Source organism: Alicycliphilus denitrificans K601 (assembly GCF_000204645.1).
Classification (GTDB): domain Bacteria; phylum Pseudomonadota; class Gammaproteobacteria; order Burkholderiales; family Burkholderiaceae_C; genus Alicycliphilus; species Alicycliphilus denitrificans.
Genome location: NC_015422.1, coordinates 4941532 through 4995263, shown reverse-complemented (window position 1 = coordinate 4995263; position 53732 = coordinate 4941532). Strand labels below are relative to the sequence as shown.

Annotated in this window: 47 protein-coding genes and 2 pseudogenes (1 of these 49 running past the window's edge); 33 read left to right on the top strand and 16 right to left on the bottom strand. The window is 69.9% G+C overall.

All coding sequences use genetic code 11. The annotated features are described in order from the left end of the window. Positions 1-196 precede the first annotated feature (196 nt). The 17 genes and pseudogenes from rpmH to ALIDE2_RS23465 all read left to right on the top strand — a co-directional run bounded on the left by rpmH (position 197) and on the right by ALIDE2_RS23465 (position 17556). A complete protein-coding gene (gene rpmH / locus ALIDE2_RS23545; protein WP_005798102.1) occupies positions 197-331 on the top strand; it encodes a 50S ribosomal protein L34 in 135 nt (44 codons plus the stop codon). 42 nt (positions 332-373) lie between these two features. Then, positions 374-814, top strand: coding sequence for a ribonuclease P protein component (locus tag ALIDE2_RS23540; protein WP_013521158.1), 441 nt, complete (start codon positions 374-376; stop codon positions 812-814). Further along, positions 811-1104, top strand: a complete 294-nt coding sequence (yidD, locus tag ALIDE2_RS23535) for a membrane protein insertion efficiency factor YidD (protein WP_013521157.1) — start codon at positions 811-813, stop codon at positions 1102-1104. The genes ALIDE2_RS23540 and yidD overlap by 4 nt, the downstream gene beginning before the upstream one ends. Then, positions 1101-2795 carry a membrane protein insertase YidC gene (gene yidC / locus ALIDE2_RS23530; protein WP_013521156.1) on the top strand — a complete coding sequence of 565 codons (1695 nt, stop codon included), beginning with the start codon at positions 1101-1103 and terminating at the stop codon, positions 2793-2795. The genes yidD and yidC overlap by 4 nt, the downstream gene beginning before the upstream one ends. Positions 2796-2902: 107 nt before the next feature. After that, on the top strand, positions 2903-4489 hold the full coding sequence (locus ALIDE2_RS23525) for an ABC transporter substrate-binding protein (protein WP_013521155.1): 1587 nt from the start codon (positions 2903-2905) through the stop codon (positions 4487-4489). Positions 4490-4682: 193 nt separating this feature from the next. Further along, positions 4683-5615 (top strand): annotated as a pseudogene (locus ALIDE2_RS25600) (histidine kinase dimerization/phospho-acceptor domain-containing protein); the annotation flags it as partial. Then, positions 5569-6275, top strand: a pseudogene (locus ALIDE2_RS25825) (FAD-binding oxidoreductase); the annotation flags it as partial. The pseudogenes ALIDE2_RS25600 and ALIDE2_RS25825, both read left to right, overlap by 47 nt. A 333-nt stretch (positions 6276-6608) precedes the next feature. Next, on the top strand, positions 6609-7541 hold the full coding sequence (locus ALIDE2_RS23510) for a MurR/RpiR family transcriptional regulator (protein ID WP_013521154.1): 933 nt from the start codon (positions 6609-6611) through the stop codon (positions 7539-7541). Next, a complete protein-coding gene (locus ALIDE2_RS23505) occupies positions 7538-8536 on the top strand; it encodes an isoaspartyl peptidase/L-asparaginase family protein (RefSeq protein ID WP_013521153.1) in 999 nt (332 codons plus the stop codon). The genes ALIDE2_RS23510 and ALIDE2_RS23505 overlap by 4 nt, the downstream gene beginning before the upstream one ends. A 16-nt stretch (positions 8537-8552) precedes the next feature. Then, positions 8553-10427, top strand: coding sequence for a dipeptide ABC transporter ATP-binding protein (locus ALIDE2_RS23500; RefSeq protein ID WP_013723309.1), 1875 nt, complete (start codon positions 8553-8555; stop codon positions 10425-10427). A gap of 91 nt (positions 10428-10518) precedes the next feature. Then, positions 10519-12063, top strand: a complete 1545-nt coding sequence (gene gsiB, locus ALIDE2_RS23495) for a glutathione ABC transporter substrate-binding protein GsiB (RefSeq protein ID WP_013521151.1) — start codon at positions 10519-10521, stop codon at positions 12061-12063. Positions 12064-12131: 68 nt separating this feature from the next. After that, entirely contained in the window at positions 12132-13052 is a 921-nt protein-coding gene (gene gsiC / locus ALIDE2_RS23490) for a glutathione ABC transporter permease GsiC (RefSeq protein WP_013521150.1), read from the top strand. A gap of 7 nt (positions 13053-13059) precedes the next feature. Then, positions 13060-13968: a glutathione ABC transporter permease GsiD gene (gene gsiD / locus ALIDE2_RS23485; RefSeq protein WP_013521149.1), complete on the top strand. Its 909-nt coding sequence runs from the start codon at positions 13060-13062 to the stop codon at positions 13966-13968. Then, the gene (locus ALIDE2_RS23480) at positions 13965-15002 is read left to right on the top strand and encodes a P1 family peptidase (protein ID WP_013521148.1); all 1038 of its coding nucleotides are present in this window, start codon (positions 13965-13967) and stop codon (positions 15000-15002) included. The genes gsiD and ALIDE2_RS23480 overlap by 4 nt, the downstream gene beginning before the upstream one ends. A gap of 64 nt (positions 15003-15066) precedes the next feature. Continuing rightward, positions 15067-15885 carry a M55 family metallopeptidase gene (locus ALIDE2_RS23475; RefSeq protein ID WP_013521147.1) on the top strand — a complete coding sequence of 273 codons (819 nt, stop codon included), beginning with the start codon at positions 15067-15069 and terminating at the stop codon, positions 15883-15885. Continuing rightward, positions 15882-16622 (top strand): aspartate/glutamate racemase family protein, encoded by a 741-nt coding sequence (locus ALIDE2_RS23470; protein WP_013723308.1) that lies wholly within the window; start codon positions 15882-15884, stop codon positions 16620-16622. The genes ALIDE2_RS23475 and ALIDE2_RS23470 overlap by 4 nt, the downstream gene beginning before the upstream one ends. A 28-nt stretch (positions 16623-16650) precedes the next feature. Beyond that, the gene (locus ALIDE2_RS23465; protein WP_013521145.1) at positions 16651-17556 is read left to right on the top strand and encodes a LysR substrate-binding domain-containing protein; all 906 of its coding nucleotides are present in this window, start codon (positions 16651-16653) and stop codon (positions 17554-17556) included. A gap of 3 nt (positions 17557-17559) precedes the next feature. Here the strand turns inward: ALIDE2_RS23465 and ALIDE2_RS23460 are convergent, their stop codons facing one another. Then, a complete protein-coding gene (locus ALIDE2_RS23460) occupies positions 17560-18771 on the bottom strand; it encodes a D-amino acid dehydrogenase (protein ID WP_174764536.1) in 1212 nt (403 codons plus the stop codon). Positions 18772-19025: 254 nt separating this feature from the next. Between ALIDE2_RS23460 and ALIDE2_RS23455 the strand changes: the two genes are divergently transcribed. The 4 genes from ALIDE2_RS23455 (at position 19026) to ALIDE2_RS23440 (ending at position 22966) form a co-directional block, all read left to right on the top strand. After that, positions 19026-19913 carry an amino acid ABC transporter substrate-binding protein gene (locus ALIDE2_RS23455; protein WP_013723306.1) on the top strand — a complete coding sequence of 296 codons (888 nt, stop codon included), beginning with the start codon at positions 19026-19028 and terminating at the stop codon, positions 19911-19913. 77 nt (positions 19914-19990) lie between these two features. Continuing rightward, positions 19991-21388: a tRNA uridine-5-carboxymethylaminomethyl(34) synthesis GTPase MnmE gene (mnmE, locus tag ALIDE2_RS23450; RefSeq protein ID WP_013723305.1), complete on the top strand. Its 1398-nt coding sequence runs from the start codon at positions 19991-19993 to the stop codon at positions 21386-21388. An 82-nt stretch (positions 21389-21470) separates the two neighbouring features. Further along, positions 21471-21956, top strand: coding sequence for a Crp/Fnr family transcriptional regulator (locus ALIDE2_RS23445; RefSeq protein ID WP_013521141.1), 486 nt, complete (start codon positions 21471-21473; stop codon positions 21954-21956). A 122-nt stretch (positions 21957-22078) separates the two neighbouring features. After that, positions 22079-22966, top strand: a complete 888-nt coding sequence (locus ALIDE2_RS23440) for a hypothetical protein (RefSeq protein WP_013723304.1) — start codon at positions 22079-22081, stop codon at positions 22964-22966. A 46-nt stretch (positions 22967-23012) separates the two neighbouring features. Here the strand turns inward: ALIDE2_RS23440 and ALIDE2_RS23435 are convergent, their stop codons facing one another. Both ALIDE2_RS23435 and ALIDE2_RS23430 read right to left on the bottom strand, forming a co-directional pair. After that, positions 23013-23567 (bottom strand): adenine phosphoribosyltransferase, encoded by a 555-nt coding sequence (locus ALIDE2_RS23435; protein WP_013723303.1) that lies wholly within the window; start codon positions 23565-23567, stop codon positions 23013-23015. A gap of 37 nt (positions 23568-23604) precedes the next feature. Then, positions 23605-25590 carry a monovalent cation:proton antiporter family protein gene (locus tag ALIDE2_RS23430; RefSeq protein WP_013521138.1) on the bottom strand — a complete coding sequence of 662 codons (1986 nt, stop codon included), beginning with the start codon at positions 25588-25590 and terminating at the stop codon, positions 23605-23607. Between the two features lie 48 nt (positions 25591-25638). On the opposite strand from ALIDE2_RS23430, the gene ALIDE2_RS23425 reads away from it, so the two are divergent. Genes ALIDE2_RS23425 through ALIDE2_RS23410 form a run of 4 tightly spaced genes read left to right on the top strand, consistent with a single transcriptional unit; the run spans position 25639 to position 28655 of the window. Next, entirely contained in the window at positions 25639-26640 is a 1002-nt protein-coding gene (locus ALIDE2_RS23425; RefSeq protein WP_013521137.1) for a KpsF/GutQ family sugar-phosphate isomerase, read from the top strand. After that, on the top strand, positions 26640-27212 hold the full coding sequence (locus tag ALIDE2_RS23420; RefSeq protein WP_013521136.1) for a KdsC family phosphatase: 573 nt from the start codon (positions 26640-26642) through the stop codon (positions 27210-27212). The genes ALIDE2_RS23425 and ALIDE2_RS23420 overlap by 1 nt, the downstream gene beginning before the upstream one ends. Next, entirely contained in the window at positions 27209-27850 is a 642-nt protein-coding gene (lptC, locus tag ALIDE2_RS23415) for an LPS export ABC transporter periplasmic protein LptC (RefSeq protein WP_013521135.1), read from the top strand. The genes ALIDE2_RS23420 and lptC overlap by 4 nt, the downstream gene beginning before the upstream one ends. A 10-nt stretch (positions 27851-27860) precedes the next feature. Next, positions 27861-28655 (top strand): SDR family oxidoreductase, encoded by a 795-nt coding sequence (locus tag ALIDE2_RS23410; protein WP_013521134.1) that lies wholly within the window; start codon positions 27861-27863, stop codon positions 28653-28655. Positions 28656-28741: 86 nt separating this feature from the next. Here the strand turns inward: ALIDE2_RS23410 and ALIDE2_RS23405 are convergent, their stop codons facing one another. Further along, a complete protein-coding gene (locus ALIDE2_RS23405) occupies positions 28742-29176 on the bottom strand; it encodes an RNA recognition motif domain-containing protein (RefSeq protein ID WP_013521133.1) in 435 nt (144 codons plus the stop codon). Between the two features lie 235 nt (positions 29177-29411). Further along, positions 29412-29762 carry an RNA recognition motif domain-containing protein gene (locus tag ALIDE2_RS23400; protein ID WP_013521132.1) on the bottom strand — a complete coding sequence of 117 codons (351 nt, stop codon included), beginning with the start codon at positions 29760-29762 and terminating at the stop codon, positions 29412-29414. Positions 29763-30233: 471 nt separating this feature from the next. Here ALIDE2_RS23400 and ALIDE2_RS23395 point away from each other — a divergent pair, with 471 nt between their 5' ends. The 5 genes from ALIDE2_RS23395 to ALIDE2_RS23375 all read left to right on the top strand — a co-directional run bounded on the left by ALIDE2_RS23395 (position 30234) and on the right by ALIDE2_RS23375 (position 35590). Further along, positions 30234-30812 (top strand): TMEM165/GDT1 family protein, encoded by a 579-nt coding sequence (locus ALIDE2_RS23395; RefSeq protein WP_013521131.1) that lies wholly within the window; start codon positions 30234-30236, stop codon positions 30810-30812. 132 nt (positions 30813-30944) lie between these two features. Continuing rightward, the gene (metX, locus tag ALIDE2_RS23390; RefSeq protein ID WP_013521130.1) at positions 30945-32075 is read left to right on the top strand and encodes a homoserine O-succinyltransferase MetX; all 1131 of its coding nucleotides are present in this window, start codon (positions 30945-30947) and stop codon (positions 32073-32075) included. Beyond that, positions 32072-32656 carry a methionine biosynthesis protein MetW gene (metW, locus tag ALIDE2_RS23385; RefSeq protein ID WP_013521129.1) on the top strand — a complete coding sequence of 195 codons (585 nt, stop codon included), beginning with the start codon at positions 32072-32074 and terminating at the stop codon, positions 32654-32656. The genes metX and metW overlap by 4 nt, the downstream gene beginning before the upstream one ends. A gap of 209 nt (positions 32657-32865) precedes the next feature. Beyond that, positions 32866-34053 (top strand): GGDEF domain-containing protein, encoded by a 1188-nt coding sequence (locus tag ALIDE2_RS23380; protein ID WP_013723302.1) that lies wholly within the window; start codon positions 32866-32868, stop codon positions 34051-34053. 73 nt (positions 34054-34126) lie between these two features. Further along, positions 34127-35590 carry a M20 family metallopeptidase gene (locus ALIDE2_RS23375; RefSeq protein WP_013723301.1) on the top strand — a complete coding sequence of 488 codons (1464 nt, stop codon included), beginning with the start codon at positions 34127-34129 and terminating at the stop codon, positions 35588-35590. A gap of 72 nt (positions 35591-35662) precedes the next feature. Here the strand turns inward: ALIDE2_RS23375 and ALIDE2_RS23370 are convergent, their stop codons facing one another. From ALIDE2_RS23370 to ALIDE2_RS23350, 5 genes are all read right to left on the bottom strand, one after another. Further along, complete coding sequence (locus ALIDE2_RS23370; RefSeq protein WP_013723300.1) at positions 35663-38500, bottom strand: ATP-binding protein; 2838 nt, start codon at positions 38498-38500, stop codon at positions 35663-35665. After that, positions 38501-39205 (bottom strand): hypothetical protein, encoded by a 705-nt coding sequence (locus ALIDE2_RS23365; protein ID WP_013521122.1) that lies wholly within the window; start codon positions 39203-39205, stop codon positions 38501-38503. Beyond that, entirely contained in the window at positions 39198-40532 is a 1335-nt protein-coding gene (locus ALIDE2_RS23360; protein ID WP_013723299.1) for a hypothetical protein, read from the bottom strand. The genes ALIDE2_RS23365 and ALIDE2_RS23360 overlap by 8 nt, the downstream gene beginning before the upstream one ends. Further along, a complete protein-coding gene (locus tag ALIDE2_RS23355; protein ID WP_013521120.1) occupies positions 40532-41245 on the bottom strand; it encodes a 16S rRNA (uracil(1498)-N(3))-methyltransferase in 714 nt (237 codons plus the stop codon). The genes ALIDE2_RS23360 and ALIDE2_RS23355 overlap by 1 nt, the downstream gene beginning before the upstream one ends. 67 nt (positions 41246-41312) lie before the next feature. After that, positions 41313-42428 carry an aminoglycoside phosphotransferase family protein gene (locus ALIDE2_RS23350; RefSeq protein ID WP_013723298.1) on the bottom strand — a complete coding sequence of 372 codons (1116 nt, stop codon included), beginning with the start codon at positions 42426-42428 and terminating at the stop codon, positions 41313-41315. Positions 42429-42501: 73 nt separating this feature from the next. Between ALIDE2_RS23350 and ALIDE2_RS23345 the strand changes: the two genes are divergently transcribed. The 3 genes from ALIDE2_RS23345 to rsmA are packed head-to-tail and all read left to right on the top strand — an operon-like array spanning position 42502 to position 47159. After that, positions 42502-44946, top strand: a complete 2445-nt coding sequence (locus tag ALIDE2_RS23345) for an LPS-assembly protein LptD (protein WP_013723297.1) — start codon at positions 42502-42504, stop codon at positions 44944-44946. Positions 44947-44979: 33 nt separating this feature from the next. Further along, on the top strand, positions 44980-46395 hold the full coding sequence (locus ALIDE2_RS23340; protein WP_013723296.1) for a peptidylprolyl isomerase: 1416 nt from the start codon (positions 44980-44982) through the stop codon (positions 46393-46395). Continuing rightward, positions 46392-47159 carry a 16S rRNA (adenine(1518)-N(6)/adenine(1519)-N(6))-dimethyltransferase RsmA gene (rsmA, locus tag ALIDE2_RS23335; protein ID WP_013521116.1) on the top strand — a complete coding sequence of 256 codons (768 nt, stop codon included), beginning with the start codon at positions 46392-46394 and terminating at the stop codon, positions 47157-47159. The genes ALIDE2_RS23340 and rsmA overlap by 4 nt, the downstream gene beginning before the upstream one ends. Positions 47160-47388: 229 nt before the next feature. Here rsmA and ALIDE2_RS23330 read toward each other — a convergent pair whose 3' ends face one another. The 6 genes from ALIDE2_RS23330 to ALIDE2_RS23305 all read right to left on the bottom strand — a co-directional run. Further along, positions 47389-47814: a barstar family protein gene (locus ALIDE2_RS23330; RefSeq protein ID WP_013521115.1), complete on the bottom strand. Its 426-nt coding sequence runs from the start codon at positions 47812-47814 to the stop codon at positions 47389-47391. Between the two features lie 140 nt (positions 47815-47954). After that, positions 47955-48359, bottom strand: coding sequence for a guanyl-specific ribonuclease (locus ALIDE2_RS23325; protein WP_013521114.1), 405 nt, complete (start codon positions 48357-48359; stop codon positions 47955-47957). Positions 48360-48492: 133 nt separating this feature from the next. Next, entirely contained in the window at positions 48493-50802 is a 2310-nt protein-coding gene (locus tag ALIDE2_RS23320) for an NADP-dependent malic enzyme (protein WP_013521113.1), read from the bottom strand. Between the two features lie 147 nt (positions 50803-50949). Further along, a complete protein-coding gene (locus ALIDE2_RS23315; RefSeq protein WP_013723295.1) occupies positions 50950-52416 on the bottom strand; it encodes a M81 family metallopeptidase in 1467 nt (488 codons plus the stop codon). After that, entirely contained in the window at positions 52413-53669 is a 1257-nt protein-coding gene (locus tag ALIDE2_RS23310) for a Zn-dependent hydrolase (RefSeq protein ID WP_013723294.1), read from the bottom strand. The genes ALIDE2_RS23315 and ALIDE2_RS23310 overlap by 4 nt, the downstream gene beginning before the upstream one ends. A gap of 13 nt (positions 53670-53682) precedes the next feature. Further along, positions 53683-53732: the 3' portion of an ABC transporter ATP-binding protein gene (locus tag ALIDE2_RS23305; RefSeq protein ID WP_013521110.1), read on the bottom strand. The gene runs 727 nt beyond the window's last position; 50 of the gene's 777 nt are visible here — the last part of the coding sequence; its start codon lies off the right edge, out of view; it ends in the stop codon at positions 53683-53685.

Below are 53732 nucleotides of genomic sequence, written 5' to 3'. Positions count from 1 at the left end.
TTTCGGCCCCGGGCATTGCCAGGTCCGGGCCACGCTGCAATAATCGCGGGTTTCCCTGAATGCGTTCAGGGTGATCAAGCCCGGGCGGCGGCTTTTCTTGCGCGATGCTAGTCGACATCGTGCAAGGCGGGCGGCCAGTCCGGCGGGCGTTGCCGATCGAAGCGGCGCCTGTAACTGAACCCTTCAAGGATTGAACATGAAACGTACCTACCAGCCCTCCAAGACCCGCCGCGCACGCACCCATGGCTTCCTCGTGCGCATGAAGACGCGCGGCGGCCGCGCCGTCATCAACGCCCGCCGCGCCAAGGGTCGCAAGCGCCTGGCCGTCTAAGGCCGTGCCGCTCGGCGCCGCCCGAGCGGGGACGCTGCTCCCATGCACCGGCTGAAAACCCGCGCCCAGTTCCAGGCTGTCATGGCGGGAGGCACGGTCTCGCGCACGGCGCATTTCGCGCTGCACCGGCTCGGCCTCACGGCCGCCGGCGCGGCATCTGCAGGGCCCGACCAGGAGTCGCAGGCCCTGTTCGCCGTTCCCCAGGGGCAGCCCGGCGTCTGGCTCGGGGCCATGGTGCCCAAGCGCTGGGCGCGCCGCGCGGTCACGCGCAACGCCATCAAGCGGCAGATCCATGCCGTGGCCGCCGGCTTCGAGTCGCGCATGCCGCGGGCAGCCCATGTGGTGCGCCTGCGCGCGGCCTTCGACCGCAAGCATTTCGTGAGCGCCACGTCGGACGCCCTGAAGGCCGCCGTGCGCGCCGAGCTGCAGCAGCTGTTCGCCGCGGCCGAGCGGCGCGGCGCTGCGGCGGGGGCCGTGCCATGATGCGCGCGCTGCTCATGGCCCTGGTACGGGGCTACCGGCTGCTGCTCAGCCCCTGGATCGGGTCGGCCTGCCGGTTCGAGCCCACCTGCTCGCTGTACTCCCTGCAGGCGCTGGAGAAGCACGGCGCCGCCGCGGGCAGCTACCTCACCGTACGGCGCCTGGCGCGCTGCCACCCTTGGTGCGAGGGAGGGCATGATCCCGTGCCGCAGCAGCTGCCGCGCGGCATGCGCCTGTTCTCGCGGCTCACGCCTTCCGACACTCCATCCTCTTCACCTACGAAGCATTCATGAACGACATCCGCCGCACCATCCTGTGGGTGATCTTTGGCTTTTCCATGGTTTTGCTGTGGGACAAGTGGCAGATCCACAACGGCAACAAGGCCACCTTCTTCCCCACGCCGCCGGCCCAGACGGCCAGCGCGCCGGCGGTGGCTGCGTCCGCGGCGGGCGCGGCCAGCGTTCCCGTGGCCAGCAGCGCCGCACCCGGCGCGGCCGCGCAGCCGCCGGCCGGCAGCCCGGTCCAGCCCGCGGCCACCCCGCGCGAGCGCGTCACGGTGAGCACCGACGTGCTGCGCCTGGCCTTCGACACCGACGGCGGGTCGCTGGTGCAGGGCGAGTTGCTGAAGTACCCGGAGATGGGGGACAAGGCCAAGCCCTTCCTGCTGCTCGACGAAAGCGCCGACCGCGTCTATGTGGCGCAGACGGGCCTCATCGGCGGCGCTTTCCCCACGCACAAGACCCCCATGGCGCTGGTGCCCGGCCCGCGCGAGCTCAAGGACGGCGAGAACGAGCTGCAGGTGCGCTTCGAGTCGCCCGACCTGGGGGGCGTGAAGCTGGTCAAGACCTGGATGCTCAAGCGCGGCGCCTATGACATCGCTGTGCGCCACGAGGTGGTCAACACCGGCACGGCGCCCGTGTCGCCGCAGCTGTACCTGCAGCTGGTGCGCGACGGCAACAAGCCCGCGGGCGAATCGTCGTTCTATTCCACCTTCACCGGCCCGGCCGTCTACACCGAGGCCAAGAAGTACCACAAGGTGGAGTTCAAGGACATCGAGAGCGGCAAGGCCGAGATCGACAAGTCCTCCACCAACGGCTACGTGGCCATGGTGCAGCACTACTTCGCCACCGCCTGGCTGCTGGCCGACGGCGTGCAGCGCGATAACTTCGTGCGCAAGGTCGATGCCAACCTCTACTCCGTGGGCATGATCGCGCAGCTCGGTGAGATCGCCCCGGGCCAGTCCAAGTCCATGGACGCGCGCCTGTTCGCCGGCCCGCAGATCGAGACCCTGCTGGAAAAGCTGGCGCCGGGCCTTGAGCTGGTGAAGGACTATGGCTGGCTGACCATCCTGGCCAAGCCGCTGTACTGGTTGCTGGACCAGCTGCACAAGGTGATCGCCAACTGGGGCTGGTCCATCGTGGCGCTGGTGGTACTGCTCAAGATCGCGTTCTACTGGCTCAACGCCAAGGCCTATGCCAGCATGGCCAAGATGAAGGCCATCAACCCGCGCATCCAGGAGATGCGCGAACGCCTCAAGGACAAGCCGCAGCAGATGCAGCAGGAGATGATGCGCATCTACCGCGAGGAGAAGGTCAACCCCATGGGCGGCTGCCTGCCCATCATGATCCAGATCCCCGTGTTCATCGCGCTCTACTGGGTGCTGCTGTCGAGCGTGGAGATGCGCGGCGCGCCCTGGATCGGCTGGATCCACGACCTGTCCTCGCCCGACCCGTTCTTCATCCTGCCGCTGCTCATGACGGCCAGCTCGCTGCTGCAGACCGCGCTTAACCCCGCGCCGCCCGACCCGATGCAGGCCAAGATGATGTGGCTCATGCCGCTGATGTTCAGCGTGATGTTCTTCTTCTTCCCGGCCGGCCTCGTGCTGTACTGGCTGACGAACAACATCCTGTCGATCGCTCAGCAGTGGATCATCAACAAGCGCATGGGCGTGCCGCCGCAGTTCAACCTGCCCAAGTTCCGCTGATTTGCCCCAGGCATCCATCGCAACGGCCGCTTAGCGGCCGTTGCCGTTTTCGGTACCATGCGGGCCACTACATCCGGTAGTCAATCAACACACAAGGAGCCAGACGGATGATTCAGCGAACGACCTTCAAACGGGGCATGGTGGCAGCGGCAATGGTGTTGGCGGTGGGCGCCACGCATGCGGCCAGCCTGCGCTGGGCGGGTGCCAACGATATTCTGACGATTGACCCGCACGCCCAGAACCACCAGACCACGCACGCCTTCCTGCAGCAGATCTACGAGAGCCTGGTGCGCTACGACGCGAAGTACCAGATCGAGCCCGCGCTGGCGACGAAGTGGACCCAGATCTCGCCCACCCAGGTGCGCTTCGAGCTGCGCAAGGGCGTCAAATTTCACGACGGCGCGCCGTTCACGGCCGACGACGTGGTGTTCTCGCTCACGCGCGCGGGCACGGCGCCGTCCAACATGATGTCCGCGGTGCAGAGCGTCAAGGAGGTCAAGAAGGTCGACGACTACACCGTGGACCTGATCCTCAAGGGCCCCAACCCCATCCTGTTGCGCGAGATCACCGAGGCGCGCATCATGAACAAGGCCTGGGCCGAGAAGCACAACTCGCTCAAGTCGCAGGACTACGCCGGCAAGGAAGAGAGCTACGCCTCGCGCAACGCCAACGGCACCGGCCCCTTTTCCCTGGTGAGCTGGCAGCCGGACCAGAAGCTCACGCTCAAGAAGAACCCCAACTGGTGGGACAAGCCCAAGGGCAACATCGACGAGGTGGTGTTCACCCCCATCAAGTCGGCCGCCACGCGCACGGCTGCGCTGGTGTCGGGACAGGTGGACTTCGTCGTCGATCCGCCGCCGCAGGACCTGGCGCGCATGAAGGCCGACTCCAACCTCAAGCTCATCGAGGGCGCCGAGAACCGCACCATTTACCTGGGCCTGGACCAGTTCCGCGACGAGCTGCCCGGCGCCGGCACGCCGGGCAAGAATCCGCTCAAGGACAAGCGCGTGCGCCAGGCGCTGTACCAGGCCATCGACTCGGCCGGCCTGCACAGCCGCACCATGCGCAACCTCTCGGTGCCCGCGGGCGTGATGGTGGCGCCCATGGTGCATGGCTGGAGCAAGCAGCTCGACGAGCGTGCCGCCAAGTACGACGTCGAGGCCGCCAAGAAGCTGCTCGCCGATGCCGGCTATCCGCAGGGCTTTGCGCTCAAGCTCGACTGCCCGAACGACCGCTACGTGAACGACGAAGCCATCTGCCAGGCCGTCACCGCCATGTGGACGCGCATCGGCGTCAAGACGCAGCTGCAGACCGCGCCCATGGCGCAGTTCGTCACGCGCGTCATGAACAATGACGTCAGCGCCTACCTGTTCGGCTGGGGCGTGGCCACGTTCGACGCGCTGTACACGCTCGACTCGCTCATGTCCACCAAGGACGGCAAGACCGCCGCGGGCGTCTACAACGGCGGGCGCTTCAGCGACGCCAAGCTCGACGGCATGATCCAGCAGATCAAGGTCGAGATGGACACCGCGAAGCGCGACGCGCTGCTCCACGATGCCCTCAAGCTGACCAAGGACGAGTACTACTACCTGCCGCTGCACCACCAGATCCGCCCCTGGGCCATGCGCAAGAACGTGGAGACGGTGCACCGCGCGGACGACCGTCCCATGCCGACCTGGACGACGATCAAGTAAGCCGGCATCCGCTCATGCCCGCCAAGGCCCGCATCGCGGGCCTTTTTCTTGCGCATAGGCTGGCCAGCGAGCCGGTGCCGCAAGCCGGATGCGCCCGTGAATATGGATGAATATCGATAAATTACCCAAATGCAGCCTGGGAAAGCGCCGCGCTTGATGATCTGGAGCATTCCCGCATCAAGCAACTCATCAGATGATGAAGTGGCGTCGCTCGGATGCGACCGGGTGGGATCCGGTCGGTGGCGCTGCTCTAGGGACATTCCCTGAATTTATCGATATTTTCCGTGCATCGTTCTACATTGGCATGGACCCTGCGGACGGCACTTGCCCCGCCCGCATACAGCACAGGAGACCCCATGCCCCGCATCGCCACCATCGCGCCCGCCAGGGCGCCGGGCCGTTGAGGCCGCCGATGGAGCCATGGCTCGAAGCGTGCGCCGGCCGCCAGGTCGGCTCGGTCGCGCTGCGCCGCGCGGACTCCGCGCAGACGCGGAGCGAGAAGCTCGCGCGCATCGTGCTGGATGCGATGTACCAGTTCGTCGGCCTGCTGGACGCCGACGGCCGCACGCTGGAGATCAACCGGGCGGCCTTGGACGGCGCGGGCGTGCGCATCGAGGACCTGCGCGGCAAGCCCTTCTGGGAGGCGCGCTGGTTCCAGATTTCGCGCGAGACCACCGAGATGCAGCGCGACTTCGTGCGCCGCGCTAGGGGCGGCGAGTTCATCCGCTGCGACATGGAGATCTACGGGCAGGCGGCCGGCGACGAGACCATCGTGGTGGACTTCTCCCTGCTGCCGGTGCGCGACGACCGCGGCCGGGTGGTGTTCCTGCTCGCGGAAGGCCGCAACATCACCGAGAAGAACCGCGCCGAAGCCGAGGTCAGCCGAAAGAACGCCGAGCTGGAGAGCCTGCTGGAGCGCGTGCGCCAGCTCGACCAGCTCAAGAGCGACCTGTTTGCCAACGTCAGCCACGAGCTGCGCACGCCGCTGGCGCTGATCCTCGGGCCTGCCGAGGAGTTGCTGGACACGGGCGCCGGCCTCAGCGACGCGCAGCGGCGCCAGCTCCAGGTGATCCAGCGCAATGCCGCCACGCTGCTCAAGCGCGTCAACGACCTGCTCGACCTGGCCCGGCTCGACGCGCGGCGCATGGACGTGCAGTACGCGCGCATCGACCTGGCGGCCCTGGTGCGCGAGCAGGCCGAGCAGTTCCACGCGCTCGCCCCGCAGCGCCAGCTGCGCTACGCGGTGGTGGCGCCGCCCGATCACCGGCGACATGGTGGAGCTGCACCTGCGCGTGGCGCACGCGCCGCCGTTCCAGCCCGGGCAGTACGCGCTGATCTATGCGCCGGGCGTGACGGGCGCGCGCGCCTACTCGATGTCCCACGTGGACGGTGCGGATGGCGACTGGCGCTTCATCGTGCGCCGCGTGCCGGATGGGCGCGGCAGCGGCGTCCTGTGCGAGCAGCTCCAGGTGGGTGATCGCCTGGACGTGGACGGCCCGTTCGGCCATGCCTGGTTGCGGCCCACGGAGCGCGACGTGGTGTGCGTGGCCGGCGGCTCCGGCCTGGGGCCGATGCTGTCGGTGGCGCGCGGCGTGCTGGCCGGCGGCGGGACGCGGCGCGTGCACTTCTTCCTCGGGCTGCGCACGCAGGCCGAACTGGGCGCCGCGCACGAGGCCGCGGCGCTGGCCCCAGACCGCGTCACGACCACGGTGGTGCTGTCCAGCCCGGCGGCTGGCAGGGGCCGACGGGCTTCGTGCATGCCGAGGTCGAACGCGCCCTGTCCGGGCCTTTGGATCAGTTCGACTTCTACTTCGCCGGCCCGCCGCCCATGATCGAGGCCATGCAGGAACTGCTCATGGTGCGCCACCGCGTGCCCTTCGAGCAGATCCATTTCGACCGCTTCGTCTGAGTGGGCCAGGCCCGCGCGCAGGCGCGGCGGGGCGCACGCCTCCATTGATGGATACCCATGCCAAGGCCCGCGTCGCGGGCCTTTTTTCTGGCTGCAAGAGGAAGGGCAAGGGTTATTACTGAGTTTGGGTGGGCATAGGTGGCTTGATTGATTGTAATTTTTCTTTAACATCCAAAGTTGTAAATTTTTTATCAAACCAACTTTTCCTTCATGTCCAAGCCACTGGGCGCTCCCCTGGAGCAGGTCTCGATCGCCGTGCGTATAAGCCGCACCCGGCTGCAGCTCACGCCCTCGCACCAGCAGATCGCGGACTACGTGCTCAAGCGCCCCCTGCAGGCGGCCACCATGCCCATCGATGAGCTGGCGGCGGCGGTGGGCGTGTCGGTGGCGACGGCCAACCGCTTTGCGCGCGCCATCGGGCTGGATGGCTACCCCATGCTGCGCGCCGAGCTGGTCAAGGGTTTCGAGGCCATGCTGGCGCCCGTGGAGAAGATGCGCGTGCGCCTGGAAAAGCCCGGCAGCGCGCATGACGCCTTCGTGGCGGTGCTCGACGAGAGCCAGAACAACATCGCTGCCACGCGCGCCGCGCTCGACCCCGCGGCCTGCGCGGCCGCGGTGCAGGCCGTCGCGACGGCGCGGCGCATCTACGTGCTCGGCTATGGCGCCTCGGGCTGGCTGGCCGGCCTGCTGGCGCGCGGGCTCGACATGCACTGCGAGAACGTGCACCTGCTCTCCAGCGTCGCTGGCACCACCGACGGCGCGCGCCAGCTGCCGCGCATGGGGGCGCAGGACCTGTTCATCGTGATCAGCTTTCCGCGCTACCTGCGCGACAGCGTGGCGCTGACGCGCGCGGCGCACGAGCGCGGCGTCCCCGTCCTGGCGCTGACCGACGGCGCGCATTCGCCACTCGCGCCGTTTGCGCGGCATTGCCTGTTCGCCAAGGCCGAGAGCTACCACGCGGTGAATTCCGAGACCACGGTGCTTGCGCTGATCGAAGCCCTGATCAGCGCCGTCGCGCTGCACACGCGCGACACGGTACAGAACGCCACGCGCATGACCGAGGCCGTGCTGCCCTGGCTGCACGGCGCGGGCCGCGCCGGCGCGTCCAATCCCGCGCCCACCTCTGCCGAATCTTCCGAATGAAGACCATGTCCCATGCAGCACGCGCCGCCGTGCCCGTCATCGCTATCCACGGCGGCGCCGGCACGCTCATGCGCAGCCACATCAGCCCCGCGCAGGAGAGCGCCTACCACGCCGCGCTGCAGGACGTATTGCGCGCCAGCCAGGCCGTGCTGGCCGGCGGCGGCACGGCGCTCGATGCGGTGTGCGTGGCCGTGCAGGCGCTCGAGGACTGCCCGCTGTTCAACGCCGGCCATGGCGCGGTGTTCACGGCCGATGCCACGCACGAGCTTGACGCCGCCGTGATGGACGGCGCCACGCTGGCCGCCGGGGCCGTGGCGGGCGTGGCCCGCGTGCGCAACCCGGTGCTGGCCGCGCGCGAGGTGCTGCGCGACGGTCGGCATGTGCTGATGATCGGCGCCGGCGCCGAGCGCCTGGCGCAAGCGGCCGGCCTTGCGATGGTGCAGCCCGGCTACTTTTCCACCGAGGCGCGCCTGGCCCAGCTGCGCGCGGCCCAGGGCGGCGGCGCCGGCGCGGTGCTGGACCACGACGGCGCCGCCGCCCTGGCCGCGCGCGCCCAGGAGGGCCCGCTGGACGAGGGCCGCAAGATGGGCACGGTGGGCGCGGTGGCGCTCGACGCGCAGGGCCACCTGGCGGCGGCCACCTCCACCGGCGGCATGACCAACAAGCGCCCGGGCCGCGTGGGCGACAGCCCGCTGATCGGCGCCGGCACCTATGCCGACGACCGCACGGCCGCCGTCTCCTGCACTGGCCATGGCGAGAGCTTCATCCGCGTGGCTGCCGCGCACGACGTCTGCGCGCGCATGGCCTACGGTGGGCAGGCGCTGCAAGAGGCGAGCGACGCCGTGGTGCACCAGGCGCTGGCCGCCATCGGCGGTACGGGCGGGCTGATCGCCGTCGACCGCCTGGGCAACGTGTGCCTGCCCTTCAACACAGAGGGCATGTACCGCGGCCTGGCGCGCGTGGGCCAGGCGCCCGAATCCTTCATCTACCGCTGACCGGGGCCACCCTGCCATGACGACCCATTCCCCCCATGCCGCCGTGCCCCTGCAGCTGCCCGAGCAGCGCGTGCTGGCCGCGAGCGCGCTGAGCGTGCGCTTCGCCACTTCCGAGCGCACAGTGGATGCCGTGCGCGATCTCTCCTTCCACGTGGACCGGGGCGAGACCCTGGCCATCGTGGGCGAGTCGGGCTCGGGCAAGTCCGTCACCTCGCTGGCGCTGATGCGCCTGGTGGAGCATGGCGGCGGCAGGATCGTCGGCGGCTCGGCGCTCCTGCGCCGGCGCGGCGGCCAGGTGCTGGACGTGGCCCGGGCGACGCAGGCGCAGATGCGCGACGTGCGCGGCGCAGACGTGGCCATGATCTTCCAGGAGCCCATGACCTCGCTGAACCCGGTGTTCACCGCGGGCGAGCAGATTGCCGAATCCATCCGCGTGCACCAGGGCATGGACCGCGCCGGCGCGCGCGCCGAGGCGCTGCGCATGCTCGAACTGGTGCGCATCCCCGAGGCGAGGAACGTGCTCGACCGCTTCCCGCACCAGCTCTCGGGCGGCATGCGCCAGCGCGTGATGATCGCCATGGCGCTGTCGTGCAAGCCCCAGCTCCTGATCGCCGACGAGCCCACCACGGCGCTGGACGTGACCATCCAGGCGCAGATCCTGCAGCTCATCCGCCAGCTGCAGGACGAGATGCACATGGGCGTGATCTTCATTACCCACGACATGGGCGTGGTGGCCGAGGTGGCCGACCGCGTGCTCGTCATGTACCGCGGCGACAAGGTGGAGGAGGGCGCGTCCGAACAGCTGTTCGCCGCGCCCCGGCACGCCTACACGCGCGCGCTGCTGTCGGCCGTGCCCAAGCTCGGTGCGATGCAGGGCACCGACCTGCCGCGCCCGTTCGACCTGCTGCGCGTCGATGGCACCACCACGGTGGGCGAATCCACGCCCGTCGACACCCGCCCGGCCGACGCCCAGCCCATCCTGCGCGTGAAGAACCTCATCACGCGCTTCGACCTGCGCTCGGGCCTGCTCAACAGGGTCACGCGCCGCGTGCACGCGGTGGAGCAGGTGAGCTTCGACCTCTACCCCGGCGAGACGTTGGCGCTGGTGGGTGAATCGGGCTGCGGCAAGTCCACCACCGGGCGCTCGCTGCTGCGCCTGGTGGAGAGCCAGAGCGGCGCCATCGAGTTCGGCGGGCGCAACATCCTCGAGCTGCCGCGCGGCGAGGTGCAGGCGCTGCGCCGCGACATCCAGTTCATCTTCCAGGACCCGTTCGCCTCGCTGGACCCGCGCCTGACGGTGGGCTTCTCGATCATGGAGCCGCTGCTGGTGCACAAGATCGGCACGCGCGAGGAGGCCCAGGCCCGCGTGGACTGGCTGCTGGAGAAGGTGGGCCTGCCGCGCGAGCACGCGCAGCGCTACCCGCACGAGTTCTCGGGCGGCCAGCGCCAGCGCATCGCGATCGCCCGCGCCCTGGCGCTCAACCCCAAGGTGGTGGTGGCCGACGAATCCGTGTCGGCGCTGGACGTGTCCATCCAGGCGCAGATCGTCAACCTGATGCTCGACCTGCAGCGCGAGCTGGGCGTGGCCTTTCTGTTCATCTCGCACGACATGGCCGTGGTCGAGCGCATCAGCCACCGCGTGGCGGTGATGTACCTGGGCCGCATCGTCGAGATCGGCCCGCGCCGCGCGATTTTCGAGAACCCCCAGCACCCCTATACCCGCAAGCTGATGGCCGCCGTGCCCATTGCCGACCCGGCGCGCCGCCACCTCAAGCGCGCGCTGCTCGAAGGCGAGATCCCCAGCCCCATCCGCCCCGTGGGCGACGAGCCCGTGGTGCCGCCGCTGCAGGAGGTGGGGCCGGGGCATTTCGTCGCGCCGCAGACGGCTTGAAGCCAAACCGGCCTCAAGCCATTGCTCCAAAAGCGCTAGCTGCTGCTTTTTTGCTAGCAACCGCATTCTTCCATCAACCTGGAGATTCCCCATGAAGAAGACCACTGTCACCTTCCGCCGCAGCCTACTGGCCCTGGCCGCGCTGGCCGTATCCACGGGCGCGCTGGCCGCCGGCAACGCCGTGCTGGCCATAGGCGGCCAGCCCGAGACGCTGGACCCCTACAACACCAACACCACGCTGACCACGGCCGTGACCAAGACCTTCTACGAGGGCCTGTTCCAGTTCGACAAGGACCTGAAGGTCAGGAACGTGCTGGCCGAGAGCCATGACGTCTCCAAGGACGGCCTGGTCTACACCTTCAAGCTGCGCCAGGGCGTGAAGTTCCACGACGGCACGGACTTCAACGCCGAGGCCGTCAAGGTCAACCTCGACCGCGTGATGGACCCGGCCAACCGCCTGCTGCGCGCCACGCAATTCAACCGCATCGCCAAGGTCGAGGCGGTGAATCCGCAGACCGTGCGCATCACGCTGAAAGAGCCCTTCGGCCCGTTCATCAACTCGCTGGCCCACGCATCGGCCGCGATCATTTCGCCGGCCGCGTTGAAGAAGTGGGGCAACAAGGACATCGCCTTCCACCCGGTCGGCACCGGCCCCTACGAGTTCGTCGAGTGGAAGCAGACCGAGGCCATCGTGGGCAAGAAGTTCGCCGGCTACTGGAAGAAGGGCTACCCCAGGATCGACCAGATCACCTGGAAGCCCGTGCTCGAGAACAACACCCGCGCGGCGATGCTGCAGACCGGCGAGGCCGACTTCGCCTACCCGGTGCCGTACGAGCAGGCCGCGAACCTGAAGAAGGCGGACAAGGTCGAGGTGGTGAGCACGCCGTCGATCATCGTGCGCTTCCTGGCCATGAACGTGCTGCAGAAGCCCTACGACAACCCCAAGGTGCGCCAGGCCATCGCCTATGCGATCAACAAGGAAGCGCTGGCCAAGGTGGCCTTCGGCGGCTACGCTTTCCCGGCGCAGGGCATCGTGCCGCAGGGCATCCAGTACGCGGTGAAGATGGACCCGATTCCCTACAACGTGCAGAAGGCGCGCGAGCTGCTGAAGGAGGCGGGCTACCCCAACGGCTTCGAGTCCACGCTCTGGGGCGCCTACAGCAACACCACCACGCAGAAGGTGCTGCAGTTCGTGCAGCAGCAGCTGCAGCAGGTCGGCATCAAGCTGCAGGTGCAGGCGCTGGAGGTGGGCCAGCGCACCGAGTGGGTGGACGCCTGGCCCGACCCCAAGACCGCCAAGGTGCGCCTGTACTACACGGGCTGGTCTTCGTCCACGGGCGAGGCCGACTGGGCGCTGCGCCCGCTGTTCGCCACCGAGTCCTGGGCGCCCAAGCTCAACAACATGTCCTTCTACAGCAACGAGGTGGTGGACGGCGGCATCGCCAAGGCTCTGGTCACCACCGACAGCAACGAGCGCGCCGCCCTCTACAAGACGGTGCAGGAGCAGCTGATGAAGGACCTGCCCCGCATCCCGCTGGTGACCGAGGAGAACCTCTCGGCCCACGCCAAGCGCCTGTCCGGCGTGCACGTGATGCCCGACGGCAACATCAACAGCGACGAAATCGCGGTGAAGTAAGGCTCCGCCCTTGCCCCGGCCCCCTCCCGCATGCGGGAGGGGGAGCGAAACCCCATTCCCCCACACCCATGCTGAACTATTTCCTCAAACGACTGCTGGGGCTCCTGCCCACGCTGCTGATCGTGGCGGTGCTGGTGTTCCTGTTCGTCCACATGCTGCCCGGCGACCCCGCGCGCCTGGCCGCGGGCCAGGACGCCGACGAGGCCACGGTGCAGCTCGTGCGCCAGGAGCTGGGCCTGGACCGGCCGCTGCCCGAGCAGTTCGTGCATTTCTTCTCGCGCATGGTGCAGGGTGATTTCGGCGTTTCGATGCGCACGCGCCGCCCGGTGTCGGCCGAGATCGGCGAGCGCTTCATGCCCACGCTGCTGCTCACCATCGCCAGCATGGCCTGGTCGGTCGTCTTCGGCATGGGCATAGGCATCGTCTCGGCCGTGTACCGCAACAAGTGGCCCGACCGGCTGGGCATGACGCTGGCGGTCTCGGGCATCTCGTTTCCCGCGTTCGCGCTGGGCATGATGCTGATGCAGGTCTTCTCGGTGAACCTGGGCTGGCTGCCCACGGTGGGGGCCGATTCGTGGCGCCACTACATCCTTCCGTCGATCACGCTGGGCGCGGCCGTGGCGGCGGTGATGGCGCGCTTCACGCGCGCGTCGTTCGTCGAGGTGGTGCAGGAGGACTTCGTGCGCACCGCGCGCGCCAAGGGGCTGAACGAGCGCGTCGTGGTGCTCAAGCACTGCCTGCGCAACGCGCTGATCCCGGTGGTCACGATGATGGGCCTGCAGTTCGGCTTCCTGCTGGGCGGCTCCATCGTCGTCGAGGCGGTGTTCAACTGGCCGGGCCTGGGGCGCCTGCTGGTCGATGCCGTGACCATGCGCGACTACCCCGTGATCCAGACGCTGGTGCTGCTGTTCTCGCTGGAGTTCATCCTGATCAACCTGGTGGTGGACATGGCCTACGGCTTCATCAACCCCACCATCCGCTACAAGTGAGCCGCCCATGACCACGCCCGTGATTTCCTCTATGCCCGCGGCGGCCAGCGGCGCGTCCCAGGCCGTGCGCACGCCCTGGCGCGAGTTCTGGCGCAAGTTCAAGAAGCAGCACGTGGCCGTGGCCGCGCTGGTCTTCGTGGCGCTGCTGGTGCTGGTGGCCGTGCTGGCGCCCTGGATCGTGCCGTTCGACGCCGAGAACTACTTCGACTACGACCGCCTGAACGAAGGGCCCTCGGCCCTGCACTGGTTCGGCGTCGATCCGCTGGGGCGCGACATTTTCAGCCGCATCCTGATGGGCGCGCGCATCTCGCTGGCGGCGGGCTTCCTGTCGGTGGCCATAGGCTGCGCCATCGGCACCACGCTGGGGCTGCTGGCGGGCTACTACGAGGGCTGGTGGGACCGCATCGTGATGCGCATCTCCGACGTGCTGTTCGCCTTCCCCGGCATCCTGCTGGCACTGGGCGTGGTGGCCATCCTGGGCAGCAGCATGACCAACGTGATCGTCGCCGTCGCCGTGTTCAGCGTGCCGGCGTTCGCGCGCCTGGTGCGCGGCAACACGCTGGTGCTCAAGCACATGACCTACATCGAGTCGGCGCAGAGCATAGGCGCGAGCGACTTCACCATCATCGCGCGCCACATCCTGCCGGGCACGATCTCGTCCATCGTCGTCTACTTCACGATGCGCGTGGGCACCTCCATCATCACGGCGGCCAGCCTGTCCTTCCTGGGCATGGGCGCGCAGCCGCCCACGCCCGAGTGGGGCGCCATGCTCAACGAGGCGCGCGCCGACATGGTCAACGCGCCGCATGTGGCGCTGTTCCCCAGCCTGGCCATTTTCTTCACCGTGCTGGCCTTCAACCTGCTGGGCGACGGCCTGCGCGACGCGCTCGACCCCAAGATCGACCGCCAGACATGATGGACCAGCCCCCCCGCATCGGCCTGCTGGACGCCGGCGCGCGCGACGCGATCACCGACGTGGCCGGCGTCACCGTGGGCCACGCCACGCTCGCGGACGGCGGCGTGCAGACCGGCGTCACCGTCATTCACCCGCACGCGCGCGACCCCTTCCTGCACAAGGTGCCGGCCGCCGCCGCCGTCATCAACGGCTTCGGCAAGAGCGTGGGCCTGGTGCAGCTGGACGAACTGGGCCAGCTGGAGACGCCGGTCGCGCTGACCAACACCTTCTCGGTGCCCGCCATCGCCCAGGCACAGATTGCGCGCTGCTGCGCTGCCAACCCCGAGGTGGGGCGCGCCTGGTCCACGGTGAACCCGCTGGTGCTGGAGTGCAACGACGGCTACCTCAACGACATCCAGCGCATGGCCGTCACGGCGCGGCACTACGACCTGGCCTGCGCCAGCGCGGGCGTGGAGGTGGCGCAGGGCGCGGTGGGCGCCGGGCGCGGCATGTCCAGCTTCCAGCTCAAGGGCGGCATCGGCACGGCGTCGCGCCAGGCGCTGCTTTGCGGCGTTGCGCGCTACACCGTGGGCGCGCTGGTGCTGGCCAACTATGGCGTGCAGGCCAACCTGGTGTGGGGCGGCCAGCCCCTGGGCCGGCGCCTGGCGGCGCGGCAGCCGGCGCGCAGCGAGCCGGAGAAGGGCTCGATCATCATGGTGCTGGCCACCGATGCGCCGCTGGACGCGCGCCAGCTCAGGCGCCTGGCGCTGCGCGCCGCGGCGGGCCTGGCGCGCACCGGGTCGGTCTATGGCCACGGCAGCGGCGACATCGCGCTGGCGTTCTCCACGGCCTACACCCTGCCGCACCTGCCCACCGGGCTCATGCCCGCCGTGACCCTGGTGCACGAGGCGCTGCTCGACCCCTTGTTCCAGGCCGGCGCCGACAGCGTGGAGCAGGCCATCGTGCACGCGCTGTGGCATGCGCAGGCCGTCACCGGCCGCGACGGCCACCGCCGCGACGCGCTGCGCCCGCTGCTGCAAGCTATGGATAAGTGAGCTGCTTGCGAAGGTGCAGCAAGCGTTACAGGCCATTTTGACTATGAATCAACGAAGGAAGGCCATGAAGATCCTGGTTTCCGTGGACATCGAGGGCGTGGCCGGCGTCTACCACCCCGAGCAGACGCGCGCCGGCAACCCCGAGTACGAACGCGCGCGCCGCCTGATGGCGGCGGAGGCCAGTGCCGCCATCGCCGGCGCGTTCGACGCCGGCGCCAGCGAGGTCTACGTCAACGACTCGCACGGGGGCTTTCGCAACATGCCGCCCGACCTGCTGGACGCGCGCGCCCAGGCCATCCAGGGCAAGCCGCGCTACCTGAGCATGGTGGCCGGCGTGGAGCTGGGCGTCGATGGCCTGGTGTGCATCGGCTACCACGCGCGCTCCAAGGGGCGCGGCATCCTGGCGCACACCATCAACAGTTTCGCCTTCGCGCGCGTTCGCTTCAACGGCCAGGAGCTGGGCGAGCTGGGCATCTACGGGCTGCTTGCCGGCCAGTACGGTGTGCCGGTGATCGCCGCCTCGGGCGACGACGCCTTCATCGCCGAATACCGGGCGCTGCTGCCCGCCACGCGCTTCATCGAGGTCAAGCGCGCCACCGGTTTCGGCAGCGGCACCAGCCTGTCGCCCGAGGCCGCCTGCGCCGCCATCCGCGCAGGCGTGGCCGAGGCCGTTCCCCAGGCGCGCGCCACCGCGCCGCTGGCCATGGCCGGCCCCATCGTCGTCGAACTGCAGACCCAGACCCCGGCGCTGGCCGACCTGTTCTGCCAGTGGCCCACGCTCGCGCGCACCGGCGGCGACGCGCTGCGCTTCGATGCGCCCGACGTGGAGTCCGCGGTGCGCATGCTCAACTGCCTGTCCGCCATGTCGAGCGTGTTGCGATGAACCAGCCTCCCTGCACCCACACCGTCGGCATCCTGGCTGGCATGGGTCCGGCCGCCGGCGTGGACTTCGCGCGCCTGTTCGTGGCCGCCTGCGAGGACTGGCTGCGCAGCCACGGCCACGCCGTGTGCGACCAGGCCTACCCCGCGCACTGGATGGCGCAGCTGCCCATTCCCGACCGCACGCGCGCCCTCGCCGACGGCGCGGCGCCCCAGCCGCTCGAAGCCATGGCGCAGGGCCTGGCGCAGCTGGCCGGCCTGGGCGCGCGCGCCGTGGCCATGCCCTGCAACACCGCCCATGCCTGGCATGCGGCACTGCAGGAGCGCGTGCCCCAGGTCGAGCTGCTGCACATGCCGCGCGAGACGGCGGCCGCGCTGCGCGCGCAGGGCCAGGAGCGCGTGGCCTTGCTCGCCACCGAGGGCAGCTACCGCATCGGCCTGTACGAACAGGCCTTCGCGGCGCAGGGCATCGCCTGCGTGTTGCCCGATGCAAAGGCGCGGCAATGGCTGATGCAGGGCATCTACGACGGCGTCAAGGCCGGCGACATGGCGCTGGCGCAGCAGCGCTTCGTCGCCGTGGGGCAGGCGCTGCGCGCGCAGCATGGCGACATTGCGCTGGCCATGGCCTGCACCGAAATCCCGCTGGCCCTGCCGCAGGCGCCCGAGGCGCAGGGCTGGACGCTGATCGACCCCACGGCCATTCTTGCGCGCGCGCTGGCGCGCCGCGCCTACGGCGCCTAGGGTCTTGCAGCGGGTAGGGTGACGCCCCATGCGCCTGCGCCACATCGAAGTCTTCAACGCCGTCATGCTTACGGGCAGCGTGAGCGCGGCGGCGCGCCTGATGAACGTCACCCAGCCGGCCGTCAGCCGCATCCTGGCCCATGCCGAGCTGCAGCTCGGGTTTGCGCTGTTCCAGCGCGTCAAGGGCCGGCTCGTGCCCACGCAGGAGGCGCAGACCCTGTACCCGCAGGTGCAGCAGCTGTTCGCACAGCTCGATGAGGTGCAGCGCCTGGCCGCCAGCCTGAAGAACCCGCAGCGCCGCGACGAGCTGCGCATCCTCACGGTGTTCGCGCTCAGCGTCGAGCTGCTGCCGCGCGCGCTGCGCGTGTTCCGCGCCCAGTATCCGGGCGTGGCCGTCACCATCGACGCACTGCATTCGCCGCAGATTGTCGCGGCGCTGCTGCGCCAGGAGGCCGACCTGGGCTTCGTCTTCACCGCCGCCGCCCATCCCTCCCTGGTGCAGGAGCACCTGGCCGACGCGCGCATGCTGTGCGTGGCCCCGCGCGGCATGCTGCCCCCGGCGCTGGCGGCGGGCGGGAGCATCGCGCTGTCCGACCTGGCGCAGCAGCCCCTGGTGCGCCTGGCGGCCAGCGACCCCATAGGCACCTTGGTGAACCATGCCTGCAGGGAGGCCGAGGTCAGCCTGCAGGCCCCCTACACGGTGCAGACCTACCACGCGGCGCTGGCGCTGGCCCACCATGGCCAGGCCTGCGCCCTGGTCGATGCCTGCACGGCCGCCTCGGCCGAGCGCGACAAGGTCGATGTGCTGGCCGTGCAGCCGCCCATCGCCGTGCCCGTGCAGGCGCTGCGCCCGGCGCACCGCCCGGCATCGCTGCTGGCGGAGGCCATGTTGCGCTGCATGCGCACGGTGGTCGTCCAGGCGCTGGCTGAATGACGCTCAGCCGGCCAGCGCCTCGGCCACGGCTGCGGCCGTGCCGAAGGCCAGCGTGAAACCCAGCGCGCCGTGTCCGGTGTTGAGCAGCAGGTTGGCGGGCGCGCGTGCGTGGCGCCCCACCACGGGCAGGCCGGTGGGCGTGGCCGGGCGCAGGCCGGCCCAGGGCTGCAGGTCGCGCCCCATGCCGCTGTGCGGGAACAGGGCGCGCGTGGCGGCGCACAGGCTGTCGATGCGCGCCTGCGGTATGTCCATGCCGTAGCCCACGAGCTCGGCCATGCCGGCCACGCGCATGCGCCGGCCCAGGCGCGCGAACACCACCTTGCGGGCGGCATCGGTCACGCTCACGCGGGGCGCCGCGCCGGGCCCGGCGGCGGCATCGAAGGTGATGCTGTAGCCCTTGAGCGGATAGACCGGCAGCGCAAACCCCAGGGTGCGCGCCAGCGCGTGGCTGCTGCTGCCCAGGGCGAGCACGAAAGCGTCGGCCTCGATGGCGCCCGCATCGGTCTGCGCCGCAACGATGCGGCCCGCGGACCGGGTGACCGCCGTGATCCTCGTGCCGAGCACGAAGCGCACGCCGCGTGCCTGCAGCAGGGCATGCAGCCCCTGGCAGACCTGCAGGCAGTCGGCCGCGCATTCGCTGGGCGTGTGGATGGCGCCAGCGATCTGCGCCGCGTAGTGCGCGAGCGCCGGCTCGATCTCCACGCAGCGCGCGGGTGTGACGGCTTCCTGCTCGCAGCCCCAGGCGCGCTGCAGCTCCAGCTGGCGCCGCGCGTCGTCGAGCGAGGCCTGGGTCGCATACAGCACCAGCTTGCCCGTGCGCGAGAAGTCGCACTCCAGCCGCTCGGCGGCCAGCATGCGCTCGAAGCCCTGGCGGCTGCGCGCGGCCAGGGCCAGCAGCGTGGCCGTGCCGCGCTCGGAGGCGCGGCGGTTGCAGGCGCGCAGGAAATCCAGCCCCCAGCGCCACTGGTGCGGGTCCCACCGCGGGCGCAGCTTGAGCGGCGAATCGGGCGACAGCAGCAGCTTGGGCAGCTGCGCCCAGATGCCGGAGTCGGCCAGGGGCTGCACATAGCTGTAGCTCAGCTGGGCGCCATTGCCCCCGCTGGCGCCCGCGCCGGGCCGGGCCTGGTCGACCACGGTGACCTGCATTCCCTGGCGCTGGAGCTCGTAGGCCGTCGCCAGGCCCACGATGCCCGCGCCCATAACACATACATGCATTGAAAAATTCGGCAGATTGCGGATCGCCCCAATGTAGGGCGCGCGCCGGCGATTGAATAATGCCAATGCAGGCGCGGGGCATGACGGAAAGTTATGCGCGGGCCGTGGCGCAAGGCCCGCAGCGGCGGCGCATAACTTTTGCACATACCCCCTGCCACGAAAGGCATTGTTCAAGCGGGCGCGGGCTTTCTACAGTACCGTCGTGACTTGCGTGGCAACCGCAACCACGACTTCGATAAAGCAAAGGAGACGCCATGAAACCCACCACCATCCTGGCCGCAGCGCTGGCCGCCTGCGCCCTGGCCGGCACCGCCGCCCAGGCCGACACCCTCAAGAAGATCGCCGACACGGGCAAGATCACCGTGGCCTACCGCGAATCCTCGGTGCCGTTCAGCTACCTCGCGGGCTCGGGCGGCCCGGTGGGATTCTCGGTGGAGATCACCAACGCCATCGTCGATGCCGTGAAGAAGCAGCTGAACAAGCCGGGCCTGAAGGTGGACATGCAGGCCGTGACCTCGCAGAACCGCATCCCGCTGCTGCAGAACGGCACCATCGACATCGAGTGCGGATCGACCACCAACAATGCGGTGCGCGGCAAGGACGTGCAGTTCGCCATCAACTACTTCTATACCGGCACGCGCCTGCTCGTGAAGAAGAATTCCGGCATCAAGAACTGGGCCGACCTGGCGAGGAAGAAGGTGTCCAGCACCACGGGCACGACCAACGCCCAGGTGATACGCAAGTACAGCAAGGACAACAACCTGGACTTCGACATCGTGCTCGGCAAGGACCATGACGACTCCATGCTGCTCGTGGACGCCGGCCGCGCCGAGGCGTTCGCCATGGACGACATCCTGCTGTTCGGCCTGAAGAACAACGCGCGCAACCCCGCCGACTGGGACGTGGTGGGCGATGCGCTGCAGGTCGAGCCCTACGCCTGCATGATGCGCAAGGACGATCCGCAGTTCCAGAAGCTGGTCAACGGCGTGATCGGTGGCATGATGAAGTCGGGCGAGTTCGAGAAGCTCTACACCAAGTGGTTCATGTCGCCGATCCCGCCCAAGGGCCAGGTGATCGGCCTGCCCATGAGCCAGGAGCTCAAGGACAACCTCACGGCGCAAAGCGACAAGCCCGCCATGTGAGTCCAGGCGGGTGGCGCGGGGTGCGCCAGCGTCAATAATGCGGCGCTCGGATCACTGCCCTGCTGAAAGCCCCGCCCATGCTCGCCCGCCACCAGGACCCCATCGCTGCCATCGCCACCGCCCCCGGGCGCGGGGCCGTGGGCATCGTGCGCGTGTCGGGCCGGGGGCTCGCGCCCTTCGTGCAGGGCCTGCTCGGGAGATCGCTGCAGCCCCGCCAGGCGCATTACCTGCCCTTTCCCGATGCCGCGGGCCGGTCCATCGACCAGGGCTTGGCGCTGTTCTTCCCCGCGCCGCACAGCTACACGGGCGAGGACGTGCTGGAGCTGCAGGCCCACGGTGGCCCCGTGGTGCTGCAGCTGTTGCTGGCGCGCTGCCTGGAGGCGGCGCAAGCCGTGCTGCCGCGCCTGCGCCTGGCCGAGCCGGGCGAATTCACCGAGCGCGCCTTCCTCAACGACAAGCTCGACCTGGCCCAGGCCGAGGCCATCGCCGACCTGATAGACGCCAGCACCGAGGCCGCGGCGCGCAGCGCGGGCCGGTCGCTGTCGGGCGCGTTCTCGCAGGAGATCCACGGCCTGCGCGACGCGCTCGTGCACCTGCGCATGCTGGTCGAGGCCACGCTCGACTTCCCAGAGGAGGAAATCGACTTCCTGCGCAAGGCAGACGCGCGCGGGCAGCTATCGAACCTGCAGCAGACGCTGGCCGCCGTGATGCAGCGCGCCAGCCAGGGCGCGCTGCTGCGCGAAGGCATCAAGGTGGTCATCGCGGGCCAGCCGAACGCGGGCAAGAGCTCGCTGCTCAATGCGCTCGCCGGGGCGGAGCTGGCCATCGTCACCCCCATCGCGGGCACCACGCGCGACAAGGTTCAGCAGACCATACAGATCGAGGGCGTTCCGCTGCACATCATCGACACGGCTGGCCTGCGCGAAAGCGCCGACGAGGTCGAGCGCATCGGCATCGCGCGCGCCTGGGACGAGATCACCCAGGCCGATGCCGTGCTGTTCCTGCACGACCTCACGCGCCTGGATGCTCCCGAATACATAGCTGCCGACGCGCTCATAGCAAGCACCCTGGTCCAGAAACTGTCTGAAAGCGTGCCGGTCATCGACGTCTGGAACAAGACCGACGCCGCTGCCCGCCCGGCACCGGCCGCCACGGCGGGCCGGGCGGCGGTGCAACTGTCGGCGCGCACCGGCCAGGGGCTCGACGCCCTGCGGCGGGAACTGCTGCGGGTCGCGGGCTGGCAGTCCGCAGCCGAGGGCGTGTACATCGCCCGCGCGCGCCACATCGAGGCCCTGCGCGCCGTGGACGCGCACCTCATGGAGGCCGCCGCGCAGCTCGAAAGCACGGGGCCGGCGCTGGACCTGCTGGCCGAGGAACTACGCCTGGCGCAGAACGCCCTCAACGCCATCACGGGCGAATTCACCTCCGACGATCTGCTGGGTGTCATCTTCTCCAGCTTCTGCATCGGAAAATGAGGTAGCGACAAGGCAATGCATGTGTAAACAATGGTAATGGCCGCTTGTATGGATGCGGTGCGCACGCTACCGTTCGCGCCCGATGAACACCACTCCCTTCCCCAGGGTCGATCTGACGGGCCTGATCGAGGCCATCAGCCAGACCACCGCGGACGACGGCATGAACAATGTGCTCAGCCGCGAGCAATGGGGCCTGCTGTCGTCCTACCTGCAGCCCGTGAATCTGCCGGCCGGCCAGGTGCTGTTTGCGCAGGGCACGAACGACCGCACCCTGTACCTGGTGGAGAGCGGCAGCCTGAGCGTGCATTCGGAGAATGAGAACCAGCGGCTGCGCTTGGCCATCGTGGGCGCCGGCTCGGTGGTGGGCGAGGGGGCGTTTTTCTCGCACCGCCCGCGCAGCGCGACGGTGCAGGCCAGCGCCCCGAGCAAGCTGTGGAGCCTGACGGCGCTGCGTTTTTCCGAACTCGCCAACCGGCAGCCGGTCGTGGCGCTGCAACTGGCCATGGCCGTCGGCGCGGTGCTCGCCAAGCGCCTGGCCAACCGCCGCCGTCGCGTGGCCGCAACCTGAGCCGGGTGGCGGGAGGGCCAGGCGCCCCCGTGGCGGCGTCCTGGCCGGTTGGCGGCATGCCAAACCATGAACCGCGCTGTACACTTGCTGACATTTTTAGCGCTTCTTTGCGAAGGCATGGCATGTCCTTGTTCAGCTGGTTCACCCGCAAATCCAAGCCCCAGGCACCGCGCCAGCGCCAGGCGCATACGATGCCTGCACCGCTGGCCGCGAACGGCGCGGGGTCCGCAGCGCCGGGCCGCAATGGCAATGGCAAGCCCTTGCTGGAGCCCTCCGCATCCCAGGATCCGGCCGCGGCGCGCAAGAACGAGCGCGCGGAGCGGCGCGAGCTGCTGTACACGACGGTGCGCGACGCGATGGTGCGCGCCGGAGTGTTGTCGGCGGGCTACAAGTTCAAGGTGCTTTCACTGGACCAGCGCGGTGCCCAGTTCCTGGTGATGATGGATCTGGCGCAGGAATACAGCAGCGACATGGTGCGCCTGGGCGAGATCGAGGCGCTGATCACCCAGTCCGCCAAGTCGCGCTTCGGCATCGTCGTGCCGGCCGTCTATTGGCGCATCAACGACCAGATCATGGTGGGCGTGTCCATGGGCCCGGCCGCTTCCGCGGCGCGGCCCCAGGCCAGCAGGGTGCCGGAGTTCACCGCGCCCGCGGCGCAGGCCTCGCCCACCCTCTCGCCTCCCCGGCCGGCTGCTGCGCGCCAGCATGGCGTGCCGCCGGCCTCGCGCCCGGCCCCCCTGGTGCCGCCGATCGCGCCCGTCGCGCCGCCGCGCGCCGCCACGGGGTTCGAGCCCATCGAGGCGGACGAGGTTGCGGCCTTCAAGCAGGCGCTGGTGCATGCCGCCGCGGCGCGCGCGCCGGCGCCCGCGGCGGAACCGGGCACGGCTACGCGCAGCGGCCCCCTGCTGCCCAAGAGCACCGGCTCCACGGGGTTCGAGGACACCGTGATGCCCACCCAGGACGCGCCCTCGTCCGACCTGAGCTCCACGCAGTACGGCGACCTGCGTTGATACGGCTTCGCGCCTTGTTCTCTGACTGATTGCAAACCCGTACGCGTCAGCGGCCGCTGAAATCCACCAGGGTGTAGAGCGGCAACCCGCTCGCGCGCAGGCGCGCCGAGCCGCCGAGTTCGGGCAGGTCGACGATGGCGGCGCCTTCCATCACGGTGGTGCCCAGTTTTTCCAGCAGCTTCTTGCCCGCCATCATCGTGCCGCCGGTGGCGATCAGGTCGTCGATCAGCAGCACGCGGTCGCCGGGCTTCACGGCGTCGGCATGCAGCTCCACGGTGGCGCTGCCGTACTCCAGCTCGTAGGTTTCCTCGACCGTGGTGAAGGGCAGCTTGCCCTTCTTGCGGATCGGCACGAAGCCGACGTTGAGTTCGTAGGCCACCACGGCCCCGAGGATGAAGCCGCGCGCGTCCAGCCCTGCCACCACGTCGGGGCGCATGGCGCGGTCCATGTAGCGGTGCACGAACGCGTCGATCATGACGCGGAAGACCTTGGGGTCCTGCAGCAGGGGGGTGATGTCGCGGAACTGCACGCCGGGGGCCGGCCAGTCGGGCACGGTGCGGATGTGCTGGCGCAGGTAGTCGGTGACGCTGAGGCTGTGCATGGGCGGTGGGGGCGAGAGGGGCCGGCGGACAGTGTAATCAGCCGCGCAGCAGTTTCTCTTCTGCCAGGCTCAGGGCCGTGGGGTGGCCGGAGAGGACCAGGGTGTCTCCCTCGGCCAGCGGCATGGCGTCGTCGGGCGTGGACATGCGGCCGCTGGTCCGGCGCACGTTGACCAGGTGTGCGCCGATGGCGTGCAGGGGAAGGTGCGCCAGCTGCGCGCCCACGGCCGCGGCGCCCGGGGGCAGGGTGATGGAGTACAGGCGCTCCTGGTCCCTTTCGGTGGGCGTGTCGTCGTCGGCACCGTGGAAGTAGCCGCGCAGCAGGCCGTAGCGGGCCTCGCGCTGGTCCTGCACCAGGCGCAGCACGCGCCGCATGGGCACGCCCACCAGGGCCAGGGCGTGGCTGGCCAGCATCAGCGAGCCTTCGATGGCCTCGGGCACGACCTCGGTGGCTCCGGCGGCCTGCAGCCTGTCCAGCTGCGAATCGTCCTGCGTGCGCACCACCACGGGCACATGGGGCGCATGCGTGCGCGCGTGGGCCAGCACCTTGAGGGCGGCGGGCGTGTCCAGGTAGGTCACGGCCACGGCGGCGGCGCGCGCCAGGCCCGCGGCCTTGAGCGCCTGCAGCCGCGTGGCGTCGCCGAAGACCACCGAGTTGCCCGCCGCGGCGGCCTGGCGCACGCGGTCGGGGTCGAGGTCCAGCGCCATGTAGGGGATGCCCTCGCTTTCCAGCATGCGCGCGAGGTTCTGGCCGCAGCGCCCGTAGCCGCAGATCAGCACGTGGCCGCTGGCATTGATGGCCTGCCGCGCGATGGTGGTCACGTTCAGTGACTGCTGCAGCCAGTCGCTGGCCACGAGCTTCATGACGATGCGGTTGCTGTACTGGATCAGGAAGGGCGTGGCCAGCATCGACAGCACCATGGCCGCGAGCACCGGGTTCATGAGCGCGGGCTGCATCAGGGCGTGCTCCTGCATCAGCGACAGCAGCACGAAGCCGAACTCGCCCGCCTGCGCCACGTACAGCGCCGTGCGCAGCGCCACGCCCGTGGTGGCCCCCAGGCCCCGCGCCAGCGCCACGATGATGGCGGTCTTGATGAGCAGCGGCGCGGCCAGCAGCGCCAGCACCAGGGCCCAGCGCTCCAGCAGGATGTGCCAGTCGAGCATCATGCCCACGGTGATGAAAAACAGGCCCAGCAGCACGTCGTGGAAGGGGCGGATGTCGGTGCCCACCTGGTGGCGGTACTCCGTCTCCGACACCAGCACGCCCGCGATGAAGGCGCCCAGCGCCAGCGACAGCCCGGCCAGCTCGGTGAGCCAGGCCAGGCCCAGCGTGACCAGCAGCAGGTTGAGCATGAACAGCTCGTCGCTCTTTCTGCGTGCCACCAGCGTGAGCCACCAGCGCATCACGCGCTGGCCGCCCACGAGCAGCACGCCCACGAGCATCGAGGCCTTGAGCAGCGCCAGGCCCAGGGCCAGCAGCAGGCGTTCGGGAGAGGAGCCCAGGGCGGGCACCAGCACCAGCATGGGGACCACGGCCAGATCCTGGAAAAGCAGGATGCCCAGCACGCGCCGGCCGTGCTCGCTCTCGAGCTCGCCGCGCTCGGACACGAGCTTGACCACGATGGCCGTGCTGCTCATGGCGAGGGTGCCGGAGAGCGCCAGCGCCGTCTGCCAGCCCATGTCCCACACGCCGCCGGCCAGCCGCGCGAGCAGCAGCAGGCAGGCCATGAACGCCAGCATGGATGCGAGCACCTGCAGCAGCCCCAGCCCGAACACGTGGCGGCGCATGGCGCGCAGCTTGGGCAGGCTGAATTCCAGCCCTATGGTGAACATGAGGAACACCACGCCGAACTCCCCCAGGTGGCGCACGCCCTCGGAGTTCTGCGTGAGCGCCAGCGCATGCGGGCCGATGAGGATGCCTGCGGCCAGATAGCCCATCATGGGCGGCAGCCGCAGGCTGCGGCATGCCACCACGCCCAGCACTGCGGCCAGCAGATACAGCAGCGTGAGGGCGAGCGAGGACATGCCCGATCCTAGCCGAGCCGGCACAGGGCCGGCCGATAGAATCCGTCCATGCCCACCGCCACTGCCGCCTTTCCGTCCTTCAACGCCGAGCAGGCCCTGCGCCTGGGCAGGGAGACCTTCGACATCGAGGCGGCCGCCCTGCAGGGCACGGGGGGGCGGCTGGGCGCCGTCTTCGTGCAGGCCGTGCAGCGCGTGCTGGCCACCTCGGGGCGCGTGATCGTCATGGGCATGGGCAAGAGCGGCCACGTGGGGCGCAAGATCGCCGCCACGCTGGCCTCCACCGGCACGCCGTCCTTCTTCGTGCACCCGGCCGAGGCCAGCCACGGCGACCTGGGCATGGTCGCCGGCGGCGACCTGGTGCTGGCCATCTCCAACAGCGGCGAGAGCAGCGAGATCACCGTGCTGCTGCCCATGCTCAAGCGCCAGGGCGTGCCGCTCATCGCCATGACGGGCGGGCTGCAGTCCACGCTGGCGCGGCATGCCGACCTGGTGCTCGACTGCAGCGTGGAGCGCGAGGCCTGCCCACTCAACCTAGCGCCCACCACCAGCACCACCGTGCAGCTGGCCATGGGCGACGCACTGGCCGTGGCCCTGCTGGATGCGCGGGGCTTTCGCCCCGAGGACTTCGCGCGCTCGCACCCTGGCGGCGCCCTGGGCCGCCGGCTGCTGACCCACGTGCGCGACGTCATGCGCACGGGCGGGCAGGTGCCGCGCGTGCCGCCGCAGGCCGACTTCAGCACACTGATGCGCGAGATGAGCGCCAAGGGCGTGGGCGCGTCGGCCGTGGTGGACGAGGCGGGCTGCCCGGTCGGCATCTTCACCGACGGCGACCTGCGCCGGCGCATAGAGGCCGGCGCGGACCTGCGTGGCATGCGCGCCCAGGACGTCATGCACGCGAGCCCACGCACGATCGCGGCCGACGCCCTGGCGGCCGATGCCGCCCAGGCCATGGAGCGTCACTCCATCACCAGCGTGCTGGTCACGGACGCCCAGGGCGTGCTGGTGGGCGTGGTGCATATCGGCGACCTGATGCGCGCCAAGGTGATCTGATGGACGCGCGCACCGAATCGCCCCCGCTGCTGCCCGCATTGCAGTTCGACCCCGCGCTGCTGCTGCGCGCGCAGGACGTGCGCGTGGCCTTCTTCGACGTGGACGGCGTGCTGACCGACGGTGGGCTGTATTTCTCGGAGAACGGCGAGACGCTCAAGCGCTTCAACACCTTGGACGGCCACGGCATCAAGCTGCTGCAGCAGGCGGGCATCACGCCCGCCGTCATCACGGGGCGCGACTCGCCCGCGCTGCGCCTGCGCCTGAAGGCCCTGGGCGTGGTGCACGCGCGCTTCGGCACCGAGGACAAGCGCCCCGCGGCCGAGGCCATCCTGGCCGAGCTGGGCCTGGCCTGGCCGCGGGCCGCCGCCATGGGCGACGACTGGCCGGACCTGGCCGTGCTGCGGCGCGTGGCCTTCGCCTGCGCGCCTGCGCAGGCCCACGCCGAGGTGCGGGCCGTCGCCCACCACGTCACCGCTGCGGCGGCCGGTGCGGGCGCGGCCCGCGAATTCTGCGACCTGTTGCTCATCGCCAGCGGCCGCTATGCCAGCCTGCTGGCCGCCCACGCCGCATGATGGTGCGCCTGCGCCGGGCGTGGGAGCGCCTGTCCATCTACCTGCCCGTGCTGCTCATGGGGCTGCTGGCGCTGGGCACCTGGTGGCTGGTGCGCAATGCTCCCCAGCCGCCGCAGCCCGCGCAGGAGCGCCCCGTGCGCCACGAGCCCGACTACTTCATGCGCGACTTCGCGGTGAGGAACTTCGACGCCACGGGCAGGCTGCAAAGCGAGATACGGGGCACGCTGGCGCGCCACTACGCCGACACCGACACGCTGGAGATCGACCAGGCGCGCCTGCGTTCCGTGAGCGTCGACGGGCGCGTCACCACGGCCAGCGCCAACCGCGCGCTCAGCAATGCCGACGGCAGCGAGGTGCAGCTCTTCGGCAACGCCATCGTCGTGCGCGAGCCCCTGGAGCGTGCCGGGCAGGCGCCGCTGCCGCGGCTGGAATTGCGCAGCGAGTTCCTGCACGCCTGGACGAACGAGGAGCGCGTGCGCACCAACCAGCCCGTCACGCTCAAGCGTGGCGTGGACATATTCACCGCCGACGGCCTCGACTACGACAACCTGGACCAGATCCTGAACCTGCGCGGGCGCGTGCGCGGCACGCTGCTGCCGGCGACGCCGGCCCGCCCCGCCGCCAAGCCGGTGCGGTAGGGCACGGGCCATGCACGACCCCCGCCCCCTGGTCTTCATCACCGGTGCCTCCAGCGGCATAGGCCAGGCGCTGGCCGAGCGCTACCACCGCGCGGGTTGGCGGCTGGCGCTGGCGGCGCGCCGCGATTCAGAGATGAAATCATGGACTGAGGCCCGTGGAATGGGCGCCGGCAGCTATGAAATATATGGCGCGGATGTTTCCCAACCCGACAGCATCATCGCCGCAGGCCAGGCATGCATGGAGCGCCAGGGGCTGCCGGACGTGGTTATCGCCAATGCAGGCATCAGTGTGGGCGTGGACACCGCCCAGCGCGCCGACATCGACACCATGGCCCGCGTCTTCGCCACGAACAATCTGGGCATGGCGGCCACCTTCCACCCCTTCGTCGCCGCCATGGCGCGGCGCGGCAGCGGACGGCTGGTGGGCGTGGCCAGCGTGGCGGGCATACGCGGCCTGCCCGGGCATGGCGCCTACTGCGCGAGCAAGGCGGCGGTCATCAGCTATTGCGAGAGCCTGCGCGGCGAACTGCGCTCCAGCGGCGTGCGGGTGGTCACGATCTGCCCAGGCTACGTGGATACGCCGCTGACGCGGGAAAACCGCTACGCCATGCCCTTTCTGATGCGCCCCGAGGCCTTCGCCGACAAGGCCTTCCGGGTGATCGAGTCCGGCGCGAGCTACCGCGTGATCCCCTGGCCGATGGGCGTGGTGGCCAAGCTGCTGCGGCTGCTGCCCAATGCGTGGTTCGACCGCCTGCTGCAGGGGCGCCCGCGCAAACACCGGCAGGGGCAGGGCCGCGCGTCCTGATCCCTGCAGCAAATTGCAGGCAAAACAAAAGGCTCCCGAAGGAGCCTTTGCGCGTGGGCTGTAGGGTGCCGCGCACCCCTTGCGTATCAGTAGCCGCCGTTGCGGTCGCCGCCGTAGCCGCCACGGCCCCCGCCACCGCCGCCGCGCGGGCCTGAGCCATAGGGGCTGCGGAAACCGCCTTCGCCGCGGCCGCCGCCGCCACCGGTGTTGCGGCCGCCGCCATAGCCGCCACCGCCGCCAAAACCGCCACCGCCGCTGCGCGGAGGACGGGGTTCCATGGGGCGCGCCTCGTTCACGACGATGCTGCGGCCGCCCAGGGACTGGCCGTTCATGCCGTTGATGGCGGCCTGGGCGTCGGCATCGCTGCCCATTTCGACGAAGCCGAAGCCTTTGGAGCGACCGGTGTCGCGCTCCATCATGACCTTGGCGCTGGTCACCACGCCGAACTGGCCGAACGCTTGTTCCAGATCTTGGTCGCGCACCGAGTACGGCAGATTGCCGACGTACAGCTTGTTGCCCATCAAGGGACTCCTGAAAAACAATTGAATTGAGCGACGGAGTCCCGAACCCGCAGCCAGTTAATCACTAAGACGCCCTATGCGCGAAAACTGATGGATCACCGCAACACCGACGGGGCAACCCCCATCGCCGGAACATTATGCGTTAGAACCTTGGCGAAAATGCAAGGGGTTTTCCGTGATCTTGTGGCTTGGCGGTCGCAAAAAAAGGGGCCTTGTGGCCCCTTCATGATCGAAATCAGTAGTTGGAACGGCCACCGCCGTAGCCACCGCCGCCGCTGCGGCCACCACCGTAGCCGCCACCACCACCAAAGCCACCGCCGCTGCGCGGCGGGCGGGGTTCCATGGGGCGGGCTTCGTTGACCACCAGGTCGCGGCCGCCGTAGTTCTGGCCGTGGGCGCCCTGGATGGCGGCCTGGGCCTCGGCATCGCTGCCCATTTCGACGAAGCCAAAGCCCTTGGAGCGGCCGGTGTCGCGCTCCATCATGACCTTGGCGCTCTGCACGGAGCCGTATTGGCTGAAGGTCTGCTCCAGATCTTGGTCGCGGAAGGAATAGGGCAGGTTGCCCACATAAAGTTTGTTGCCCATGATCGGACTCCTAGAAGAAACATGAAATGCGATGGAGCCTGACGCAATCAACAAACCTGTGACGACTTCAAAGACGCGAAACCGACCAAACACCGCAGCCTGCATTTCTGCAAGGCAGAAAGGCGCGCCCATTATCAAGCATCCCCGCAGCCCAAAAAGGGCTGCGAGTGCGCGCCTGCAACACTTCTCAGGGTAACTACTGGCACTCCGGCGCCTGGGCGGGGGCAAGCGTGGCTGCGGATACAATGCGCCCCGTCCATGGGGAGTAGCCTGCCGCCGCGCGACGAGCGCGGCTGGAGGCATGCATCAACAGACTTGGGGCCTGCGGGCGCCATGGTGCATGAGGCCCGCTGCAACGGCGGGCTGGGCGAGACCATTGATCGCGCACCGATCCAACAGGCCGGAGTCGGGGCGTGGTCAATGCTGTCCGAATGAATGCTTCCGGCCGGAAATCCTATTACGACCCCCACTATGGAAGCCTTTCTCGTTTCTACCGCCATCGTCACCCTCGCTGAAATGGGCGACAAGACCCAGCTGCTGTCGCTGGTGCTTGCCGCGCGCTTTCGCAGGCCCTGGCCCATCGTGCTGGGCATTTTCGTGGCGACCCTGGCCAATCATGCGCTCGCGGGCGCCGTGGGCACGTGGGTGACCACGGTGCTGGGGCCGCAGGTACTGCGCTGGGTGCTGGGGCTGTCCTTCATCGCCATGGCCGTGTGGATGCTGATCCCCGACAGGCTCGACGACGATGGCACGGGCGCGGGCCCGCGCCTTGGGGTGTTCGGCACCACGGTGCTGGCTTTCTTCCTGGCCGAGATGGGCGACAAGACCCAGGTCGCCACCGTGATGCTGGCCGCGCAGTACAGCGCCTACCTGTGGGTGGTGGCCGGCACCACGCTGGGCATGATGCTGGCCAACGCGCCCGTGGTCTGGCTGGGCGACCGCTTGGTCAAGAAGGTGCCCATCCGGGTGGTGCACCTGGTCTCGGCGCTGATCTTCCTGGTGCTGGGGCTGCTGGCGCTGTTTGCGCCGCAGGCGACGCCTTTGGCATAATGCCCGGCAGACGCGCCGATTTGCACCGCTTGCGGGCGCTTTACAAATCCTGCTAAAGACGTGACCGATCGACACGCCTGCACTCGCACGCACCGGACCCGGCCTCGTTTCTAGCGAAGCCGGGTTTTTTTCATGTCGTTCATCGCCACACCGCAATCCATGCATTTCGCCGAGGCACTGCCCCTTTCGTCGGGCGCCTCGATCCGCGACTACACCCTTGCCTACGAGACCTACGGCCGGCTCAATGCCGAGGGCACGAACGCCGTGCTCGTGTGCCACGCGCTCAACGCTTCGCACCACGTCGCGGGCGTCTACGAGGGCCAGCCCAGGAGCGAGGGCTGGTGGGACAACATGATCGGCCCGGGCAAGCCCGTCGATACCAACCGCTTCTTCGTCATCGGCGTCAACAACCTGGGCTCGTGCTTCGGCTCCACGGGCCCCATGCACGCCAACCCGGACACGGGCGAGGTCTACGGCGCGGACTTCCCCGTGGTCACGGTGGAGGACTGGGTGAACGCCCAGGCGCGGCTGCTCGACCGGCTGGGCGTCGGGCAGCTCGCGGCCGTGATGGGCGGCAGCCTGGGGGGCATGCAGGCATTGAGCTGGACGCTGCAGTACCCTGAGCGCATGCGCCACGCCGTGGTGGTGGCCAGCGCCCCCAACCTCACGGCCGAGAACATCGCCTTCAACGAGGTGGCGCGCCGCGCCATCGTGACCGACCCGGACTTCCACGGCGGGCATTTCTACCGCCACGGCACCATCCCCAAGCGCGGCCTGCGCATCGCGCGCATGATCGGTCACATCACGTACCTCTCCGACGACGTGATGAACGAGAAGTTCGGCCGGCAGCTACGGGAAGGCATCGACCTGAAATACAGCACGCAGGACATCGAGTTCCAGATCGAGAGCTACCTGCGCTACCAGGGCGACAAGTTCAGCGAGTACTTCGACGCCAACACCTACCTGCTCATCACGCGCGCGCTCGACTACTTCGACCCCGCGCTGCGCTACGGCGGCAGCCTGGCCCAGGCGCTGGCCGTGGCGCGGGCCAGGTTTTTGCTCGTGAGCTTCACGACCGACTGGCGCTTTTCGCCCCGGCGCAGCCGCGAGATCGTCCACGCGCTGCTGGAGAACCGCCGCGACGTGAGCTACGCCGAGATCGACGCGCCCCACGGGCACGACGCCTTCCTGCTCGACGACGTCCGCTACATGGGCGTGGTGCGCTCTTATTTCGACAACATCGCCCAGGAGCAGCAGCCATGAGCGACCACGCCACCATGCAAGCCATCGCCCGCCTCGTGCCCCAGGGCGCGCGCGTGCTCGACCTGGGCTGCGGCGACGGCGCGCTGCTCGACCTGCTGCAGCGCACGCGCGGCTGCACCGGCTACGGCATCGAGATCGCCGACGCCAACGTGCTCGCCTGCGTGCGCCGCGGCGTGAACGTGATCCAGCTCAACCTCGACGAGGGGCTGGCCATGTTCAGCGACAACAGCTTCGACGTGGTGCTGCAGATCGACACCCTGCAGCACCTGCGCAACGCCGAGACCATGCTGCGCGAGACCGCGCGCGTGGGCAAGAGCGGCATCGTCGCCTTCCCCAACTTCGCGCACTGGCCCAACCGCCTGTCGGTGCTGCGCGGGCGCATGCCGGTCACGCGGCGCCTGCCCTACCAGTGGTACGACACGCCCAACATCCGCGTGGGCACGTATAAGGATTTCGAGGTGCTGGCCGGCAAGAACAAGCTGCGCATCCTCGACGCCTTCGGCCTGCAGGACGGGCGCGAGGTGCGCTTCCTGCCCAATGCACTGGCCGGCACGGCCGTGTTTCATTTCGAGCACGATTGATGATGCTATGTAAAAAATAGCTACCAGCGCTTTCCCATAAAGCGCTGGAGGTTCAAAATGCTGACCGGTGCATGGGCTCGCGCGTCGGCGGCGAAAAATGTAACAATTACAGGTTGCCCTCGACAGCGACGGCCTGCCGCAGGCGTGGATCGCTGCGGCACGCGTTGCCCGCAGGCTTCCCGCCCACACCACCCGTTTTTCTCCGCGCCATGCTGCCCCTCGACGTGCCCACCATGCTGCTGATGACCGCCGCGTCGTCGCTCACCATGGCGGGCTCTTTCGCGGCCGTGCGGTCGCAGCGGCGCGAGGGAAGCCAATTGTGGGCGCTGGGCCTGCTGCTGCACACGGCCACCTACATGCTGTACGTGCTGCGCGGCACGGCGCCCGACTGGGCCAGCATCGTGCTGTCCAACACGCTGCTGTCCGGCACGTTCGCGCTGGCGCTGGCGGCCGTGTGCCAGTTCCAGGGGCGCGCGCTGCCCTGGCAGCGCATGCTGCTGCCGGTGCTGGCGATGGGGGCGCTGTTCGCCGTGTTCGTCGACGACTACCGCGCCCGGATCATGGTCACGGGCGTGGTTCTGCCGCTGCAGATCGGCATGGTGCTGTGGGCGCTGTGGCGGCCGCAGCCGCCCGCGCGGGGGCGCGGCGTGCTGCTGCTCACCCTCAGCCTGGGGCTGGAGGTCGTGCTGCTCGGGGTGCGCGGGGTGCTGGCCGCCGCCCACGCCATGCCGCTCGACGGGTTGATGCGCGGCGGCCCCCTGCAGTCCTTCACCTTCATGGCGGTATTCGTCGTCGTGATTCTCGCGTCGCTGGGCTTCATCCTCATGACCAAGGACCGCGCCGACGCGGACAACCGGTACTTCGCCACGCACGACGAGCTCACGGGCGTGGCCAACCGCCGTGCGCTGGTCCAGGCGCTCGACCGCGACGTGGCGCACGCCGTGCGCTCGGGCGAACCCTATGCGCTGCTGATGCTGGACGTGGACCACTTCAAGTCCGTCAACGACGGCCACGGCCACCGCGCCGGCGACCAGGTGCTGTGCCACGTGGCCGCCATTCTGCGTGCGCGGCTGCGCGCCCAGGACCTGGTGGGGCGCTACGGCGGCGAGGAGTTCATGGTGCTGCTGCCCGGCACGCCCGCGCGCGGCGCGGCCGGGTTGGCCAAAACGCTGCGCGAGGCCGTGGAGCAGACGCCGTGCGAATACGGGGGCCGCGTGATCCCGGTGACGGTGAGCATAGGCGTGTGCGGCGCGCGCCTGGGGAGCGGCGACACCTGGGACCGGTTGATCCACGCGGCCGACCAGGCGCTCTACGCGGCCAAGGCGGCGGGGCGCAACCGCGTCGAATGCGTTGCGCTGGCGCAGGAGCCGCCGCGGACCCGGGCCGCACCCGCGTGAGGAACCGCGCGCCGCGAAGGGGCGCGGGCCTTGGCGTATCCTGCGCGTTTTGCGCACCGCCAGAGGATTCGCCATGACCGCACGCCTGCCCTCCGCCGCCCTGGACGCCGCGCTCGCGCTCGACCGCGTGAGCCGCGCGTGGGACGAAGACATACTGCAGCAGCTCACCGACTACATCCGCATTCCCGCCAAGTCGCCCGGCTTCGCGCCCGACTGGCGCGAGCTGGGCCACATCGAGACGGTGGTGCGCAACGCCGCGCAGTGGGTCGAGGCGCAGAAGGTCGCGGGCCTCACGCTCGAGATCGTGCGCCTGCCCGGCCGCACGCCCGTGCTGTTCTTCGAGGTGGCGGCCACGCAGCCGCAATTGGCGCAGACCGTCCTGATGTACGGCCACCTGGACAAGCAGCCCGAGTTCGAGGGCTGGCGCGCCGACCTGGGCCCGTGGACGCCCAAGTATGAGGACGGCAAACTCTACGGCCGCGGCGGCGCGGACGACGGCTATGCCGTCTACGCCAGCATCGCCGCCGTGCAGGAACTGAAGCGCCAGGGCGTGGCGCACCCGCGCATCGTGGGCCTGGTCGAGACCTGCGAGGAAAGCGGCTCGGCCGACCTGCTGCCCTACATCGACGCGCTGCGCGAACGTCTGGGCGACGTGGGCCTGGTCATCTGCCTGGACTCGGGCGCGGGCAACTACGACCAGCTCTGGCTCACCACCAGCCTGCGCGGCATGGCCAGCGGCACGCTCAAGGTCGAGATCCTCACCGAGGGCGTGCACTCGGGCGACTCCTCGGGCCTCGTGCCCTCGTCGTTCCGCATCATGCGCCAGGTGCTCGACCGGCTGGAGGACTCGGCCACCGGGCGCCTGCTGCCCGCCAGCTTCCACTGCGAGGTGCCCGCCGACCGCCTCGCGCAGGCAAAGGCCACCGCCGCCATCCTGGGCGAGGAGGTCTACAAGCGCTTCCCCTGGGCGCACCATGACTGCGGCGGCAGCACGGTGTTCGCCCTGCCCACCACCACCGACCCGGTGCAGGCGCTGCTCAGGCGCACCTGGGAACCCACGCTGTCCGTCACCGGCGCCGAGGGCTTCCCGGCCCTGAAGGACGCGGGCAACGTGCTGCGCCCCTACACCGCCTTCAAGCTCAGCCTGCGCCTGCCGCCGCTGGTGGACGCCGTCGCCAGCGCGCAGGAGCTCAAGGCCCTGCTGGAGGACAACGCGCCCTACCAGGCGCGCGTGACCTTCGCGCCCGACCACGCCGCCAGCGGCTGGAACGCCCCGGCCATCGACCCCTGGTTCGCCCAGGCCCTGGACGCAGCCAGCCAGGCGCACTTCGGCGCGCCCTGCGGCTACATCGGCCAGGGCGGCACCATCCCGCTCATGAACATGCTGAGCCAGGGCTTCCCCAGCGCGCAGATGATGGTCTGCGGCGTGCTCGGCCCCAAGAGCAACGCCCACGGTCCCAACGAATTCCTGCACGTGCCCTACGCCAAGCGTCTCACCGCGGCCGTGGCCCAGGTGATCGCCGCGATGCCGGTTTGAAGGTTTTTGGCCTCCAGCGCTTGCTGTTAAAGCGCTGGCAGCTCTTTTTTGGGGAGCGCAAAGAACCCAGGCTCAGGCGGCCATCATGGGCCTGAGCTCCGGCGCGCCGCGCCGCTTGGCCACCGCGATCGGCGGCGCCCAGCGTGCGTCGCGCGGCTTCTTGCTCGTCACCAGGGTGATCTCGGCGGGCTCGAACACCTCCAGGTTGTGCGTGATGGGCGTGGTCAGCACGTACTGCGCGCGCGTGCTGCGCAGGAAGTGGCCGACGAGCTGGATGTTGCGCACGTCCAGGTGCGCGAACGGCTCGTCGATGAAGACGAACCCGCCCGAGCCGCTTTCCTCGTCCTTGAGCAGGCCCACCAGCAGGATCAGCGACTTGATGACCTGCTGCCCGCCCGATGCCTCGCCGTCGTTCAGCCCGATGCTGCCCTTGCCGTCGAACGCGAAGTGCACCTTCAGGCCGGCCTGGGCCAGCACGGTGTCGTCGTTCTCCAGCAGCGGCAGGTCGGCCGCCACCTCCACGCCCGCGAGCTGGCCCAGCTCCTGGATGTTCTTGCGGTAGCGGCGCACGGTGCTGCGCAGCACCTCGATGTAGCTCTCGCGCGCGTTCAGCACGGCGGTCGCGGCCTGGGCGTTCTTGACCTGGTGGTCCGAGAGGCTCGCGGCCTGCTCGCGCACCGTCACGTCCATGCGGCGGTGGCGTTCCTCCACGGTGGCGTCCTGCTCCCAGCTGCCCTGCTCCAGCTCTTGCTCCACGGCGTGCAGGCGCAGGCGGGCCTGGGTGTCGTTCATGTATTCGCCGACCAGCGCGGCGATGGCGCCGGGCGCGATCCAGCGGGCCGGGAACTGCGCGCGCTGCTGCTGGCTGCGCGCCACGGCACCGGCGTGCTGGCGCCGGCGTGCGCTCCAGTCTTGCGCGGCGCGCTCGCTGTCGCCGCGGGCGCGCTGCAGGTGTCCTTCCAGGCGCTTGTGCTCGTCGGCAAAGGCGCGGTGGCGGTCGTGGGCGCGCGTGCTTTCCTGCTCCAGCTTCTGCCATAGCTGGGCGGCGGCGATGCGCGCCTGGCGGGCGGCCGGCAGGTCGCCGCGTGCCTGGGCGAATTCCTCGCTGCGCCGCACCAGCTCCTCGGCGGCGCTGTGGCCGGCCAGGGCGTTCTTCGTGTCGGCGATCTGGCGCTTGAGCGCCATCAGCTCGTCGAGCACGGGCGCGAGCTGCGCGTCGATGCGCGCCAGCTCGCGCTCGGCGGCGCTGCGGCGTGCGTGCACGGCCGCGGCGCCGAACTGGTGCTCGTGCGCCTCCACCCACATGGAGCGCGCGCCGCGCCCATCGTGCATGTAGGCCTGCGGCGTGATCCAGGTGCCGCCCAGGCGCTTGCCCTCGCGCGGGTCGGCCACGCAGCGCAGGTTCTGCAGCTGCTGCACCAGCCAGCGCGGCACGGGGGCGGTGAATTTCACATGCTCCAGCAGCGTACCCGGCTCGCCCTTCAGGGCCACGCTGCCCGGCTCGACGATGTAGTGGCGGTAGCGCTCGCGCTCGCCGACCTCCCAGGCCTCGGCCAGATCCTGGCTCTTGTCCAGCACCACCACCCAGCGGTGGCCGCGCAGCACGCCCTCGATGGCGGCGCGCCAGCGCTCTTCCACCACCTCGACGACTTCGGCGACGAAGCGGTGGCCTATGCCCTGGCTGGCCAGGGTCTTGCGAAAGCGCTGCACCTCGGGCGGCAGCGGCGGCAGGCTCTGGCCTTCCAGCGCGGCGAGCTGCGCGGCGGCCAGCTTGCGGCGCTGGGTGAGCTGGCCCCGCTCGTCCTGCAGCGCGGCTTCCTGGCCCTGCAGCTGCGCCAGGTGGGCCTGCAGGTCGTCCGCATTGCTGCCCTTGTCCACCAGGGCCAGCAGTTCCTGCTCGCGCTTGGCCAGCTGCTCCAGCGGCGCCTCGTGGCGCGTGGCCGCGTCCAGCTGGCCGCGCGCCTGGTCGCGCTCGCCGCGCAGCTGCTCGGCCTGCTGCTGGGCGCGGGCGCTCTCTTGCAGCAGGTGCAGCAGGCGCTTGTTCTGCACCGCCTGCTCGGCCAGGGCCGCGCGGTGCTGGGCCTTCTGGCGGCGCAGCTCGCGCGATTGCCTGGCGAGCTGCTCGCGCTCGCCCCACCAGGCGAGCACGGGCAGCACCTCGGCGGCCAGGCGTTCGCGCTCGGCCAGCCTGAGCTGCCATGTCTTGTAGCTGGTCACGCGGTTGTGCAGTTCGGAAAGCTGTGCGCGGCTGTGGTCCAGCTCGCGCTCGGCCTGCGCCATCTCGCGCGCCAATTGCTGCTGGTGCTCGCGCGCCTGGTCGTAGGCGTCCAGCACCTGCTGGTCGCCGAACACGTCGAAGACAAGGCGCAGCAGCTCGCGCGGGCTGAATTCGCACAGCCGGTCGGTCTGCCCCTGCTCCAGCGAGAGCACGCGCGCGATGGCCGGCGACAGGCCGGCGGCGGCCAGCATGCGGCCCCAGGCTTCCACGCCCATGAAGCCCAGGTCTTTCTCGGGCGTGTCCACCAGCCGCTCGATGGATGCGTCGCCCTCCAGCAGGCAGTAGCGGCGCTGCCAGTCGCCGCCGTTCCTGTCGATGCGGCAGGCCAGCGTGACCTGGTCGCTGTAGAGCAGCCGGCGCGCGAACGGCCGGCTGGAGCTTTGCCGCCCCTGCGGCCGGTTGTCCACCACGGCGCGCAGCCACGCGGTCTGCGCGCCCGCGTGGCGCGCGTAGGTGCGGTAGTCGCGCGGGGCCGAGCAGCGCAGGCCCAGCAGCGTGCGCATGGCGTCCAGCAGCGTGGTCTTGCCCGAGCCGTTCGGCCCGGCGATGGTGATGATGGAGGCGTCCAGCGGCAGCGAGACGCGCTGGCAGTAGTCCCAGTGGACGAGTTCTAGGGTTTGCAGGTGAAACACTTATGCTTCTGTATTAATAGCTGCCAGCGCTTGACTGGAGGGCGCTGGAGCTTGATTTGATTCGGATTCTTCTTCCACCGCCCGCTCGCGCGCCAGCACGTCGGCCAGCGCGCCGTCGAGGATGCGCGGGGCGAGCACGTCGTAGTCCAGCAGCACGTCCAGCAGCGGCCCCTCGGCGATCTCGTCCTGGCGGCGCAGGATGAAGCCGTGGCGCTCCAGCAGCTTGAGGTTGGCGTCCAGCCGCAGCTTCTTGCCGAGCTGCGGGCCGTAGTCCTCCAGCAGCGCCTTGTACGAGAGCACGGGGCTTGCGCTGCGCGCCGAGGGCAAAGGCTTGGCGCCGGGGAAGAGGTCGTCCTGGCCCGCGTCGGCATCCAGGGTGCGGCTGGTCTGGCGCTCGCGCTTGGGCAGCACGATCAGCGCCCACAGCACCACGAGCAGCGCCTGCGCGTCGCGCGGCAGGTCGAGGTTGTTGTTGGCGTTGGCGCCCGCCTCGCCGAGCACGGTGGCGGCGGCGGCGGGCAGCAGGGCCACGCTCACGTGGTCGGCGTAGATGCTGTCCATCCAGCGCAGGCCGCTCTGGGCCAGGCGCTGCTCGACCTGCGCGAACAGCTCGGCGTCGACCAGCGCGCGCTTGACCAGGCGGTGGCTGCGCGGCAGCCAGCGGCGCGTGAGCAGTTCGGCGATCAGCAGGGCGGCGTCATCCATTCGTTTCTTCCTTCATCAGCACTCCCAGCGTGAGCAGTTCCACCTGGTCGTGGTCCAGGCGCTCGGCCTCGGGCTGCCACTGCACGCGCCAGGGCTGGCGCGCGAGCTGGCCGGTGGCGCCGGGCAGCACGGCCGCCTGCGGGTCGCCGAGCAGCGGCATGAGCTGGGCCTTGTAGGCCAGCTGGGCGTAGCGCGTGGCGGCGGGGCGGGGGCCGAGCAGCGCCTGGGCCACGGTGCGCGCCTCATCGCCGGGCCCGGCCGCCCAGGCCTCGAACAGGCGGTTCAGGTCGTCGAGCTCGCGCGGCAGCGCCACGGCGGCCAGGGTGCCGGTGGGCGCGGCCTGGGCCGCGGGCAGGTCTTCGGCCTGGGGCTGCGCGGGGCGGTCGCGCTCGAACTCGGCCTCGGCCACGTCCAGCAGTTCGTGCGGCGCGATCGTGGCGAGCTGCGTGGGGCGGGCGAGGGCACCCTGCAGCAGCGCGTGCAGCTGCGGCGCGGCCTGCAGCCAGCGCTTCACGTCGGTGCTGGTGATGCCGGTGGTGCCCAGCGTCACGCGCTGGCGGTCCACCTGCTGCAGCGCGCGGTTGAACTGGCTGGCCATGGCCAGCAGGCGCGACTGGGCCTGGCCCAGGCCGCGCGCGGCGCGCTCCAGCAGGACGTGGCCTTGCGCGTTGCCGATGATGGCGCTGATGGCTTCCGACGCGCGGTCGATGAGCAGGGCCGCGCGGTCGTAGCGCTTGCGCGCCTCGCGCAGGCGGAATTCGGAGCCGCTGGCGATCGCGTCGGCGAACTCGCCGTGCAGCCGCGCGAGCTGGGCGTGCAGCATCTGCACCTGGCCTGCGTCCAGGCTGCCGAGCTGGTTGGCTCCGACCACCTGGCCGAGCAGCGCGGCCAGCTCGCCGCCGTCTTCGTCGTCACCCGGCTGCTCGGCGGCCAGCGGCGCGAGCAGCGCGGCCACGCGCTGGGCCAGCGGGGGCAGGGCGTAGGCGCGCTGGGTTTCGTCCCAGGCGAGCAGTTCCACGTCGCGCAGGCGCTTGAGCACGGTCTCCAGCGCCTCGGGGCGCAGCGCGTGGAACAGCTCGTCGATGCGCTCGCGCGGCCACTGCGCGTCGCCCTGCGAGGCAAGCTGCAGAAACACCCACACGCGCAGCTGCACGAGCGCGGCGGGGCCGTGGAACAGGCCGCTCAATGCCTGCGTGAGCGCCTGCTGGCGCGCAAGGCGCCCGAGCAGCGGCGCGTCGGCGGCGGCGTCGCCGAACTGGGCGCCGTCGCGGAAAAAGTCGGCCAGCGCGCCGAGTTCGGCGCCTTCGTCCATCATCTCCACGTGCATCAGGCCAGCCCCAGCACGGCCAGCGCGGCGACGGATGCCGTCTCGGCCCGCAGCACGCGCGCGCCCAGGCTCGCGGGCTCGAAGCCTTGGGCGAGCGCGGCGTCTTCCTCCTGCGCCGTGAGGCCGCCCTCGGGGCCGTGCAGCACCCAGACGGCGCCCGCGCCGCCTGCGGCCTCGCGCAGCGCCCGCGCGCCGTCGCGCAGGGAGAGCACCAGGCGCGCGCCTTCGGGGGCGCTCTGGCGCAGCCAGTCGGAGAGCAGCAGCGGCGCGGCGACCGGCGGCACGCGGTTGCGTCCGCACTGCTCGCACGCGGCCACGGCGATGGCCTGCCAGTGCTGCTGGCGCTTGGCGGCGCGCTCGCCCGCAAGCTTGAGCACGCTGCGCGCCGCGGCAATCGGCTGGATGCTGGCGGCCCCCAGCTCGGTGGCCTTTTCCACGAGCCAGTCCATGCGCTCGTTGGCGGGCATGCCCACGACGAGGTGCACGGCGCGCGCGGCCTCGCGCTCCACGGGCGCGTGGGCGCCCACCTCCACCTCCACGTCGCTGCGGCCCATGCGCGCCACGGTGGCGGTCCATTCGCCGCCCTCGCCGTTGAACAGCGTGAGCGCGTCGCCCGGCTGCAGGCGCAGCACCTGCACGTGGCGCGCGGCCGTGGGCGGCAGCGCGATGCGCGCGCCGGCGGCCAGGGACAGGGGGCAGTGAAAACGTGGCATGTGCATCAAAAAAAGTAGCTGCCAGTGCTTGACCAGCAAGCGCTGGAGGCCGATTTCTCTTGTAGAACTAGACGCGCCCGAAGGCGTAGCCCATGGCGGCCTGCGTGCCTTCGATCTCGTCCACCAGCCGCAGCAGCGGCGAGAGCTCGCGGTAGCGCCCGGCTGTCTGGCGGATGTAGGCGATGAAGCGCGGCGCGTCCTGCAGGTACTTGGGCTTGCCGTCGCGCAGCGTCAGCCGCGCGAAGATGCCGGCCACCTTCAGGTGGCGCTGCAGCGCCATCCAGTCCACGGCGCGGTAGAAGTCGCCGAAATCCGCGCCCCAGCCGCTCTCGCTCGCAGCGCCGAGGATGCCCGCGCGCCGGGCCTTCTCCCAGTAACGCACGGTAATGTCGATGACGAAATCCTCTTCCCAGCTGATGAAGGCGTCGCGCATCAGGCTGGCGATGTCGTAGGTCACGGGGCCGTGCACCGCGTCCTGGAAGTCGAGCACGCCCAGGCGCCCGCCTTCGCCGACCATGAGGTTGCGCATCATGAAGTCGCGATGCACGAACACGCGCGGCGCGGCCAGGTTCTGCGCCACGATGGCGTCGAACGCCTTGGCCAGAGTGGCCTGCTGGGCGTCGGTCAGCGTGGCCTGGCGGTGGCGCGCGACGTACCAGTCGGGAAACAGCAGCAGCTCGCGGCGCAGCAGAGCGTCGTCGTAGGCCGGCAGCACGCCGGGGCGGCTGGCGCGCTGCCAGTCGATGAGCAGGTCCACGGCCTGCAGGTACCAGGCGTGGGCGGCCTGGGGGTTGGCCGGGTCCAGGCGCTCTATGGCCGTTTGCGCGCCCAGGTCGGACAGCAGCATGAAGCCGTGGGCCTCGTCCCAGGCGTGGATCTGTGGCACGGGCAGGCCCGCGGCCCGCATCAGGCCCTGCACGTGGACGAAGGGGCGGCAGTCCTCCTTGTCGGGCGGCGCATCCATGATGATGCGGCTGGCGCCGTCCTGCGCGTCCAGGCGCAGGTAGCGCCGGAAGCTCGCATCCGCCGACGCCGGGCGCAGGCTGGCCGGCAGCAGGCCCTGCGCGGCCGCCAGCGGGGCGAGCCAGGCCTCGAAGGCGGCCTGGCGGGCGGGGTCGTTCCAATGCACGGCGCGGGCGTCGCCGGGTACGGCGGCCGGGGAGATGGGGGAGGGGTGGCTCATGGATAATCCAATTCTACAAACCCGGTCCCACCCGGCCGGGTGGCCCGCGGCGCAACGCCGACCCGCGCAATCCATGGATCGTTCCCTCTTGCCCCACGCCCTGCCCGCCACCATGTCCGCCCCGCCAGCGCGCCGCGCACCACTGGCGCGCCTGGCAGCCCTGATGCTGTGCGGCGTGCCGCTGGCCGCGCTGGCCCAGGCGGGCGGGAGTGCCTCGGAGCAGGCCGAGGCGCCGCCCGCGCTGCGTTCCAGCCCGCGGCTGCAGGAGACCCTGCCCGACGACGTGCGCTCGCAGCTGCCCGTGTTCGTGCGCGGCGACCGCGTCACGGGCCAGCCCGACATCCGGGCCACGGTCGAGGGCAACGCCGAGCTGCGCCGCGGCGACACCGTGATCCATGCCGACGAGATGGAGTACGACGTGGCCGACGATCGCGCCAAGGCGCGCGGCCACGTGCACATCAACCGCGCCGGCAACCTCTACGACGGCACGCTGCTGGACTTGCGCGTGGACGCCTTCAGCGGTTTCTTCAGCGACGCGCGCTACCGCTTCCTGGAGACCGCGGCCCATGGCGAGGCCACGCGCGTGGACTTCGTGGACCGCGACCGCTCGGTGGTGCACAACGCTACCTACACCACCTGCGAGCGCACCGACGAGGCCAGCTGGAAGCCCGACTGGATCATCCACGCCAAGACCATCCGCCTGGACCGCGCGGAGGACGTGGGCACGGCCGAGGACGGCGTGCTGGAGTTCAAGGGCGTGCCCGTGCTGCCCATGGGGAACATCAGCTTTCCGCTGTCGGAGCGGCGCAAGTCCGGCCTGCTGCCGCCCACCATCGGCCTGGACAGCGTGAGCGGCGTGGAATACATCCAGCCCTATTACTGGAACATCGCGCCCAACCGCGACGCCACCATCACCCCCCTGGTCATGAGCCGGCGCGGCGTGGGGCTGGCGGGCGAATTTCGCTACCTCGAACCGCGCTACAGCGGAGAGCTCAACGCCAGCTACCTGCCCCGCGACCAGTTGCGCGAGCGCGACCGCTGGGCCTATGGCGTGCGCCACCGCGCCACGCTCGGCACGCCCGCGGGCGACGTGGGGCTGAACCTGAACGTGCGGCGCGTGAGCGACGACGACTACTGGCGCGACTTCTCGCCGCGCACCAGCGGCCTGGCCGGCATGGGCATGGGCGGCAACCAGCTCACCCAGCGCCTGCTGCCGGGCGAGGCGTCGCTGAACTGGGCGCGCGGCGAGCACCAGCTGAGCCTGCGCACCCTCAAGTGGCAGACGCTGCAGGACGTGACCGCGCCCATCACCCCGCCCTACGACCGCATGCCCCAGCTGCACTGGCGCTACGCGCCCGCGCAGCTCGGCGGCGGCCTGGACGCGACGGTGGAGGCGGATTACACGAGCTTCGAGGCGGACCGCAGGTACTACGCGCAGCCCAACGGCCGGCGCAGCTACGCCGTGGCGCAGATCAGCCGGCCCTTCCTCGCGCCGTCGGGCTTCATCACGCCGCGCCTGCAGCTGCATGCCACGCAGTACGAATTCGACGAGTCGCTCTCCAACGGCCAACGCACGGCCAGCCGCACGCTGCCCACCTTCAGCCTGGACAGCGGCCTGGTGTTCGAGCGCGACGCGCGCTTCTTCGGCGGCGACTACCTGCAGACGCTGGAGCCGCGCGCCTTCTACACCTACACACCGTACCGCGACCAGAGCATGCTGCCGGTGTACGACACGGCGGCCAACGACTTCAACTTCGCCTCCATCTATACCGAGAACGCCTTCGGCGGCAACGACCGGATCGCGGACAACAACCTGCTCACGCTGGGCGTGACCACGCGCCTGATCCACCCCGAGACGGGCGCCGAGGCCGCGCGCCTGGGTGTGGCGCAGCGCCTGCGCTTCGCCGACCAGAAGGTGACCCTGCCGGGCGGCACGCCGGCCAGCGAGCGGCTGTCGGACGTGCTGCTGGGCGCGAGCATCAACTGGACGCCGCAGTGGGGCCTGGACTCCACGGTGCAGTACAACCCCAAGACCGGACGCTCGCTGCGCACCACGGTGGGGGTGCACTACTCGCCCGGCAGCTACCGCACGGTGAGCGCGGCCTACCGCATGCAGAAGGTGACCGACCTGATCACCGTGCCCAGCGAGCAGGTCGACGTGGGCTGGCAATGGCCCCTCAGCGACCTGTGGGGCGGCGACCGGGGCGGCAAGGAGCGCGCGGGCCGCTGGTACAGCGTGGGCCGGCTCAACTACAGCCTGCAGGACCGCAAGCTCGTAGACACCGTGGTCGGCCTGGAGTACGAGAGCTGCTGCTGGATCGGCCGCGTGGTGCTCGAGCGCCTGCAGAGCAGCCAGATCACGGCCAGCACCCGGCTCATGTTCCAGATCGAGTTCGTCGGCTTCTCGCGCCTGTCGCTCGGGGCCAACCCGCTGGCCATCCTGAGGCAATACGTGCCGCGCTACAAGCTCCTGCGCGAGGACGTGGCCATCCCCAGCCGTTTCTCCCAATACGATTGACATGCTGCGTCCGCCCGGCAGCCTTGCTACCCCATGAATTTCCTCCACGCCATGAACCACCGAGCTTCGACCCTGGCCCTGGCCTGCCTGACCGCCGCGGCCGTGCTGGCGCCCGCCGCCCAGGCCCAGGGGCTGCGGCCCTCGGGCTCCGCCGGGCTGCAGCGCCTGCCCTCTTCCACGGCGACCCTGCTGCCGCCGGCCGGCGCGACCAGCCCCGCGGTGCGCCAGGCCGACTACATCGTGGCGGTGGTCAACTCCGAGCCCATCACCAACAACGAGGTGCGCCAGCGCGCCGAGCGCGTGGCGCAGCAGCTGAGCGGCCAGGGCGCGGCCATGCCGCCGCACGAAGTGCTGGTCAAGGAAGTGCTCGAACGCCTGATTCTGGAGAAGATCCAGGTCCAGCTCGCCAAGGAAGGCGGAATCAAGGTGGACGACTACGCCGTCAACCAGGCCGAGCAGAACGTGGCCCGGCAGAACGACGTGAGCGTGGACGAGATGCACCGGCGCCTGGCGGCAGACGGCATCAGCAAGGAGCGCTTCCGCGAGGAACTGCGCAACCAGCTGCTGGCCCTGCGCGTGCGCGAGCGCGACGTGGAGTCGCGCGTGCGCGTGAGCGACCTGGAGGTGGACCAGTACCTGCAGGACCAGCAGAAGACCGCCGGCCCCGGCAAGATGGAGATCAACCTGGGCCACATCCTCGTCAAGGTGCCCGAGGGCGCCAGCCCCGAAGAGGTCGCCAGGCGCGCGGCCCGCGCCCAGGAGGTGCTGGACAAGCTGCGCGCCGGCGGGGACTTCGGCGTGCTGGTGCAGGAGTATTCCGACGTGCCCGAGGGCTCCGGCGGCGGCCTGCTGGGCCTGCGCCCGCTCGACCGCTATCCCGAGCTGTTCGTGACCGCAGTGCAGCAGGCGGCGGTGGGCAGCATCGTCGGCCCGCTGCGCTCGCCCGCGGGCTTCCACATCCTGAAGGTGGTGGACAGGAGCCAGGGCGGCGTGCCCACGATGGCCGTGCAAAGCCACGCGCGCCACATCCTGCTGCGCGTGGGCTCCGGGCTGTCGGAACGCCAGGCGGCCGAGCGCCTGGAAGACCTGCGCCAGCGCGTGCTGCGCGGCCAAGCCGACTTCGCCACGCTGGCACGCGAGTATTCGCAGGACGGCAGTGCCAAGGACGGCGGCGACCTGGGCTGGGCCGGGCCCGGGCGCTACGTGCCCGAATTCCAGGAGGCGCTCAACGCGCTTCGGCCCGGCGAGATCAGCCAGCCCGTGGTGTCGCGCTTCGGCGTGCACCTGATCCAGCTGCTCGAACGCCGCGAGGCGAAGCTGACGCAGCGCGAGCAGCGCGACATGGTGCGCGACGCCGTGCGCGAGAAAAAGCTCGACGAGGCCTTCACCACCTGGATCCAGGAGGCGCGCGCCCGCGCCTACGTGGAATACCGCGAAGCGCCGCAATGAAGCACATCCCGCGCAAGCGCTTCGGCCAGCATTTCCTGAGCGACCCCGGCATCATCGACGCCATCGTGCGTGCCATCGCGCCGCGTCCCGGCCAGCATATGGTGGAGATCGGCCCCGGCTTGGCCGCGCTGACCCAGCCCCTGGTCGAGCGCCTGGGCCGGCTCACCGTGATCGAGCTCGATCGCGACCTGGCCGCGCGCCTGCGCCAGCACGGCCAGCTCGACGTCATCGAATCCGATGTGCTGAAAGTCGATTTCACGCAGGTGGCACAAACGCTTGCAGCTCCTAAAATCAGAGTGGTAGGCAACCTGCCCTACAACATCTCCACGCCCATCCTGTTCCACCTGATGGCGCACGTGCAGATCATAGAGGACCAGCACTTCATGCTGCAGAAGGAGGTCATAGACCGCATGGTGGCGGCCCCCGCCACGGCCGCCTATGGCCGCCTGTCGGTGATGCTGCAGTGGCGCTACGCCATGGAGGATGTGCTGTTCGTGCCCCCCGGAAGCTTCGACCCGCCGCCGCGCGTGGACAGCGCCGTGGTGCGCATGCTGCCCCACGCCCGGCCCGCGGCCGTGGACGAGGCGCTATTGTCGGAACTGGTGCAGGTGGCCTTCAGCCAGCGCCGCAAGCTGCTGCGCCACACCCTGGGCCGGTGGCTGGAGGGACACGGCTACGCGGGAGGCTTCGACACCCAGCGCCGCGCCGAGGAGGTGCCCGTGGCGCATTACGTGGCCCTGGCGCAGGAACTGGCGCCGGCGTAACGCACGAAGGCGCGCAGCGCCACAGGGGTGTGTCTATTTCATGCCGCGGCGAGCCAGTAGCCCGCGTTGAACGGGCTGCTCATGCGCAGCGCCAGGGGCGACACGTCCACGAGCTTGTCCGTGGGCATTTTCTCGCCCGAGGCGTCGATCTCTATCTCTATGGCCTGAGAAGCGGCACCGGGGTGCGCTTCAACGGCCCGTTCCGCCTGGCCGGCGGTTGCAGAACGGGCTACAGAAAAGAATAGAAGCACCGGAACGGGATCTTGCGGTCGCTCCAGTAGTCGGCGGCGTCGCGGAAGATGTCCAGCAACTGTTCGCGCGCTTCCTTGTCGAACTTGGCCGTGGTGGGAATCTGCTCCAGCACCACGATGAAGCCCGGCTGCGGGCCCGACTTGTGCAGCGGGTCGGTCATGCAGTCGTACAGCGCGTCGAAGTTCTTGCCGAAATGCGCCGGGAAGGTGAACTGCGTGGCGATGAGTTCCAGGATGTCCTGCTTGGACTGGGCGTGCGCCAGGTTGGCGTACAGGAAATGGTGGCCCAGCACGCGCGCCGTCTCCTGCAGGTCGTGCACGCGGAACGCGCGGATCGACTGCACGATGTTGGGGCGCACTCCGCGCAGCAGCGTTTCCTGGTCTTTACGAAGTGGCGTTTCCATCTCCGTTGCTCTTTCTCTTAGAGGTGCACGAATCGACATATCCGCAAGGCCGTGGGAGCGGTCCTGCGAATGAAAAAACGCATGGCGCGATCCATCCAGCTCTGCCGCCATGAAATCAGCCCTGTCGGGCGCTACCGGGTTCATTGCGTGATCTCTCGAAAACTACTGTAATGATCGCTGGTGTAGTAGCAGGCATCGGGCGTGCGCGGGGCTCCGCCGCATACGATCCGCCGTGCGCCCCGGCTCCTCACGCCAGGGGTGCGCACGGTGTATTCACGGTAGTAGCCGCGCTTTTTCGCGGGCAACAGCCGTTCACGATTGCCGAAGACCGAGCCGTCCTTGTCGTAGGGAAACGGTCCACCCTCACGAATCAGCGCGTAGGTGGCGCGCCCCTGGGGGGGCAGGTCGGCCAGCGCGATGGGAGGGATGGCCGCAGCCTCGGAAGCCTGCCGCGCGGACGCGCCAGCCGGCGCAAGTACGACCGCGGCACCCAGAGCACACGCCACAAATGCCTTGTACGCCGGGATGGCGACGGCCTTCAACATCCACTACACCTTTCAGAAACTACGGGTTAACCCGAAATTTCGACCCGGTAGTGTGACAAAAAGGCCGCAAAAAGGCAAGCTCCTGCCCAAAAAATGGGCAGGAGCACGAGGGTTAATACGGGCCTTTGGGGGGTTACCGCGAGGCGTTGGCGTCCGCCACCGTGAGCGCCGTCATGTTCACGATGCGCCGCACGGTCGCGCTGGGTGTGAGGATGTGCACGGGCGCGCCCGCGCCCAGCAGCACCGGCCCTATGGCGATGTTGCCGCCTGCCGCCGTCTTGAGCAGGTTGTAGGAGATGTTGGCGGCGTCGATGTTGGGCATGACCAGCAGGTTGGCGTCGCCCGCCAGCGTGCTGTGGGGCATCAGCGCCACGCGCGCCTTGCCGTCGAGCGCCACGTCGCCATGCATCTCGCCGTCCACCTCCAGCCACGGCGCCTGCACGCGCAGCAGCTCCAGCGTCTGGCGCATCTTCACGGCGCTGGGCTGGTTGCTGTTGCCAAAGTTGGAGTGCGACAGCAGCGCCGCCTTGGGTTTGAGGCCGAAGCGCATCATCTCCTCGGCCGCCATGATGGTGATTTCGCAGAGCTGCTCGGCCGTGGGGTCGTAGTTGACGTGGGTGTCCACCAGGAAGATCTGGCGGTCGGGCAGCATCAGCGCGTTCATGCAGGCGTAGGTGTCCACGCCCGCGCGCTTGCCGATCACCTGGTCGATGTACTGCAGGTGGTGCGTGGTGTGGCCCCAGGTGCCCGTGATCAGGCCGTCCACCTCGCCCTTGTGCAGCAGCATGGTGCCGATCAGGGTGAGGCGCCGGCGCATCTCGATCTTGGCGATGGGCACCGTGATGCCCTTGCGCTCGGTCATGCGGTGATAGGTCTGCCAGAAGTCGCGGTAGCGGTGGTCGTTCTCGACGTTGACCACGTCGTAGTCCCGCCCTTCCTTCAGGCGCAGGCCGAACTTTTCAATGCGCTCGGCGATGACCGTGGGGCGCCCGATCAGCGTGGGGCGGGCGATGCGCTCGTCCACGACGATCTGCGCGGCGCGCAGCACGCGCTCCTCCTCCCCCTCGGAGTAGGCCACACGCTTCTTCGCCGCCATCTTGGCCGCCGTGAAGATGGGCTTCATGGTCGTGCCCGAGGCATAGACGAAGGTCTGCAGGTGGTCGCGGTAGGCGTCCATGTCGGCGATGGGGCGCTGCGCGACACCGCTGTCGGCAGCGGCCTGGGCCACGGCCGGCGCGATCTTCATCATCAGGCGCGGGTCGAACGGCTTGGGGATCAGGTACTCCGGCCCGAAGGCCAGGGGCTCGCCGGCATAGGCCTTGGCCACGACCTCGCTCTGCTCGGCCTGGGCCAGCTCGGCGATGGCATGGACGGCGGCGATCTCCATCTCCGTGGTGATGGTGGTCGCGCCGCAGTCGAGCGCGCCGCGGAAGATGTAGGGGAAGCACAGGACGTTGTTGACCTGGTTGGGGTAGTCCGTGCGGCCCGTGGCCATGATGGCGTCGTCGCGCACGGCCTTCACGTCCTCGGGCGAGATCTCGGGGTTGGGGTTGGCCAGCGCCAGGATCAGCGGCCTGGCGGCCATCCTGCGCACCATGTCCTGCTTGAGCACGCCGCCGGCCGAGAGGCCCAGGAACACGTCGGCGCCGTCGATCACCTCGGACAGCGTGCGCGCGCCGGTCTTTTGGGCGAACTGGGCCTTGTCCTCGTCCATGAGCTCGGTGCGGCCCTCGTAGACCACGCCGGCCAGGTCGGTGACCCAGATGTTCTCGCGCGGGATGCCGAGCTTGACCAGCAGGCCCAGGCAGGCCAGGGCCGCCGCGCCGGCGCCCGAGGTCACGAGCTTGATCTGCTTCGGATCCTTGCCCACCACCTTCAGGCCGTTGAGGATGGCCGCGCCCACGACGATGGCCGTGCCGTGCTGGTCGTCGTGGAAGACCGGGATCTTCATGCGCTCGCGCAGCTTGCGCTCGATGTAGAAGCAGTCGGGCGCCTTGATGTCCTCGAGGTTGATGCCGCCGAAGGTGGGCTCCAGCGAGGCGATGATCTCGACGAGCTTGTCGGGGTCCAGCTCGTCGATCTCGATGTCGAACACGTCGATGCCCGAGAACTTCTTGAACAGGACGCCCTTGCCCTCCATGACCGGCTTGCCTGCCAGCGCGCCGATGTGGCCCAGGCCCAGCACGGCGGTGCCGTTGGTCACCACGCCCACGAGGTTGCCGCGCGCGGTGTAGCGGAAGGCGGCCGCCGGGTCCTTTACGATCTCCTCGCAGGGCGCGGCCACGCCGGGCGAGTAGGCCAGCGCGAGGTCGTGCTGGTTGATCATCTGCTTGGTGGCCGCGATGGTGATCTTGCCGGGCTGGGGAAACTCGTGGTACTCCAGTGCCGCACGGCGCAGCAGGGCGCGTTTGTCGGTGGTGTCGGGGGCCGTGTTCTCGGGCATCAAGCGTCTCCAGCAAAGGCAGGGGCGGCGGCCGCATTGCCGCATGGGCATGCCGCCGGCATTAGGGGGAGCCGATTGTAGGCCCGTCGCCTCGGGGACAAACGCGGGTGAAGCAGTTGTGATCCGGCCGCGTCCAATCGGAAGGCGTCAGAGCGCGTCGAGCGGGAAGACCGGCCTGCGCACCCGGGTGAACGGAAAGCGCGCGTAGTCCGAGGTCGTGGCCCCGGGGCTGTCGCATTCGACCAGCCCGGCGGACAGCGGCACGAACACCGGCCGGCAGTACATGCGCGACTTGAGCAGCAGGAAGCGAAAGCGCGTGGGGTCCAGCCCGACGCAATGGAACACCCCCAGGTCCCAGGGCTCGTGCGTCTGCTCGGTCACCACGATCTGCGCGGCGCCCGTGTCGAGGCACACCGTGCGGCCCATGTGGCAGCGCTGGCCGGTGTAGATCGGGCCCGTGACGGTGTAGCCGCCGTCGCTCACCGCGCGCACCGTGCCGCGCAGGCGCAGCGGCTGCTTGGCCAGGCCGATGCTGGTGAGCGGCACCTTGTTGCCCAGGTCGATCTCGACCTCGGCGCCTTTGCCCGCCGCGATCAGCCGGCCCACGGCCTCGGGGTCGCACAGCGGCCCCACGGCGATGCCCGTGAGCCCCAGTTCGAGCGCGGCCTGCAGCACGTCCATGGTGTCGCAGGTGCCGCCCGACATGCAGTTGTCGCCATGGTCGAGCAGCAGCACGGGCTTGGTGGCGCCCTCGGCCAGGCTTCGGGCACGGCGCAGCGAATCGGCCAGCGGCTCGCTGCGGTACACGTATTCGGCGCGCCGCTCCCAGATCTGCCGGGCGAGGCCGTCCACGGCGGCCTGGGTGGCCGGGGCATCCTCGATGCGGCAGGTGGCGACCACGCTCATGCACGGCGCCTCGATATCGGCCAGCGAGAAGCCGCCGAACACCGACACGGCGGGTATGCCCGAGTGCTCCAGCGCGCGCGCGTTCTCGACGGCGTCGCGCATGGGGCCTTCGAGCGTGGTGCTGCGCAGCGTGTGGCTCATGAGCGGCAGGCGGTGCCAGCACACGCGAAAGCGCGCCTCGCCGCGCAGCATCTGCAGCAGCAGGCGGCCCGCGTGCTCGCCGGTCTCGTACATGTCGATGTGCGGGTAAGTCTTGAAGCCCACCATCACGTCGGCGTTTTGCACCATCTTCCCGGTGACGTTGCCGTGCAGGTCCAGCGCCACGCCCACGGGCACGCCGGGCGCGGCGGCGCGCACGCGCGCGAGCAGGTCGCCCTCGCCGTCGCAGGTGTGCTCGGCCACCATGGCGCCGTGCAGGTCGAGCAGGATGGCGTCGCAGCCCGGCGCGGCATCGGCGATGCGGCGCGTGAGTTCGTCGTAGGCTGCGGCGTGCACCGGGCCGCTGGGGTTGGCCATGGCCGACACGGGCGTGACCAGCGTGGCGCCCATGCCTTCGGCGAGCTCGATGAAGGCGGCCATGGCGGTGCGCATGCCCTTGTTGGCGCGGTAGGCCTCCTCGCCATAGGTGGGCGAGAACGCCTCGATGGGCGTGGGCACGGGCGAGAAGGTGTTGGTCTCGTGGTTGAGGCGCGCGATCAGGATCTTCATGCGGCGATCTCCGCCTGCGCGAGCATGGCGCGCAGCAGCACGTTGCAGCCGGCCTCCAGGTGGGCGGGCTCGGCATCCTCGATCTCGTTGTGGCTGATGCCGTCGGCGCAGGGCACGAAGATCATCGCGGCCGGCGCCACGCGCGCCACGTACACGGCGTCGTGGCCCGCGCCGCTGACGGCGTCCATGCTGCTGTAGCCCAGTTCGGCGGCGCTGGCGCGCACGGCCTGCACCAGGTGCGGCGTGAAGGGCTGCGGCGGGAAGTACACCACCTGCTCCACCTCGGCCTGCACCTGGCATTCGGCGGCGATGCGCGCGCAGGCGGCGCGCAGCGCGGCGTCCATGTCCTGCAGCTGGGCGTCGTCGGGCGCGCGCAGGTCCACGCTGAACTTCACGCGGCCGGGGATCACGTTGCGCGAGTTGGGGAACACTTCGAGCGAGCCCACGGTGCCGCGCGCGTGCGGCATGCGCTCTACGGCGATGCGGTTGACCTCGGCCACGATGCGGCTCGCGGCCAGCAGCGCGTCGCGCCGCAGCTCCATGGGCGTGGGGCCCGCGTGCGCCTCCATGCCCTGCACGGTCACGTCGTACCAGCGCTGGCCCAGCGCGGCCTGCACCACGCCTATCACGCGCTGATGCTTCTCCAGCACCGGGCCCTGCTCGATGTGCGCCTCGAAGTACGCGCCCACGGCGTGCGCGGGGCCGCTTTCGCCCGCGTAGCCGATGGCTGCGAGCGCCTCGCCCACGCTCACACCCTGCGCGTCGCGCTGCGCCAGCGCGTGCTCCAGCGTGAAGGCGCCGGCGAACACGCCCGAGCCCATCATCACGGGCACGAAGCGCGAGCCCTCTTCGTTCGTCCACACGGCCACTTCGATGGGCGCGCGCGTGTGGATGCCCGCGGCGTTGAGCGTGCGCACCACCTCCAGGCCCGCGAGCACGCCGTAGTTGCCGTCGAACTTGCCGCCCGTGGGCTGGGTGTCGATATGGCTGCCGGTCATCACCGGCGGCAGGCTGTCGTCGGTGCCGGCGCGGCGCGCGAAGATGTTGCCGATGGCGTCCACGCGGATGCTGCAGCCGGCCTCGCGTGCCCATTGCACGAACAGGTCGCGGCCCTGGCGGTCGAGCTCGGTGAGCGCGATGCGGCACACGCCGCCCTTGGGCGTGCCGCCGATGCGCGCCAGATCCATGAGCGATTGCCACAGGCGCGCGCCGTCGATGCGCAGCGCGGCGATGGGTGAAGATTGCATGTCCATGAGAGTCCCCTTGTCACACCAGGCCGACGCCTAGATAGCGGTCCTTGACGGCGTCGTCGGCCA

Bases quoted from the DNA above. Each gene is read 5' to 3' on its own strand.
- rpmH (WP_005798102.1), top strand. From the start codon at position 197: ATGAAACGTACCTACCAGCCCTCCAAGACCCGCCGCGCACGCACCCAT.
- ALIDE2_RS23540 (WP_013521158.1), top strand. From the start codon at position 374: ATGCACCGGCTGAAAACCCGCGCCCAGTTCCAGGCTGTCATGGCGGGA.
- yidD (WP_013521157.1), top strand. From the start codon at position 811: ATGATGCGCGCGCTGCTCATGGCCCTGGTACGGGGCTACCGGCTGCTG.
- yidC (WP_013521156.1), top strand. From the start codon at position 1,101: ATGAACGACATCCGCCGCACCATCCTGTGGGTGATCTTTGGCTTTTCC.
- ALIDE2_RS23525 (WP_013521155.1), top strand. From the start codon at position 2,903: ATGATTCAGCGAACGACCTTCAAACGGGGCATGGTGGCAGCGGCAATG.
- ALIDE2_RS23510 (WP_013521154.1), top strand. From the start codon at position 6,609: ATGTCCAAGCCACTGGGCGCTCCCCTGGAGCAGGTCTCGATCGCCGTG.
- ALIDE2_RS23505 (WP_013521153.1), top strand. From the start codon at position 7,538: ATGAAGACCATGTCCCATGCAGCACGCGCCGCCGTGCCCGTCATCGCT.
- ALIDE2_RS23500 (WP_013723309.1), top strand. From the start codon at position 8,553: ATGACGACCCATTCCCCCCATGCCGCCGTGCCCCTGCAGCTGCCCGAG.
- gsiB (WP_013521151.1), top strand. From the start codon at position 10,519: ATGAAGAAGACCACTGTCACCTTCCGCCGCAGCCTACTGGCCCTGGCC.
- gsiC (WP_013521150.1), top strand. From the start codon at position 12,132: ATGCTGAACTATTTCCTCAAACGACTGCTGGGGCTCCTGCCCACGCTG.
- gsiD (WP_013521149.1), top strand. From the start codon at position 13,060: ATGACCACGCCCGTGATTTCCTCTATGCCCGCGGCGGCCAGCGGCGCG.
- ALIDE2_RS23480 (WP_013521148.1), top strand. From the start codon at position 13,965: ATGATGGACCAGCCCCCCCGCATCGGCCTGCTGGACGCCGGCGCGCGC.
- ALIDE2_RS23475 (WP_013521147.1), top strand. From the start codon at position 15,067: ATGAAGATCCTGGTTTCCGTGGACATCGAGGGCGTGGCCGGCGTCTAC.
- ALIDE2_RS23470 (WP_013723308.1), top strand. From the start codon at position 15,882: ATGAACCAGCCTCCCTGCACCCACACCGTCGGCATCCTGGCTGGCATG.
- ALIDE2_RS23465 (WP_013521145.1), top strand. From the start codon at position 16,651: ATGCGCCTGCGCCACATCGAAGTCTTCAACGCCGTCATGCTTACGGGC.
- ALIDE2_RS23460 (WP_174764536.1), bottom strand. From the start codon at position 18,771: ATGCATGTATGTGTTATGGGCGCGGGCATCGTGGGCCTGGCGACGGCC.
- ALIDE2_RS23455 (WP_013723306.1), top strand. From the start codon at position 19,026: ATGAAACCCACCACCATCCTGGCCGCAGCGCTGGCCGCCTGCGCCCTG.
- mnmE (WP_013723305.1), top strand. From the start codon at position 19,991: ATGCTCGCCCGCCACCAGGACCCCATCGCTGCCATCGCCACCGCCCCC.
- ALIDE2_RS23445 (WP_013521141.1), top strand. From the start codon at position 21,471: ATGAACACCACTCCCTTCCCCAGGGTCGATCTGACGGGCCTGATCGAG.
- ALIDE2_RS23440 (WP_013723304.1), top strand. From the start codon at position 22,079: ATGTCCTTGTTCAGCTGGTTCACCCGCAAATCCAAGCCCCAGGCACCG.
- ALIDE2_RS23435 (WP_013723303.1), bottom strand. From the start codon at position 23,567: ATGCACAGCCTCAGCGTCACCGACTACCTGCGCCAGCACATCCGCACC.
- ALIDE2_RS23430 (WP_013521138.1), bottom strand. From the start codon at position 25,590: ATGTCCTCGCTCGCCCTCACGCTGCTGTATCTGCTGGCCGCAGTGCTG.
- ALIDE2_RS23425 (WP_013521137.1), top strand. From the start codon at position 25,639: ATGCCCACCGCCACTGCCGCCTTTCCGTCCTTCAACGCCGAGCAGGCC.
- ALIDE2_RS23420 (WP_013521136.1), top strand. From the start codon at position 26,640: ATGGACGCGCGCACCGAATCGCCCCCGCTGCTGCCCGCATTGCAGTTC.
- lptC (WP_013521135.1), top strand. From the start codon at position 27,209: ATGATGGTGCGCCTGCGCCGGGCGTGGGAGCGCCTGTCCATCTACCTG.
- ALIDE2_RS23410 (WP_013521134.1), top strand. From the start codon at position 27,861: ATGCACGACCCCCGCCCCCTGGTCTTCATCACCGGTGCCTCCAGCGGC.
- ALIDE2_RS23405 (WP_013521133.1), bottom strand. From the start codon at position 29,176: ATGGGCAACAAGCTGTACGTCGGCAATCTGCCGTACTCGGTGCGCGAC.
- ALIDE2_RS23400 (WP_013521132.1), bottom strand. From the start codon at position 29,762: ATGGGCAACAAACTTTATGTGGGCAACCTGCCCTATTCCTTCCGCGAC.
- ALIDE2_RS23395 (WP_013521131.1), top strand. From the start codon at position 30,234: ATGGAAGCCTTTCTCGTTTCTACCGCCATCGTCACCCTCGCTGAAATG.
- metX (WP_013521130.1), top strand. From the start codon at position 30,945: ATGTCGTTCATCGCCACACCGCAATCCATGCATTTCGCCGAGGCACTG.
- metW (WP_013521129.1), top strand. From the start codon at position 32,072: ATGAGCGACCACGCCACCATGCAAGCCATCGCCCGCCTCGTGCCCCAG.
- ALIDE2_RS23380 (WP_013723302.1), top strand. From the start codon at position 32,866: ATGCTGCCCCTCGACGTGCCCACCATGCTGCTGATGACCGCCGCGTCG.
- ALIDE2_RS23375 (WP_013723301.1), top strand. From the start codon at position 34,127: ATGACCGCACGCCTGCCCTCCGCCGCCCTGGACGCCGCGCTCGCGCTC.
- ALIDE2_RS23365 (WP_013521122.1), bottom strand. From the start codon at position 39,205: ATGGATGACGCCGCCCTGCTGATCGCCGAACTGCTCACGCGCCGCTGG.
- ALIDE2_RS23360 (WP_013723299.1), bottom strand. From the start codon at position 40,532: ATGCACGTGGAGATGATGGACGAAGGCGCCGAACTCGGCGCGCTGGCC.
- ALIDE2_RS23355 (WP_013521120.1), bottom strand. From the start codon at position 41,245: ATGCCACGTTTTCACTGCCCCCTGTCCCTGGCCGCCGGCGCGCGCATC.
- ALIDE2_RS23350 (WP_013723298.1), bottom strand. From the start codon at position 42,428: ATGAGCCACCCCTCCCCCATCTCCCCGGCCGCCGTACCCGGCGACGCC.
- ALIDE2_RS23345 (WP_013723297.1), top strand. From the start codon at position 42,502: ATGGATCGTTCCCTCTTGCCCCACGCCCTGCCCGCCACCATGTCCGCC.
- ALIDE2_RS23340 (WP_013723296.1), top strand. From the start codon at position 44,980: ATGAATTTCCTCCACGCCATGAACCACCGAGCTTCGACCCTGGCCCTG.
- rsmA (WP_013521116.1), top strand. From the start codon at position 46,392: ATGAAGCACATCCCGCGCAAGCGCTTCGGCCAGCATTTCCTGAGCGAC.
- ALIDE2_RS23330 (WP_013521115.1), bottom strand. From the start codon at position 47,814: ATGGAAACGCCACTTCGTAAAGACCAGGAAACGCTGCTGCGCGGAGTG.
- ALIDE2_RS23325 (WP_013521114.1), bottom strand. From the start codon at position 48,359: ATGTTGAAGGCCGTCGCCATCCCGGCGTACAAGGCATTTGTGGCGTGT.
- ALIDE2_RS23320 (WP_013521113.1), bottom strand. From the start codon at position 50,802: ATGCCCGAGAACACGGCCCCCGACACCACCGACAAACGCGCCCTGCTG.
- ALIDE2_RS23315 (WP_013723295.1), bottom strand. From the start codon at position 52,416: ATGAAGATCCTGATCGCGCGCCTCAACCACGAGACCAACACCTTCTCG.
- ALIDE2_RS23310 (WP_013723294.1), bottom strand. From the start codon at position 53,669: ATGGACATGCAATCTTCACCCATCGCCGCGCTGCGCATCGACGGCGCG.